The following is a 57,671-nucleotide window of genomic DNA, read 5'->3' as shown; positions in this document are numbered from 1 at the left end:
TTGAGGTGCACCGGATAGACAATTTGCAGCTGCGGATGCTGACGCGCCAGCTGCGCCAGCGCGCTGCAGATGCGTTCAAAGCCTTCGCCAAAGCTTTCGCGCCGATGGCCGGTAACCAGAATCAGCTTTTTGTCGGCCTCAAGGAACGGGTAACGCGCCGCCAGGCGGGCATTGAGATCGGCATCATCCAGCACCCGATCGCGTACCCACAGCAGCGCGTCGATCACCGTATTGCCGGTGACGAAAATGCGCGCATCGGGCAGATTTTCGCGCAGCAGGTTTTGCCGGGAATTTTCTGTCGGCGTGAAGTGATAGCTGGCGAGATGGCCGGTCAGGGTGCGGTTGGCCTCCTCCGGCCACGGTGACATCAGGTTACCGGTCCGCAGACCCGCCTCAACGTGGCCCACCGGAATCTGATGGTAAAACGCGGCCAGGCTGGCGGCAAAAGTGGTGGTGGTATCGCCGTGCACCAGCACGACATCCGGCTGGAAGTCTGCCAGCACGGTCTTCATACCCTGCAAAATGCGGCTGGTGATCTCGGTCAGCCCCTGCTCGGGCCGCATAATATTGAGGTCATAGTCGGGCTGCAGCCGGAACAGGCGCAGTACCTGGTCAAGCATTTCACGATGCTGTGCCGTCACGCACAGGCGCGATTCGAAGGCAGCATCCTGCGCCAGTGCCTGCACCAGCGGAGCCATTTTGATCGCTTCAGGGCGCGTGCCAAATACAGTCAGAACTTTCACGCGGATTCTCTTAGTGACGGTTGGCGAATGTTGCACGCGGACGACGCACCAGCGCTACGCCGGCACCCACCAGCGCACCGATCGCGCCCCACATCACCATCATAAACAGACGACGTGGGCTATCGCGGCTGACCGGCTCTTCCGGCGTGCGCAGGTAACGGTAGGTCTGGAACGGTTTATCCAGGCGCGGCCCGGCCTGCAGTGTGTTGAGCATCGCCCTGTTTTGATCATAGCTTAAATCGTAAGCAGGTCCGCTGGCTTGCAGAGTATCCAGCTGCGCCTGCAACATCTGCTGCCCCAGCAGGAAGCGATCGCTGTCCGGCAGCGCTTCACCGCTGACCGGCGCGCGGTTCTCTTTGATGCCCTGCTGGCTGGCCACTTTCAGCGCCTGCTCGATGCGCTGGCGACGGCGATCAAACACCGCCTGTGCCACTTCCTGCTGACGACTGACCTGCGCCTGCAGCTGCACGCTGCGCGCCTGCCACGCACCTTTGAGCTCATCGTTGAGATGGCGCGCGGCGCGTTCGCTGGCATAGGCAATGTACTGCCGCAGCAGATTGTTGGCGTCGCCGGCGGTCTCCGCAATCAGCTTAATGTTATCCAGCGTATTGTGAGTGGCATCGGCCGGGGTGAACTGAATGTTGGTGATCAGATCGTCGAGCAGCGCGGCATCATTGTGCGCATTACCGCTTTTGCGGCTCTTATAGTAATCAGTCTGCAGCCAGAAATCGCGACGCGTATCCCACGACGCCAGCTGCATGGTGAACTCCTGATAGACCTCATCCATCACCGTCGGTGCTGGCGTATTCAGGCTGACGGTCTCGTTGCGCACATCCAGATTATTGAGGAACTGCTGCTGCACAAAGAATGCGCCCAGCATATTCACCGTCGGCCGATCGGTCACCGCCGTGGCGCTCCAGGATTGCTTCATTAACATGGAAGCCAGCCACGCCAGCAGCGCAAACAGCAGCGCCAGGCCAATAATCCAGCCTTTGCCGCGCCACAGCGTGCAGCCGAGGCCACGTACATCCAGTTCGTTCTCCACAACGACAGAGGTCATAACAAAAGTGTCCTTATCCGGGTACTTATCTGGGTAATTATTTTTTCTCTTCGCCGCTGCTTTGCCAGCGACGTTTGATACGACGGATTTTGCGCGCGACGCGCCATGCATGTTTCAGGCAATAACCGTAAAGGAGGAAAGCAGCGAGGAACAGCGCCAGCATGACCCACTCGGGAATAAATGCCAGATATTCGCCCAGCACGCCGATCCCGGCCAGCAGCGCGGCGGCCACGGTAATCAATAAAAATGCCTGCCGGGAGGTAAAACCGGCCCGCATGATCAGGTGATGGATATGCTGACGATCGGCCGAGAACGGGCTCATGCCCTTGCGCAGGCGACGATACATGATCGCCACCATGTCCATCAGCGGAATAGCAATCAGCCACAAGGCGGTGACTGGCGTGATGGGATGGCTGAGGCCCTGCGTCGTTTCCAGCAGAATCCAGATGATGGTGAAGCCGATCATGGTACTGCCGGCATCACCCATAAACACTTTATAACGGCGGCCTAAAAAGCCGAGATTAAGCAGAATGTAGGGAATGGTGGCGGCGATCATCGCGAAGCACCACATCGCCAGGCTGGTCTGTCCGTCAAAATAGAGGATGATGCCCATCGCGGCGAAGGTGACGCAGGATAAGCCACCCAGCAGGCCATCAATACCGTCCACCATATTGAAAGCATTGATCGCTGCCCATACCGCGAACAGCGTCAGCACATAGCCGAAAGGCCCGACGATCAGCTCGACCGGACCAATGATAAACCCCAGGCTCAGTAAATAGAGTTTTGCCCCGACCATCATCACGATGGCAATCGCCGCCTGAACCACGGCACGGATTTTGACGCTGATATCAAAGCGGTCATCGAGCGCGCCGACCAGCACCAGTACCCCGGCGCAGAAGAGGTACAGTACGGCGTGCGGCAGATAATAATTTGAGATGGCAAAGGCGAAGCAAATCCCCGCATACACGGAGATACCGCCGACTAACGGAATGGCGCCATGGTGTCGTTTTCTGGAATTCGGCGTGTCCACAAGCCCAATTTTTTTAGCCGCTTTACGAGCAAAAAACAGGAACGCTAAAGAAAAAAGAAAAACTAAACCAAGCTCAGTACTCATAGTGAGTAAATTCACGTTAACGCTCTCAGCTAAAATCATGGACAACAATAAGCAATTTTCCCGCCATTGCTGTATATCCCTGGTCTGAATTCTGTCGCAGCGCGTGCGTTTGCTGAAAAAACCGCCGCTTTGCTGCCTCAGTCAATATGTCTGCTTCCTGACAGGCATAATCCTAATGCCCACAAATGAAAAACGCCACGTTAAGACGTGGCGTTAGTCATAAATCCTGGCAATTTGTGCCGTTAGCCGGCTGGCTCAGGCCGTTACCGGCGGCAACAGATTACGAGCGTTTCATCATATCGAAGAATTCGTCGTTGGTTTTGGTCATTGCCAGTTTATTGATGAGGAACTCCATCGCATCAATTTCACCCATCGGATGGATGATTTTGCGCAGGATCCACATCTTCTGCAGCTCTTCCTGAGAGGTGAGCAGCTCTTCTTTACGCGTACCGGAACGGTTGTAATCGATAGCCGGGAACACGCGCTTCTCAGCGATTTTACGTGACAGGTGCAGTTCCATGTTACCTGTACCTTTAAACTCTTCGTAAATCACTTCGTCCATCTTCGAACCGGTATCAACCAGCGCGGTGGCGATGATGGTCAGGCTACCGCCCTCTTCCACGTTACGTGCCGCACCGAAGAAACGCTTCGGACGATGCAGGGCGTTGGCGTCAACACCACCGGTCAGGACTTTACCCGACGCCGGCACTACGGTGTTGTAGGCGCGCGCCAGACGGGTGATGGAGTCCAGCAGGATGATAACGTCTTTTTTGTGCTCGACCAGGCGCTTAGCCTTCTCGATCACCATCTCTGCAACCTGCACGTGACGCGAGGCCGGTTCGTCAAAGGTAGATGCGATAACTTCGCCTTTCACCAGACGCTGCATTTCGGTCACTTCTTCCGGACGCTCGTCAATCAGCAGCACCATCAGCACGCAGTCAGGGTAGTTGTACGCGATGCTCTGCGCGATGTTCTGCAGCAGCATGGTTTTACCGGCTTTCGGCGGTGCGACGATCAGACCACGCTGACCACGACCGATTGGCGATGCCAGATCCAGCACGCGCGCCGTCAGGTCTTCGGTCGAACCGTTACCACGCTCCATGCGCAGACGGTTGTTCGCGTGCAGCGGCGTCAGGTTTTCAAACAGAATCTTGCTACGGGCGTTTTCTGGCTTGTCGTAGTTAACTTCGTTAACTTTCAGCAGCGCAAAATAGCGTTCACCTTCTTTCGGTGGGCGGATTTTGCCAGAAATGGTGTCACCAGTGCGGAGGTTGAAGCGGCGGATTTGGCTGGGAGAAACGTAGATATCATCGGGACCGGCGAGGTAGGAGCTGTCTCCGGAGCGGAGGAAACCAAATCCATCCTGCAGTATCTCCAGCACACCATCACCGAAGATGTCTTCGCCGCTCTTCGCGTGTTGTTTCAGGATGGCGAAAATAATGTCCTGTTTGCGCATACGCGCCAGGTTTTCCAGCCCCATATTTTCGCCGAGAGTAATCAGCTCAGAAACCGGCGTATTCTTTAATTCGGTAAGATTCATAGTGATGGGTTCTTAAACTCGGGGTAATTCTCGAAATGTTTGTCGTGAATGGTATGGCAAAAATTCCATGCCTGTTAATGGCTCTTTTTCAACGCTGCTCGACGGTTATCGTCAGATGTGGCGATAGGAAGCGAGGAGACGGTCGAAAGGTGATGCCGAATGTGCTAGCCGTCAGATTGCCAAACCACGAAAACGTTCAATGCGAGCTGGGTCTGACAAGGGAAAACTTTAGATGCAAACTACAAGGTAAGTGCGTAATGCAGTGAGGTCAACTTAACACGCCTGAAGGGAGACGTCCAGCAGTGGCGAAAAAATTCACCACTGCCGAACAAACACCGCGCCGGGCTTAGGCCAGGTTAGCGTTCAGGAACTCTTTCAGCTGACCTTTAGACAGCGCACCCACTTTGGTCGCCGCCACTTCGCCGTTCTTGAACAGCAGCAGGGTCGGGATACCGCGAATACCGTATTTTGGCGCAGTACCTGGGTTTTCATCAATGTTCAGCTTGGCGATGGTAAGCTTACCGTCGTACTCTTCTGCGACTTCGTCGAGAATCGGGGCGATCATTTTGCAAGGACCACACCATTCAGCCCAGAAATCTACCAGCGTCACACCGTCGGCTTTCAGCACGTCAGTGTCGAAACTGTCATCGGTCAGGTGAACGATTTTATCGCTGCTCATGTTTAACTCCAAAGATTATGCCTGGCGAATTGGCGTAAAATATACCAACGTAGGTTGACTTTATTTCATCGGATACGCTTTCGTAAAGCGATAGTAAGCTGATATTCTACCACACTATGAGCAAAACACACTTAACAGAACAGAAGTTTTCCGACTTCGCCCTGCACCCACAGGTAGTGGAAGCCCTTGATAAGAAAGGCTTTCATAACTGCACGCCGATTCAGGCGCTCGCGTTGCCTTTTGCGCTTTCAGGGCGTGATGTCGCGGGTCAGGCGCAAACCGGTACCGGCAAAACGATGGCGTTCCTGACGTCAACGTTTCATTATCTTCTTTCTCATCCTGCTGCTGAAGGCCGCCAGGTTAATCAGCCACGCGCGCTGATCATGGCACCGACGCGTGAGCTTGCGGTGCAGATTCATGCCGATGCCGAGCCGCTGGCGCAGGCCACCGGTCTGAAGCTGGGCCTGGCCTATGGCGGCGACGGCTATGACAAGCAGCTGAAAGTGCTGGCAGACGGCGTCGATATTCTGGTGGGCACCACCGGACGCCTGATTGACTACGCCAAACAAAATCACATCAACCTCGGCGCCATTCAGGTCGTGGTACTGGATGAAGCGGATCGCATGTTCGATCTCGGCTTCATTAAAGACATTCGCTGGCTGTTCCGCCGCATGCCGCCGGCCACCCAGCGCCTGAGTATGCTGTTCTCGGCCACGCTTTCTTATCGCGTACGTGAACTGGCGTTCGAGCACATGAACAACGCCGAATACGTTGAAGTTGAGCCCGAGCAGAAAACCGGCCACCGCATTAAAGAAGAGCTGTTCTACCCTTCGAACGAAGAGAAGATGCGTCTGCTGCAGACCCTGCTGGAAGAAGAGTGGCCGGACCGCGCCATCGTCTTCGCCAACACCAAGCACCGCTGTGAAGATATCTGGGGCCACCTGGCTGCCGATGGTCACCGCGTGGGCCTGCTGACCGGCGACGTGGCGCAGAAAAAACGCCTGCGCATTCTGGACGACTTCACCAAAGGTGACGTGGATATCCTCGTTGCCACCGACGTCGCCGCGCGCGGCCTGCACATCCCGGCAGTTACGCACGTCTTCAACTACGACCTGCCGGACGATCGCGAAGATTACGTGCACCGCATTGGCCGTACCGGTCGTGCTGGCGCCAGCGGTCACTCCATCAGCCTGGCCTGTGAAGAGTACGCGCTTAACCTGCCGGCGATTGAAGAGTACATCGGTCACGGTATTCCGGTGAGCAAGTACAACAGCGACGCCCTGCTGAGCGACCTGCCGCCACCGAAACGCCTGCAGCGTAACCGCTCGGGCAACGGTCCACGTCGCGGTGGCAACAACAGCAACCGTCGCGGCGGTGCCCCGCGCAACAACAACCGTAAACGTTCGGGTTAAGCACACATGCTAAGCGCATCGTCACTTTATGCTGCGATTGATTTAGGTTCTAACAGCTTTCATATGTTGGTGGTGCGCGAAGTGTCCGGCAGTATTCAGACCGTCGCGCGAATTAAACGCAAGGTGCGTCTGGCGGCAGGTCTTGATGCGGCCAACCATCTCTCGGCTGAGGCGATGCAGCGCGGCTGGCAGTGCCTGCGTCTGTTCTCCGAGCAGTTGCAGGACATTCCCCCGGAACAAATCCGCGTTGTGGCAACCGCCACGCTGCGCATTGCCAGCAACGCGCAGGATTTCCTGACTCAGGCGGAACAGATTCTCGGCTGCGCGGTGAACGTCATCAGCGGTGAGGAAGAAGCGCGCCTGATCTATCAGGGTGTTGCGCACACCACCGGCGGCTCTGACCAGCGGCTGGTGGTCGATATCGGCGGCGGCAGCACCGAGCTGGTGACCGGCGAAGGTGCGCACGCCACGACGCTGTTTAGCCTGTCGATGGGCTGTGTGACCTGGCTGGAGCGCTTCTTCAGCGATCGTCATCTCGCCAAAGAGAACTTTGCCCAGGCCGAACAGGCCGCACGTGAAATGATCCGTCCGATTGCGCCGGCACTGCGAGAGAAAGGCTGGCAGATTTGCGTGGGCGCGTCCGGCACCGTCCAGGCACTGCAGGAGATCATGGTGGCGCAGGGCATGGATGAGCGCATCACCCTGAGCAAACTGCAGCAGCTCAAGCAGCGTGCCATTCAGTGCGGCAAGCTGGAGGAGCTGGAGATTGAAGGCCTGACGCTGGAGCGTGCGCTGGTGTTTCCCAGCGGCCTGTCGATCCTGATCGCCATTTTCCACGAGCTGAGCATTGAGAGCATGACGCTGGCCGGCGGCGCACTGCGCGAAGGGCTGGTGTACGGCATGCTGCATCTGCCGATTGACCGCGATATTCGCAGCCGCACGCTGCAGAACGTTCAGCGTCGTTTCGCCATTGATGTTGAGCAGGCGGGCCGCGTGCGCCAGCTGGCAGAGAGCTTTTTCCGTCAGGTGAGCAGCAGCTGGAAGCTGGATCAGCGATGTCGCGATTTACTCCTCAGCGCCTGTTCAATCCACGAAATTGGCCTGAGCGTCGATTTCCGCCAGGCACCGCAGCACGCCGCGTATCTGATTCGCCATCTCGATCTTCCTGGTTTCACTCCCGCGCAGAAAAAAATGCTGGCCTGCCTGCTGCAAAACCAGAGCGGCAGCATTGATCTGGCGCTGCTGACGCAGCAAAACGCCGTGCCGCCGCGCATGGCAGAGCGGCTGAGCCGTCTGCTGCGGCTGGCAATCATCTTCTCCAGCCGGCGGCGCGACGACACGCTGCCGGCGGTGCGTCTGCAGGCGGATGATGATGCGCTGCATCTGACGCTGCCGGCAGGCTGGCTGGCTGCGCATCCGCTGCGCGCCGAGCTGCTGGAGCAGGAGAGTCATTACCAGTCGTATGTGCACTGGCTGCTGACGATTTCCTGAACGAACCTGCTGCTGCGTTGAAAAACGCCCGGCAACTGCGCCTTTACGCGAGTGAAGTTTGCTTTGCCGGGCGCTTTGCCTCTGCGGCGCGCGCAACAGATTTCGCCACAGGCCAGACTTGCGGCTGTGACGAAACCATTACCCCTTCTTCGCATTCTCCAGCATCGCACGTAAGCCGGCGACGCGCGTTTGCCCGGTTTTCACCCGCTCTTCGGCGCTGATCACCTTTTTCTCACGCTCCCACGCCACATCATCCTGCGGCAGTTCCAGCAGGAAGCGGCTTGGTTCCGGACGTACCAGCTCGCCGTACTGACGGCGCTCGCGGCACAGGGTAAAAGTCAGCTCTTTCTGCGCGCGGGTGATGCCCACGTAGGCCAGGCGACGCTCCTCTTCGATATTGTTCTCATCGATACTGCTCTGATGCGGCAGCAGCCCCTCTTCCATGCCCACCAGATAGACATAGGGGAACTCCAGGCCTTTCGAGGCGTGCAGCGTCATCAGCTGGACCTGATCGAGCTCTTCGTCGCTCTCGCCGCGCTCCATCATGTCGCGCAGGGTAAAACGCGTCACCACCTGCGCCAGCGTCATCGGCTCGTTAAGTTCGTCGCCCTCCAGCATTTCGGTCATCCACTGAAACAGCGTATTGACGTTCTTCATGCGCATTTCCGCCGCTTTCGGGCTGGGGGAAGTTTCGAACAGCCAGCTTTCGTAGTCGATGCCGCGAATCAGGTCGCGCACCGCATTCACTGGTTCACGCTCGGTGAGCTGAACGATGTCATTCAGCCAGTGGGTAAAGCGCTGCAGATGCTCCAGCCCGCGCCCGGAAAGCGTCTGTTCCAGCCCCATATCAAAGCTGGCGTTAAACAGGCTTTTGTTGCGCAGATTGGCCCACTCACCCAGCTTCTGCAGCGTCGCGGGGCCGATCTCGCGGCGTGGCGTGTTCACGATGCGCAGAAACGCGCTGTCATCTTCCGGATTGGTCAGCACGCGCAGATAGGCCAGCAAGTCCTTGATTTCCGGCCGCGAGAAAAACGACGTGCCGCCGGAGATGCGATAAGGAATACGGTTCTGCATCAGCAGCTTTTCAAACACGCGCGACTGATGGTTACCGCGATAAAGAATCGCGTAATCTTTGTACTGGGTTTTATTGATAAAGTGATGGGCAATCAGCTCGCCCGCCACGCGCTCGGCTTCGTGATCTTCGTTGTTGGCACTCAGCACTTTCAGCTCGCTGCCCTCGCCCAGCTCAGAGAACAGCCGCTTTTCAAACACGTGCGGATTGTTGGCGATGAGGATATTGGCGCATTTAAGAATACGCTGCGTCGAGCGATAGTTCTGCTCCAGCTTCACCACTTCCAGCGCCGGGAAATCCTCTTTCAGCAGCACCAGGTTCTGCGGCCGCGCGCCGCGCCACGAGTAGATAGACTGATCGTCATCGCCGACCACGGTAAAGCGCGCCCGGGCGCCGACCAGCAACTTCACCAGCTCATACTGGCTGGTGTTGGTGTCCTGATACTCATCCACCAGCAGATAGCGGATGCGCTGTTGCCAGCGTTCGCGCACCTCCTGATTCCGCTGCAGCAGCAGGGTCGGCAGCAGAATCAGATCGTCGAAATCCAGCACGTTACAGGCTTTCAGATGCTGATCGTACAGCGCGTAGCAGTGGGCAAAAATCTGGTCGCGCTGTGATTTGGCGAGACCGGCCGCACCCTGCGGATCGACCAGGTCGTTTTTCCAGTTGGAAATGGTGGAAATCAGCTGCTGCAGCAGGGTTTTATCTTCTTCCAGCCACTGTTTGGTCAGGTCCTTAAGCAGCGCCAGCTGATCCTGATCGTCGAACAGCGAGAAGGTCGATTTCATGCCGAGCGCCTTGTATTCGCGCTTGATGATCTCCAGGCCCAGGGTGTGGAAGGTTGAGATCATCAGGCCGCGCGCCTCTTTGCGTCCCAGCGTTTGCGCCACGCGTTCTTTCATTTCGCGCGACGCCTTGTTGGTGAAGGTCACTGCCGCGATATGGCGCGCCTGATAGCCGCATTCACGGATCAGATGGGCGATTTTATTGGTGATCACGCGGGTTTTACCGGAACCCGCACCGGCCAGCACCAGACAGGGACCGGTGACAAATTCGACAGCACGTTGTTGGCCGGGATTAAGACGCATAGAAAAACATCACTCAATTTAATCAGACAGGAAGATTTACATCGCGCCGTAGGGTGCGCATTGATGCGCACCTGAGCGCAAAGGTCGCCATCAATGGCGACCCTACAAGTGACGCGCACTACGCTATAATGCGTCGAATATTATACATACATAACGGAACACCATCATGGCGAAAACCGCGGCGGCTTTACATATCCTGGTGAAACAGGAAGCGCAGGCGAAAGCGCTGCTGGCGCAGCTGGAAAAAGGCGCGAACTTTCAGCAACTGGCAAAAAAACACTCGACCTGCCCGTCCGGGCGTAACGGGGGCGATCTGGGGGAGTTTCGCAAAGGGCAGATGGTGACGGCGTTTGATAAAGCGGTGTTCACCTGCCCGCTGCTGCAACCTTACGGACCGGTGAAAACCGCTTTTGGCTACCACATCATCAAAGTGCTGTGGCGTAACTGATCACTTTTTGCTTTTCATCTGCTGGAGCACGTTGCTGCACTGATTGTCATCGGTGTCGCTCGGCGAAATCAGCGCCAGCAGTGCGGCCGCAGGCGCGACCACCGCCCCCAGCGCGACGGCTGCGGCACCGCGCGCCAGCAGCGGACCGGCTTTGACTCCGGCATCCGGATTTTTGAAGGTGCCGCGCACATACAGCGGCGAACGCAGCGTAATGATACGAATGCCCTTGCTCTCCGGGTTGATCGACAGATCCAGTCGCTCATTAGCAAAGTTAGCGTTGCCGGTAACGTTAATCACCGCGTTCTCGGTATCGAACACGAACAGCCGCGGCGTCGCCAGTCCCTGACGGATATTCAGATCGGTCGCGGCACAGTTGATGCGCACCTCATCGTCGCCAAACAGTTTACCCACCACATAGTTACCAACGTTCAGCCCGGCAATCTCCATCAGGCTGCGGCTGATCAGGCCATCGTTCATCAACAGTTTCAGCTCGCCATTGCTGGTGCCCAGCAGGTCGGCCACCGAATTGCCGGTGCCGGTCAGGCTGGCATCCCCGTTGAGCTGGCCGAGACTACGCTGCATGGCGGTGACATCCGGGAACAGCTGACGCAGTTGCAGCTTGCGCGCATGCAGGTCGGCGCGGCCGCGCATCGGTGAACGATCGCCCTCCAGATGGATGGTCGAATTAATGCTGCCGCCGGCCATGCCGAAGCGCAGCGGATCCAGCAGCAGGTCGCCATTTTTCAGCTGCAGATGGGTATAGAGATCGCTGAGCGGCAGCTTGCTGCTGTGCTCGATACGCTTGCCGCTGAACTTCACGTCAGCGTCCATCACATCCCAGTTTTTGGTATCGAACTTGTCATGTGGCAACACGCGATCCGCCGGCTGGGTGCTGGCCTCACCGTGCTGCGCTTTGGCCTGCGCCGTTTTTTCACTGCCCTTGCCGGAGTTAACCCCAATCAGCGGCCCAAGGTCCGCCATACGCAGCTGGTTCGACGTCAGCTCGCCGCTCAGCGTCGGACGCGGTTTACCCTGACGGTAGCTGAGCGAACCGTGGATATCGCTGTCACCAATATGACCGTTGAATTTTTCGTAGCGGAACAGCGGCCCTTTCTCTTCATTGAAACGCGCAATCAAGTGGCCGTCAGTTTCATACGGTGGCGTGTCCGGCAGCAGCACGCCGGTTAAGCCGTACAGATTTGCCAGCGTGTCACCGGAGAAGCGCAGCCGCACATCCAGCCCGCCGAGATTGAGCGGATCCTGCAGGGTGCCATCCACGCGCACACGTGTGGTGCCATTGCGTACGTCGAGCTGCAACGGGAACGGCGTGGTTTTGCTGCGCAGCGACAACATACCGCCAATCTTACCGTCACCATCGAGTTTCTGGTTGTTGTAGGTCCCGCTTGCCTGCCAGCCAAACACAAAATCGCCGGCCCCTTTTTGCTGGTCGTTACCGCCCGCGACCTGCGCGTACGGCACCGGTTTGCCCAGCGGATTGATCTTCACCGTGACATCGGCTTTGTTGATGGCGTCGCGATAGCGCAGCTGTCCCTGATCGAACAGGATATTATCAAGGCGGAATGACCATGCCGAAGGCGGCGCGTTGGGGTCGCTGTTTTCGCTGCTGGCGAGGTTGAAGGTCCAGTTATTTTTCTTATCGGCGGTCTGCACCAGTCGCGCATCCGGCTGCTGCATCTTAATCCACGGCAGGTAAATCTCTTTGTGCAGCAGCGCCAGCGGCGCCAGCGTGGCTTCCACCCGCTGCAAATGCACCATTGTCACTTCCGGCACGCTGGGCGGATTACCGAGCATGACATCGTCAGCGTGCACCTGCGGCCACGGCACCCAGCTGCGCCAGCCTGGCTCTTCGCGATTGCGCACCCAGGCCACGCCAAGATCGCCGCGAATAGCGAACGGTCGGTTCAGTTCTGCCGAGACTTTCTGGTTGATGGTTGGCTTCAGGCGGTTCCAGTCAAAGGTGGCGATAATCACCACGACCACCACAACCAGCAACAATAAAATCCCGACCACCCAGCTAATTATTTTTCCTGTACGCGACATTTTGCCTCCTCCTTGCCCTTCCACGTCTCCTTAAAGATAGTCGAGACGCGGCAGAACGGAATTACGGAAGCTCAAGTACCAGGTTTTCCAGCTGGTTAAACGGCAGCGGACGGGAAAAATAATAGCCCTGTGCGGCCATGGCGGGCGAGTTGCGCACCTGCTGCCACTCCTCCTCGTTTTCCACCCCTTCGACGATCACGCCGTTACAGTAACGGTTAATCAGCGCCAGCAGCATGGAGAACAGCGAGCGGCCCTCATCACTGGCGCGCAGCAGCATAAACAGCTCGCGCGAAAGCTTGATGTAGTCGTAGCGCAGTTCGGTCAGCGCGGAGAAGTTGGCCATACCGGACCCAAAGTCATCCAGCCACAGCGGGCCCAGCTCCGGCATCTGCGCCACCATCTCTTCCTGCGGCAGCGCGTGGTGCTCAGTCAGTTCGAAGCGCACCCACGGCAGCTGGACGATCAGCGCGCGCACGGGCGCATGCTGCTGAATGGCCAGTAACGTGGGACCATCAATATTGACGGAGGCCACCAGTTGACGCTGGCTGAAGAAGGAAGCCCACTGTAATAACAGTTCAAGCTGCTCCTGGACGATGTCGAGACGCTGGGCAATGGTCAGCGCCTCGAAATAGTCTTCGGGTGACACGTTTTGCTCAGGTGCGGCGGGATGCACCACGGCGGTAAGCAGTTCAATAGCCAGTAAGCGGCCAGAAACCTGGTAAATCGGCTGGAAAGTGTAGCACCGTTGGCACTGCTGCCAGTAGAGACGGGTTTCTTGTTGTTGCTCAAGTTCGGGAGAAAAAGGCAGCCGATGACTCAAATTCTTCATCACCATGGTGTTTTCCTGGTTGGTATTGAGTGCCTGCAAATAGCATCTCAGTGGCAAGTATCGGCTCTCCCCTGGATAACTTTATTGGTCTGCGCAGCCACACGAGCTGTTGAGTCTAGCAGCGTGTCTGCGGCTTAATCGGCAAAACAACCCCCGGTTTGGCCGCTAAATCGGTGCAGAAGCGCGGTTTTACGCCTTAAGGCAAATTAAAACAGCGTTTTAAAAAGCATTGACGACTGCCATACCAGACGCGAGACTAGAGCGCAGCATTCACTACAGGCCAAACACCATGACGCAGAAAACCATCGCCATTATTGGCGAATGCATGATTGAGCTGTCCGAAAAAGGTGAGAACATCAAACGCGGCTTTGGCGGCGATACGCTGAATACCGCGGTCTATCTGGCACGGCAGAGCGATTCCAGCCAGCTGCGTGTGGAGTATGTCACCGCGCTTGGCACCGACAGCTTCAGCGACCAGATGATCGCGGCCTGGCAGCAGGAGCAGGTGCACACGCAACTGGTGCAGCGCCTGCCGGACAAAATGCCCGGGCTTTACTTCATCGAAACCGATGCCCACGGCGAGCGCACCTTTTGGTACTGGCGCAGCGATGCTGCCGCGCGCTTCTGGCTGGATAGCCCGCAGGCCGGGGCCATCTGTCAGCAGCTGGCGCATTACGACTATCTCTACCTGAGCGGCATCAGCCTGGCGATCCTGCCTCAGGCCAGCCGCGAAAAGCTGATGGCGCTGCTCAGTGCCTGCCGGCAAAACGGTGGCACCGTGATTTTTGACAACAACTACCGGCCGCGTCTGTGGGCGGATAGCGCCAGTGCGCAGCAGGCGTATGCGGCGATGCTACGCCACACCGATATCGCCTTCCTGACGCTGGATGATGAACACCTGCTGTGGGGCGAACAGCCGCTGGCGGACGTGATTGCGCGCACGCGCACCGCCGGCGTGCAGGAGATTGTGATTAAACGTGGTGCCGACTCCTGCCTGGTGGCGCGCGGCGACGATCCGCTGCGGGATGTTGCGGCCATCAAACTGGCTCCGGCGCAGATTGTCGATACCACCGCCGCAGGTGACTCCTTCAGCGCCGGTTATCTGGCGGTGCGCCTCGCGGGTGGCAGCGTGGAGCAGGCCGCAGCGCGCGGCCATCTCACCGCCAGTACGGTGATCCAGCATCGCGGCGCGATTATTCCGCCCAGCGCGATGCCAAAAACCGTTTAACACCGCACACGATTGTCGCGCCGCGCTGCCTGCTGCGCGTCGCGACAATTTTCCCTCTGCCCTGACGGCAAATTGATTATTACGCTGAAAAATATCACCGCGAAAATTTGGCTTAATGACGCAGATTCGCCGGGCAATTTTTACTAATGACGCATGCCATCCAGCCTCCTCTCTGCCTGACGCTCACCACTTAAATGCCGCTAATCAGACTGATTTAAATTCAATGCATTACGACGATAAACCCGACCGCCAGGCATAGTCCGAAACTGGCGACGCCAGCGGTTTTCGGCTGGACGATCGCGCGAAAAAAGACCATGTTTTAATCAACCACAGCAGGAAGCTGTCAGGTCGACCGCGAACACAATAACGACAACATGACTCGCTCAGGACAGATTTATGCACACAGAAATTATCAATATCTGGCCGCACGGCGACGCGCCAGGCGCGAGTGACTCGCGCGCTCAGCCGCAGATCGTCGATTTGGCCAAAGAGTTCGAACCTTACGACCGCGCCGCCACCGGCGTGCGCTGCCCGGAGATGGCGATCTGGCACCCGGAAACCTCAAACGGTATCACCCTGCTGGTGGCACCGGGCGGCGGTTATCAGCGCGTACTGATCGACCGCGAAGGCAGCGCCCTCGCCACCTTTTTTACCTCGATGGGCTACACGCTGGCGGTAATGACCTATCGCCTGCCGTACGACGGCCATCATGAAGGGCCGGATGCGCCGCTGGCCGATGCCCAGCGTGCGGTGCGCGTGCTGCGCGAGCGCTCACAGCGCGGCCTGAACGGAAAGTACATCGTGATGATGGGCTTTTCCGCCGGCGGGCACGTGGCCGCCAGTCTCGGCACCCGCTTTGGCGAAAAAATCTATCCACTGCAGGATCAGGCCGACAGCCTGTCACCGCGGCCTGATGCGATGGTGCTGCTCTATCCGGTCATCAGCATGCGCGACGGTCTGGCGCATGAAAGTTCACGCACCCGCCTGCTGGGCGCATGGCCGGATCAAAAAAGCATTGATGCTTATTCGCTGGAGACGCGCGTGCACGGCCAGACGCCGCCGACGCTGCTGATCCACGCTGCTGACGATGAGACGGTTTCCGTTAATAACAGCATGGTGTTTTTTAGTGCCCTGCGGGAGCACAAGGTGCCGGCGGAAATTCATTTTTATCAGAAAGGCGGCCACGGCTTTGGGATTCGTGGCGTGGCGGATCTGCCGCTGGCCAGCTGGCCGATGCTGGTGACCGAATGGCTGCGCGCAAAGACCTGATGCCCCTGCTACGTTGAACCGCAGCGGCGCTGGCGGCGCGCGTTCATCCCGGTCGCTTACGTAAGCTTCTGAGGATGAACATCCGTGCCGCCTTGCTGTAGCGCACCTTATTGCGGGGATTCATGCGCCCTGTGTCATGAGGAGGGTTGAGCCGGATCGGTCGCGCTCGCGCTGCCATTATTTTCGGGTTTAGCCTCATCCGGGGTAGCGGCGGCGGCGGGCGCATCCGGAACCTTCATTACCTTGTCCCAGCTGTCCTGCAGCATCCTGACGTTGGTTTCGGGCTCACCCTGCGGTTGAATCAGCACCATGGTCAGCTCCTGCGTTAACTGCTGGCGCAACTCCTGGTTGAGCTGGTCGCGCGTTAACTCACTGAGAAACGCCTGACGCAGTTTCTGATACTGCTCCGGCGCGATATCCACCACGGAATTCTGCTGCGAGCGCAAACGTTGCCCCATCAGAATATCGGTGTCGGTGCGCGCGTAGGTGGCAAACAGTTTGTTCAGTTCCAGCAGCTTTTGCGCCATCAGCGCATCAAACTCCTCCTGCGGCAGACCTTTGTCACGTACGGTGGCCAGCTCACGCGCCACCTGGTTCAGGTTCTGCGCCAGCGACGCGTTAGGCGAATCCATGTTAATGGCGCACTGCGCACGCTGATACAGCACGCGACAGTCGAAGCCAACCTGCACGTTTTGCGCTTTGCTGTCGGCCAGCGCGCGCTGGACGTGCCAGAACAGCGCTTCGCGCGCCAGATCGCTCTGCCAGTAGCGCTGCAGATTCTGCGAGTCGCGGATCGGCTGCCATGGCGTATCCCACACCAGCGACAGGCGATCCTGCATCATGCCGCCGTTAACCAGGTTGATTGGCTGATGCGGCAGCGGCGACAGCGTGGGCAGCGCCGCGGGCGCCACCCGTTTGCCTTGCAGTGGCGAGAACGCTTTGTTGATCTGCTCCGCCATGCTGCGGCTATCCACGTTGCCCACCACATACAGCGTCATGCCGTCCGGCGTGTACCACTGCTGGTAAAAGGCATTAAGCTGCGCGATATCCACCGGCGCACGCGGCTGTTCGCCCGGATCATGCGCCAGCATGGTCGACCCTTTCAGGCGATAGCGCCACCATACATCCTGCGTATTGGGCGGCCAGGTCGCGATGGGATCGGTGGCGGTCAGCGCGGTCGACACCACCTGCTCATTGATGGTCATTTTACCGGCGGTGGCCGCCAGCCAGCTGAGCGCCTCTTTCAGCAGCTCCGGCCGGTTGTTCGGCAGGCTAAGATTGTATTGGGTGAAATCATAAGATGAGATGGCCGGCGGCAGCGGTCGCTGCGGATCCATCGCCTGTTGCCACAGTGCGCGCTGCTGATTGGTATCCAGCGCGGTGTTATGCACCATCGCCATACGCGGTAAAAGATGGCTGAACCCGGTTTGCTGGGCGCTTTCCACCAGCGAACCGGTATTAACTATCAGGCGCAGCTCGATGCGATCGCTCGGACGTTGTGGTGTGGTCAGCAGCTGCCAGCTGAAACCATTGTCCAGTTTGCCTTCCTGCCAGGCGGGATCAGGCTGAAGTGTTTCGGCGTGGACGCCGAAGCCAGATGCCGCAAGCAGCCATCCGCCAACCAAAAGCCGAATTCTGGTGCCCTGCATGTGAACCCCTACTCAAACAGATAAACGCTCGTGCGCGCCATAGGCGGCCGCTTTTCAGCGAACCACGGCGGCAGGCTGCCGCCACGTTTATACAACGACAGACTCTTTGACCACAGGAAGGTCAGGATGTCGCGCGACGAGGAAAAAAATCGGGAAAAAAATCAATGGGGTTATTATGCAAATGCCCGCTGTCAGGGCAAGCGACAGCGGGCATTTCACGACAAATTAACGCAAATAGAGGATTACGCGCTGGTCTGTGAAGCGTTATTGACCTTTTTCGCTGAAGAAAGCGTCGCTTTCATCTGCGCTTCATCCAGCTGGCCGACCCACTTCGCCACCACCACAGTCGCCACACCGTTACCCACCAGGTTGGTGAGCGCACGGGCTTCCGACATGAAGCGGTCAATCCCGAGAATCAGCGCCAGACCGGCCACCGGCAGATGTCCCACCGCCGACAGCGTAGCCGCCAGCACGATAAAGCCACTGCCGGTCACCCCTGCCGCGCCTTTGGAGGAGAGCAGCAGCACCACTAACAGCGTGATCTGGTGGAAGACATCCATGTGGGCGTTGGTCGCCTGAGCGATAAACACCGCCGCCATGGTCAGGTAAATCGACGTGCCATCGAGGTTGAACGAGTAACCAGTTGGAATCACCAGCCCGACCACTGATTTCTTACAGCCCAGCTTCTCCATCTTGTCCAGCATGCGCGGCAGCGCCGACTCGGACGAAGACGTTCCCAGTACAATCAGCAGCTCTTCTTTGATGTAGGCAACAAACTTAAAGATGTTGAAGCCGGCCCAGCGGGCAATAATGCCCAGCACAATCACCACGAACAGTACGCAGGTGATGTAGAAGCAGATAATCAGCTGACCGAGCTGCACCAGCGATCCGACACCATATTTACCGATGGTGAACGCCATGGCGCCGAACGCACCAATCGGCGCCAGACGCATGATCATGTTGATCACGCCAAAAATCACCTTCGAGAAGCTCTCGATGACGTTGAACATCACGGTGCCGGCGTTACCGAGGCGATGTAGCGCAAAGCCAAACAGGATCGCGAACAGCAGCACCTGCAGGATGTTACCGCTGGCGAAGGCACCGACCACGCTGTTCGGGATCACGTCCAGCAGGAAGGCTATCACGCCCTGCTGCTCAGCCTGCTGCGCGTAGACCGCAACCGCTTTGGCATCCAGCGTCGCCGGATCGACGTTCATTCCCGCGCCCGGCTGGATCACGTTGACCACCACCAGACCGATAATCAGCGCGATGGTGCTGACAATTTCGAAATAGAGCAGCGCTACTGCGCCGGTCCGTCCAACTGCTTTCATGCTCTCCATGCCGGCAATACCGGTCACCACCGTACAGAAAATCACGGGGGCGATGATCATCTTGATCAGCTTAACGAAGCCATCGCCAAGCGGCTTCATTTGCGCGCCTAACTCAGGGTAGTAGTGGCCTAACAGGACGCCGATGCCGATGGCAACCAGTACCTGAAAGTAGAGGCTTTTGAACAGTTTCATAACAGGTGTCCAGGTATAGACGGCATTCACCGCCATTGTTATGGAGAAACGCATGCGGCAAGCCGCCTGGAAGCGTATGACCTTACCGATGGCGAGGAAAATAACACTCTGTTAACAGGATTAGTATACCCTTACATTCCTTACAAAAGTTACAAAACTCTAACTATGAACTGAAACGCTTCAGCACCCCATAACGGTGCAATTCTGCAAGGAAAATCAATAAATAAGGTGATTATTCAGACGGTGACGAGCTGGCCAGCCAGCGCTGGTTAAACACCGATAACGGCAGGGCTTCAGCATATAAGTAGCCCTGCCCAATGGTAATTCCGCGCGCCAGCAGCCAGTCGCGCTGCTCGGCGGTTTCGACGCCTTCGGCAATCACGTCGAGGTGGATGATATCGGCAATTGCCGCCACGATGCGCACCATGGTGTCATCATCCGGCAGCGCGGCGACAAAACTGCGATCCATTTTCAGCTTATTGACCGGCAGCGCTTTGAACTGATGCAGGTAGTTGAGGTTGGAGTAGCCCATGCCGAAATCATCCAGCGCGACCGCCACCCCGGTTTGCTGCAGCGAGCGCAGCAGCGCCATCGCCTGTTCAGCATCGCCAATCTGCGCGGTTTCGGTGATCTCCAGCACGAAGTTACCCGGCGCAATGCGATGGCGCTCCAGTAGCCCCTGCAGGTGGCTCACCACGCTGGCATCGCGCAGCTGTACTGCGGAGATATTCACGCTGAGCGGCAGATTGATGCCGTGGCGCTGCCAGCCAGCGATAATGCGGCACGCCTCTTCAAAAACCCAGCGGCCGAGCGCGGAGATGACGCCAATCTCTTCGGCGCTGGCGATGAACTCTTCGGATAACCCGTAGCTGCCGTCCGGCATACGCATGCGCAGCAGCGCTTCTGCGCCGGCCAGCTCGCCAGTGGCCATATTGATTTGCGGCTGCAGATAGAGCGCAAACTGGCCATCCTGCAGGCCCTGCAGGATGTCGTGCTCCTGGGTTAAGCGCTTCTGCGCCCGCTCGGTCAGCGCCGGGTCAAAGAACAGAATCTGGTTTTTACCCTGATGGCGCGCCGACATCATCGCCGACGTGGCGCGCGCCAGCTGTTCGCCTGCGGACACGGTGTTGTCATCATGCAGCGCCAGGCCAATGCTGGCGTTGGGGCGCAGCTGCAGCTGATACAGGTTCACCGGCTGGTTGATGCGTAGCATCAGGTTGCGCGCCAGCCGCATGGCGCGAAACGGGTTGTGCGCACGCTTCATCAGTAGCGCAAAGTCACTCGGTCCGGTCTGTGCCAGCAGCGTATGGTCATCAATGGTACTGCGGATTTTTTCCACCAGCGTCAGCATCAGCGTATCGCGTTGCTCATCGCTCAGGACGCCATTGGCTTCCTGCAGGGTTTCGATGCGGATCACCATCAGCCCCCACGGCTGCTGGCTGTGGCGATGGCGGATGTGCTGATCAAGCAGCGCCAGAAACAGCGCGCGATTGGGCAAATCGGTCACCGCGAAATGGGTGGTCAGCCGGCTCATCTCATCGTGAATCGACTCCAGCACCTGCTGGTTGCGGTTGTAGCTGCGAATCAGCATGCCGATCTCATCGTCGCGATGATTGTGCGGCAGCGCCAGCTTATGAGTGAGAATGGCGGGCGGCGGCAGCTCCTGCAGCTCACGCGAAATATTACGCAGCGGATGCACGATCAGCCGGTTGATACACCAACTGATCGCCACTGAAAGAATCAGCGCCAGCAGCAGATAGGTGGTGATCATGGTGGACAGCGTGCTGAGCAGGAACTGATAAACGCGTGACGAATCAGCCTGCAGCACCAGATAGGCAATCGGCTTCGGCAGCCCGCTGCGCTCGACCGAATAGAGCGGCAGCGTAATCTGCACCGGCAGTTCGAACAGCCGGGCGACAAAGCGCGGCACCGGCTTCTCCGGCGCGAAGTCGGCGTGCAGCGCCTGGAAGGCGTTCGGCAACACCACATCGGCGCGCGACAGAATGCCCGCCGGCTTAAGGGTATTCAGAATGCGTTCGGCCTGCGGGATATCGGCTTTAAGCACCGCTTCGGACAGCGGCTGACGCACGGTATGCGCGACGTTCTCCATCTGCTGGGCGTAATCCACCCTGCGCTGCTGCACAAAATGGAATAACTGGATGACGATAAAAATACAGATGGTGACCAGCGCCACGGCGGACACGGTGGCCATCTGCTTTATCGTTAACGAACGACTGACGCGCAACAAAACCTCTCCTGGCCGCCGGGGGCCGTGACAGTTGCCGGAATGCGCAGCAAGTATATCCCAGGTCAGCATTTTTTTGCGCCGGGATAAAGGCGAAAATCACGCAACTGCCCCGCTTTGCGCGCGGTTTCAGCATTTTGTCAGCCATTAGCGGCGCAGAGACAAAACGTTGCGCGCCAGCCCGCAACGTTTGCCGCTCAGGTTTTACTGCGGATAGGCTACCCAGTCGCCACCGTTAAGGCGAATCCACGGTTTGCCCTGATACATCATCACGACGGCGTTATCATTTTCCGACACCACCGGCGTCTGCGGCAGGTTATCCGCCAGCACCGACATGTTGACGTTCGGTGCGTTAAACACCTGACCGTCCACCACCCGCGACACCAGCTCGGAAATCGCCAGCAGGCTGACAGGCGTATCGATGGTCAGCGGCTGGCCCTGATGTGGCGCTTTCATGCCCACAAATTTAATGCCAACCGGCACGTGGGTGATGCCCGGGCTCGGAATGTCGCGCAGCCCGGACATCTGCATTTTATCCCCCTGCAGTGCCGCACCGTGCTCCGGCACCACCAGCACCATCACCCGGCGTCCCGACTTTTCCAGATTGGTCAGGAAGGTATCGAGCTGGTCGAACAGTACCCGTGCGCGCGGCTGCCACTCGGCGGTGCGGGTGCTGCCCAGCTCGCGCGTACCGTCGTGCAGCGGAATCAGGTTGTAGAAGGTGGCGCTGCGCGCATCGCTGCTTTTGCTGCGGTCATCAAGCCAGCGCTGCATCAGCTGCCCGTCGTTGTACACCGGCGAACCATCAAAAGACGTCAGCTCCGGCGCAATCCCGGCCTGCGACATCAGCGGCGCCTGCATGTTGCCGTCCTCGCGCAGCTCTTTCAGGTAGTTACCAAACACGCCGGTATGGTCCATCATCAGCTGCTGCTTAAAGCCCAGCTTCGCCAGATTATCAAACAGATAGCAGCGCTGGTCGGTGGCTTTATACAGGTTACTGTGTGAGGTCTGGCCGCAGCTGGCGCGCAGCAGGCGAATACCGGCCGGACCGCTGTAGCCGGTGGCGGAGTTGTAGTTGTTCAGCACGATATCAAAGTGCTTCCACAGCGGATGGTCACGCAGCTGCGCCACATCAATGTCCGACCACGCCAGCGAACAGATGTTGATCACCAGAATATCGAACGGCTGCGAATCGGCGGGCAGCGCATCCGGGAAGTGCGTGACGCGCTGGCGTTCGCTGTCGTAAAAGCGATTCAGCCACGCGGTGAGGTTGGCGCTGGTGGGCGGCGCGCTTTGATCGAGTCCCGCCGCGGCCGGGCTGGCGGCCGGTTTGTCATTCAGCGCCACCGGCGGTGCGGCGGCTTTGCTGGGCAGCAGGCTGACCGCCGGGCCGGCGAGCGTCAGCACGTTCAGCCAGATCAGCGCCAGTGACACCAGCACGGTGACGCGAATCCACTGCGCCACGAACAGGTAAATCACCAGCAGCACAAAGGCCGCGCCGATCATCTCCCAGTTAATAAAGCGCTGCAGCAAATCCAGCAGATAGGCCGGCGAGAATCCCGCCACCTGGCTGCCCTGGCTGAGCAGCGAGTTCAGACCCGGCAGCCAGGTATCGTGCCAGAACAGCGCGAAGCCAATCGGCAGCGAAACCCACTGGCGCAGACGATGCAGCCGCGCTGACGGCAGCGGAAACAGCAGCCACGCCAGAAACACCAGATTACTCAGCGCATGGAAGTTGAGATAGCCGTACCACAACAGACCAAATTTGATCAGAAAGTAAAAGTTCCAGCCGCCGAGGCCGCGCCAGCGCGCCGCGTGCAGCGTCGAAGGTGTGTTATCCATGTTTATCCGTTTTGGTCGATTGGCGTTGCCACTGCCCTTCCGATTTGAGGGCGCGGGCAGGTAACAGGCGCATCAGCAGGCTGGTGCTGCGCTGCGGCAGCCAGCGTCGCCACAGCGATTTCAGGAACAGCAAAATCAGTAACAGCAGGATCGCCACCTGCACACCATCCATCAGCGTCATACGTGCGGCTCCCCGAGGTCAATGATGATCGGCTGCGGCGTCTGAGGGCCGTGCGGCGCGGCCGCTGCCGGCGCGGCAGGTTGCGCAGCGGCCGGTACCCTGAGCGGTTCGAACTGCGCCACCGGCGTCAGCTGCCGCACTTTATTCACCTCCGACAAAATCTGATTGTCGGCAAACCACACCATGCGGTTGCTGAACAGCTCGTCGTGCGGCAGGGAAAATATCGATTTCAGTGCAATGTCCAGGTCGTTAAAGCGGCAGGAAGAGAGGAATAAATAGAGCCGATCGTCGACCAGCGTCACCAAATCGCCAAAACGACGCGGTTTACACAGCGTCAGCACCTGCGGCGGCGACAGCTGCGGCACCGGGCGCAGCGCCACCATCAGCCCTTTGTCGTTTTCCGGCAGCAGCGTATTGTTCATCAACTGCTGTACCGCCGCACAGAATCGCTCCAGCGGCAAATAGCCTTTCTGCTGCAGCGGCTGTAGCGCCTGCACCAGCGCCGGCAGATCGGCCGGCACATGGCGGGTAAACTGCTGGCCCTGCACCCCTTCCAGTGCGGTCAGCAAGCGCGACAGCGGCGCCGCCGTCGGAACAATGCTGTTAACGCCGCACGCCAGCAGCAAACGTTCATCGCTGTAGCGCAGGCTGGTGCCAAGTTCCCGCACCACGATTTTCAGCGCGTTGCCGCGCGATCGCCGCAAACCATGGACCATGCTCGCCAGAGTCGGCACATCCTGATTATGGGCCAGGCTAAAGATGACCGTGGCGGCGTTGGCCTGCTGCGCGCGCGCATACACGCTCTCGTTATCGCTGAACAGTTGCCACTGCGCGGAAAGCGGCGGCGCCCCTTCCAGCACATCCTGCTGGGCCAGAAACTGGTTTTCATCATTGAGGCTCAGCGGCTGCGACGCGGCGGCTTCAGCCTGCGCAATAAACTGATTATCAATACAGTTCAGGCGGATAGCGCGGTCGGCCAGCAATTTATCGGCGGAATACCACCAGTTAATTCGATATTGCCAGCTATCCTGCTGAAATTCTAAATGGGCGACACCATCAAGCTGACGAAAATAACGCTGCAGATGATTTCGCAGGGGAATAATTGCGGTTCCGCAGGTGATCATTAGCAGCGTCATTTGTTTTTTTAACAGAACCCGGCGCAAGCCTTTTATCCACACGGTTAGTTCATCCGGGGATAATTTGCTCCACAGCGCCGCCTGACTATAAAACATGACCAGACCGCTACGTTTATTCATTACGCGCGCCATATCGCTGGCCAGATGTTGCAGGCTGGCTTTATTGGCAGGCAGCGAAAATAAGGGAATACGCGCCGGACCGCCGGGCGGATCGGGCGTTAACAGCGCCTGCGGGGGTTCATCCGCGCTCACCAGCGTGGCCGCCTTTTGCTGGCTAACCACCTGACGTAACAGCGTTCGTGCGTCTTCGGGCCGCTGGCAGGTTATCCAGTAAAATCCCGGCGACTGCAGGGCGATTAATTCCTGTTGTACCTGCTGCAGGCCAAGCGTATAAAGATTTTTCATATTAGCGTCGCGATCTGTACAATCCAGGCTAGTTTAATATAGACGGCAACGATTGGAACTGCTGAAATAAAAAAAGCTGCGCACGCGCCAGACTGTTTGACTTTGCCGGGTCAGAAATCGCTGGCTGCTGTTTTATACGCGACAAGAAAAATATCACCCCTCTTTATCCGTTGTCGTTTCTTTGGTGGCAAAAAAGTAATGAAAACTGAAAATGCTTTTTCACTGATCGCTGTCGGCAGCGAAGATCAGGATGATATTAACGCCCTGAGTGACGCCTTTTCACTGAAGGCGTTTCGCTATATTGATATTGCCCGTGAAGCGCGTCTGCAACAGCTGCTGTCGCGCTGGCCGTTGTTGCAGGAATGCACGCAGGGACCGGAGTCACCACGCTAATGCCGGTTCTCGCCTTACAGGGGCTGCGTGGCGGGTGTGGCGCGACGGCACTCAGTGCCGCGCTGGGTTGGGCGCTAAACGCGCTGCAGCAGTCGGTGCTGCTTATCGACCTTTCGCCAGCCAACCAACTGGCGGCCCACTTTAATCTGCCGCTCGACACGCCGCACGGCTGGCTGCGTGCACAGCTGGATAACCAGCCGTGGCAGCACAGCGCGCTGCGCTATCAGCCGGGGCTGGATTTTCTGCCGTCTGGCACGCTCACGCATCAGCAGACCTTATCCTTAAACGCAGCGACAGCGGAAATTGCACAACCGCTGCTTAAGGCTTTGCCGGCCCTGAAACAGCGCTATCAGTGGATTATTTTCGACCTTCCGGCGGATCTGCTGCCGTGGCAGCAGGCGTTCATCCCGGCCGCCGATCGGCTGCTTCAGCTGTTAACGCTGGATGCCAACTGCCAGCTGCGCCTGCACCGCGCGCACTTTTCGCCGCAGACGCTGTTTCTGATTAACCAGTTCAACGCCAACAGCCAGCTGCAGCAGGATCTGCATCAGCTATGGCTGCGCTCGCTTAAGAACCTGATTCCACAGGTGATTCATCGCGATGAAGCGCTGGCGGAAGCGCTGATGATGAAACAGCCGGTGGGCGCCTGGCGTCCGCATGCGCTGGCCAGCGAAGAGATCAATACGCTGGCCAACTGGCTGCTGCTGCATGTCGCCGGAGGTGGCGCATGAATGCGCTGCGCTGGCTGCTGGTGCCGCAGGCCTCGCAGGCATTGCAGCAGCGCGCGCACCTGGCGCGTCAGCACGGCGCCGGGCGGTTAACGGTCGCGCTGCATCTGCTGTGGTGCGTGCTCGCCTGGTCGCTGCTGCGGCTGGAAACGCCGGCGTGGCGGCGCGTGCTGCAGCAGCGTCAGCGCTACTTCCCGCATATCTCTCCGCTGCGCCCGCGTCCGCTCGATATTGTGCGCTATGCACTCCAGAGTCTGTGGCTGCTTATTATGCTGCCGCTGGACGGCAGCGCGCGCAGCGAGCGTAAACGTTTTAACGCCTTTGGCTCGCTGTTCCGCTGGCGCCAGCAGCTGTATCAATGGCTGGCGCAGCTGCCGGCGCGGCTGGAGCACAGCGGCGTGCCGCAGCGCAGCGAACGCTGGCTGCAGCGCCTGCCACGGCGCGTGCGTCAGCTGCTGTTCATCGTAGTGGCGATCGCCGCCAGCCTGCTGGCGCTGCTGTGCATCTCGCAGCCGTTTGATATCACCACGCAGTTTGTGTTTGTGCTGCTGCTGTGGGCGCTGGCCATGCTGGTGCGCCGTATGCCGGGCCGGCTGGTGACCATCATGCTGATTGTGCTGTCGCTCACCATCTCCTGCCGCTATCTGTGGTGGCGCTATACGGAAACCCTTAACTGGGACGATCCGCTCAGCCTGACATTTGGCCTGCTGCTGATTGGCGCGGAAACCTACGCGTGGACGGTACTGGTGCTGGGCTATTTCCAGACGCTGTGGCCGCTCAACCGCCAGCCGGTCTCCATGCCGCCGGAGATCGCCAGCTGGCCCAGCGTCGATATTCTGGTGCCGACCTACAACGAGCCGCTCAGCGTGGTCAAACCCACCATCTATGCTGCGCTGGGCATCGACTGGCCGCAGGATAAACTCAACATCTATATTCTTGATGACGGCACGCGCGAGGAGTTCCGCGAGTTTGCCGCCAGCGTGGGCGTCAATTACGTGGTGCGCCCCAGCCACGAACACGCCAAGGCCGGCAACATCAACCATGCGCTGAAAACCACCTGCCGCAGCGAATACGTGGCGATTTTTGACTGCGACCATGTGCCGACACGCTCATTCCTGCAGCTCACCATGGGCTGGTTCCTGAAAGATCACCGGCTGGGCATGCTGCAGACGCCGCACCACTTCTTCTCACCGGACCCGTTTGAGCGCAACCTCGGCCGCTTCCGCCAGACGCCGAATGAAGGCTCGCTGTTTTACGGTCTGGTGCAGGATGGTAACGACACCTGGGATGCCGCCTTTTTCTGCGGCTCCTGCGCAGTGCTGCGCCGCAGCGCGCTGGATGAGATTGGCGGCATCGCAGTAGAGACGGTAACCGAAGATGCGCACACCTCGCTGCGACTGCACCGCCGCGGATACACCTCAGCCTACATCCGCATTCCACAGGCCGCCGGGCTGGCGACCGAAAGTCTGTCAGCGCATATTGGCCAGCGCATCCGCTGGGCACGCGGCATGGTGCAGATCTTCCGTCTCGATAATCCGCTGTTTGGCAAAGGGCTGAAGCTGGTACAGCGGCTGTGTTACGCCAACGCCATGCTGCACTTTCTTGCCGGTATTCCCCGGCTGATCTTTCTGCTGGCGCCGCTGGCGTTCCTGCTGTGCCATGCCTACATCATCTATGCGCCCGCGCTGGCCATCGCCATCTACGTGCTGCCGCACATGGTGCATACCAGCCTGACCAACTCGCGCATCCAGGGGCGCTGGCGCCACTCGTTCTGGAGCGAGGTGTATGAAACCGTGCTCGCCTGGTATATCGCCCGCCCCACCACCGTCGCGCTGTTTAATCCGCACAAAGGCAAATTCAACGTGACCGCCAAAGGGGGCCTGGTAGAAGAGCGCCATCTCGACTGGGTGATCACCAAACCCTATATGCTGCTGGTGCTGCTGAACATTGCCGGTATCGGCACGGGCTTCTGGCGCATGGCGCACGGCCCGGCCAATGAGCTGCTCACCATCTGGGTCAGTCTGGTGTGGGTGGTTTACAACATGATTATTCTCGGCGGCGCGGTGGCGGTGTCGGTGGAAGCGCGTCAAATCCGTGAAGCGCACCGCGTGGAGATCGCCATGCCGGCGGCGCTGGCACGCGCCGATGGTCATATGCTGCCGTGCACGCTGCGCGACTACTCTGACGGCGGCGTGGGCGTCGAACTGCGCGAGCCGGATGCACTGCGCGAGAACGAAAGCGTCTCGCTGCTGCTGCGGCGCGGACAGCAGGAGTTCAGTTTTCCGTGCCAGGTGCAGCGCGTATTTGGCCGCCGCGCAGGTATCCGCCTGCACCAGCTCTCCACCCGCCAGCACATCGAATTTATTCAGTGCACCTTTGCGCGCGCCGATACCTGGGCGCTGTGGCAGGACGGTTTTCCGGAGGATAAACCGGTGCAGAGCCTGGCGGACATTATGCTGCTCGGCTTCAAAGGCTATTTGCGGCTGGCGGAGTATGGTCCGGCACCGCTGCGCCGCCTGTTCCGTGGCCTGACCGCCGGACTGCACTGGCTGGCAACGCTGTTGCCGCATAGCGTCCGTCCGCGACCGGCAACGCTCAACACTGATTTTACCTAAGCTGATGATATGACCATGACGAGAAAACTGAGTTGGTTCACCGCCCTGCTGCTGGGCACGGCATCTCTGGCGCAGGCGGCACTTCCGGCGGCGCTTCCTGCTGCACCGCCTGCGGCAACCTCTGCGCCGCTGTCCGACGTGAACCAACCGCTCGATGCCAGCGCCCCGCTGCGCGATAGCCAGCTGCTGTTTACCCAGGTGGCACCGCCGCCGGGTAGCATGACGCTGCGCGGCACCGTCCCCACCAGCCAGATTGAGTTCGGCGTGCGCAGCGATGAAGTGGTCACGCGCGCGCTGCTGACGCTCAACTACCGGCCTTCGCCGGCGCTGCTGCCGACGCAGTCGCAGCTCAAGGTGTATCTCAACGATGAACTGGTGGGACTGGTCACCGTCACCGCCGATCAGCTCGGCAAAGAGAACCAGACGCAGCTGGCGATCGACCCGCGCTACATTAGCGATTTTAACCGCATCCGCCTGGAACTGGTCGGCCACTACGCCAACGTGTGTGAAAATCCGGCCAACAGCACCATCTGGCTGGATATCGGTAAAGCGAGCAAACTGGACCTGACGCTGCAGAAGCTGCCGCTGAAAAACGATCTCTCCCATTTCCCGGAGCCATTCTTTGACGCGCGCGACAACCGGCCGCTGCAGCTGCCGATGGTCTTCAGCGGCCAGCCGGATGTGCAGCAACAGCGTGCGGCAGGCCTGCTGGCCTCGTGGTTCGGTAGCCAGGCGCAGTGGCGCGGCCAGTCCTTCCCGGTGCTGTATAACCAGCTGCCGGAAGGACAGCATGCGGTGGTGTTCGCCACTAACGATCGCCGGCCGGACTTCCTGCAAACGCTGCCGCCGGTGGACAAACCCACCGTGGAAATGGTCAGCCAGCCGGACAATCCCTATCAGAAGATGCTGCTGATTCTCGGCCGCGACGATAACGATCTGATCACCGCAGTAGAGGGCATTGCGCAGGGTGAACTGCTGCTGCGCGGCGAGCGCGCCACCATCGACAGCGTGAAACTGCTGGCCCCGCGCCAGCCGTACGATGCGCCAAACTGGGTACGCACCGATCGCCGCACCACCTTTGGTGAACTGACGCAGTATCAGAACCAGCTGCAGGCTGATGGCCTGCAACCCAACCCGATTAGCCTGACGCTCAACCTGCCGCCGGATCTGTTCCTGGTGCGCGCACGCGGCATTGATATGGACCTGATCTATCGCTACACCTCACCGGTGCAGCAGGACGGCTCACGGCTGGCGGTGCATCTCAATAACCAGTTCATGCAGGATTATCCGCTGACCAGTAAAGATGGCGCGGGCCAGCAGTTGATGCGCATTCCGCTGATGCAGGGCCTGCAGGACAACAGCCGTCAGCTGACCATTCCGGCACTGCGTCTCGGTGTGGTGAACCAGCTGCGCTTTGATTTTGACTACGCCAATACCTTTATCGGCGGCACTGCCGATGGCCGCTGTGAAACCGTCACCCCCGTCGCGCATCATGCGGTGATCGACGATCGCTCCAGCATCGATTTCTCCGGCTATCGTCACTACATCGAAATGCCCTCGCTCGGCGCGTTTGCCAGCGCTGGCTTCCCGTTCAGCCGCTACGCCGATCTGGCGCAAACCCTGGTGCTGGTGCCGGCAAAACCGGAGAGCGGCGAAGTCAGTACGCTGCTTGACGCGCTGGGGGCGATCGGCGCCCAGACCGGCTATCCGGCACTGCGCGTGCAGATGAGCGATGACTGGCGCAACGCCAAAGACCACGATGCCGATCTGCTGCTGATCGGCAGCATTCCGCCGGATCTGCAGGCGGACACGGCGATCAATCTGCTGGTGGATCGCACGCGCAGCACCCTCAACATGCCATCGCGCCCGGGCAGCGCGCCCAACGTGCCACTGTCAGCCAGCGAGCGCACTGCCGAAAGCCAGACCGGCATCAGTTCGCGCGGTCCGCTCGGCGCTCTGGTTGGCTTCCAGTCGCCGTTTCACGATCAGCGCAGTGTGGTGGCGCTGCTGGCTGACAGCCCACGCGGCTGGGATTTGCTGAATGCAGCGCTGCGCGACAGCGGCAAACGCGCGGCGATGTTCGGTTCTGTCAGCATCGTCCGGGAGTCCGGCGTCAACAGCGTGCGCGTGGGCGATACCTACTTTGTCGGGCATCTGCCGTGGTGGGAGCGGCTGTGGAATCTGCTGGCCACCCATCCGGTATGGCTGGCCGTGTGTGCCGTGCTGGTGGTGATCCTGTTCGCCCTGATGGCCTGGCGCCTGATGCGCATGGTGAGCCGTCGTCGCCTGGCTGAGCTGGATGACGATGAATAAGTTACCGCTTGCGCTGCTGATCGCCAGTGCGCTGGCTGGCAGCGTGGCGGCCGCGCCCGGTCCGCAGGTGGCGCCGGTCGCGTGGCTGCTGATGCAGATTCGTACCGGCGAATCCACCAACAAATACGATTTGGTGCAGCAGTCGCTGTACCGGCTGGAAAAAATCGATCCGGATAACCCGCAGGTGCTGGCGGCGCGCATTCGTATGGCGCTGCGTCAGGGCGATCAGGCCAAAGCGCAGCAGCTGTTCGATGCGTTGCAAAAGGCTGCGCCGGATGACGCCGCCACACGCGAATCTGCGGCAGGTTTGCGCCTGATGAGCCCCGAAGGGCGTCAGCAGCTGCAGCAGGCGCGGCTGCTGGCCACCGCCGGACGGCTGCCGGAGGCCAAAGCAGCGTGGGATGCGCTGTTTCACGGCGTCTTTCCCGATGTAAACACCGAACTGGAGTACTGGCGACTGGTGGCGCGCCTGCCAGGCCAGCAGCCGCTCGCCTGGCGTCAGTTGCAGGCGCTGGAGCAGCGTTATCCGGGCAATATCGGCGTCGAGCTACAGCTGGCGCGCATGGCGTTTGATAATAATCAGCCGGATCAGGCGGTGACCCAGCTGCGTCAGCTGGCCAACCGCGACGGCGGCCGCGATGCCGCGTCTGAATTGTGGCTGCAGCAGATCCAGAACCAGCCGGTGAGCGAGCGCAGCGTTGCCAGCCTGCAGCAGTATCTGCAGGTGTTCACCAGCGGCGATGCGCAACAGCGCGGAGCGGATGAGCTGGCGCGTCAGCAAAAAATGCTGGCCGATCCGGCCTTCCGCCAGCGCATGCGCGGCCTGGCGCTGGTCGAGGCTGGCGGCGGCGCGGCGGCAATCGGCGCATTACAGGCGGCGCTGAAGGCCAATCCGGACGACGCCGAACTGCTCGGTGCCATGGGCCAGGCGCAGGCGCGTGCCGGTCACCGTGCCGCCGCCATCAGCTGGCTACAGAAAGCGATTCAGGCGGGCCAGGCCAGCACGCAAATCGGCAAGTGGCAGTCCCTGTTACAGACCAATCGTTACTGGCTGGCTATCGACAGCGGCGACGCGGCGCTGAAGCAGGGGGATTTATCCGGCGCTGAGCGGCAGTACCGCAGCGCGCAGGCCATCGACAGCAATGACAGCTGGGCGCTCATCGGCCTCGGTGATGTGGCGCAGGCGCGTAAAAACAGCGCGTTAGCCCGACAGTACTGGCAGCAGGCGCTGCGCCTTGACCGCAGTAACGGCACGGCGCAGCAGCGCCTGAGCAATTTACGTATTGAGAGCCTGCTGGCCGACGCAGATACGCTGGCGCAGCAGCAGCAATGGCCGCAGGCGGTAGCGAAATACCGTGAGGCGGCTCAGGCGCGACCGGATGATGTCTGGCTGGCCTGGCGGCTGGCCAATGCGCTACGCAGCAGCGGTGACAACCAGGCAGGCGCGGCGGTAATGGCCGCGATGGTGCGCCAGCAGCCGCAGCAGCCAGCCGCGCTGTATGCCACGGCACTGTGGCAGTCATCCGGCGACGACGATGCCGCCGCGCTGGCCACGCTGCACCGTTTACCCACCGCCCGCTGGGACAGCAACATGCATGAACTGGCGGATCGCCTGGCGCAAAACCAGGCGTTCGGGCGTGCCGGGGAGCTACGCGCCCGCGGTGATGAAGCCGCCGCCATCCGCTTGCTGCAACAGCAGCCGGCCTCGCCGCGCCGCGACATTACGCTGGCCGACTGGGCGCTGGAGCGGGGCGATGCCACAACAGCGCTGGCCGGTTATCAGCAGGTGCTGCAGCAGGACGCCAGCAACAACGATGCCGCGCTCGGCCGCATCGAGGCGCTGCTGGCGCTGCAGCGCACCACCGAAGCGCGCGCAGCGCTGCACAGCCTGCCAGACAGCGTGGCGCAGCAGAGCCTGAACAGCGGCCGGCGCGTGGCGCTCGCCTGGCAAAACAGCGGCGATCTCTTCAAAGCGCAGCAGCTGTTCAGCGCGCTGAAAACCCGCGCCGCCGCTGTCGCGCCGTCACAGGAAAAAGCGCTGGTGCTGCGTGATGCCGCGCGGCTGGAGAGACAGCAGCGCCAGCCCGCGCTGGCACAGCAGGATTACCGCGCGGCGATGGTCGCCAGCGGCATCACCCCTGCGCTGCCAGACGATAACGCCCGCTATACCCGGCTGACGCGCACGCAGGCACAGGACGACTGGCTGAAGCGCAGCATTCGCAGCGACGCCGCTGATCTGTATCGCCAGCAGGACACCACTGTGACGCTGGAACAGGACTACTCGCGCGATAAGGGCAACGGTGGCACCTCTGACTTTACCGCCCATACCACCATGCTGCAGGCGGAAACCCCGCTGGCCGATGGCCGCAGCTTTGTGCGCGTTGATCACGTACAGGTGTCTGCCGGGACGTTTTCCACCACGGATGGCAGCCACAGTGAACAGTTCGGCAGCTGTAACGATGCCAACGCCGGGGGCTGCCGGCGCGATTTCACCCAGCGGGACGAAGGCACCGCGCTGGGCGTCGGCTGGCACAACGATCGCTGGTCAGCCGATATCGGCACCACGCCGCTCGGTTTTACCGTCACTAACTGGGTCGGCGGCGTAAGCTGGAAAACTGATATCGACGATCTCGGGGTGACCTTTACTGCTTCACGTCGCCCAATCTCCAGTTCGCTGCTGGCTTACGCCGGCGCGCGCGATCCGGCCACTAACGGCGGCAAAAACTGGGGCGGCGTCGTCGCGACCGGCGGCGGCATCGGCCTGAGCTACGATCGGGGCGGCGCGCACGGGGTGTGGGCCGCTCTCAGCGCCCATCAAATCAGCGGTGAAAACGTGGCGGACAACAGCCGCGAACGGCTGATGGCAGGCTACTACTACAAGCTGATCAATAGCGACAACCAGCGCGCCACCATCGGCCTGAACAGTATGCTGTGGCACTATCAGAAAGATTTGAGCGACTACACCTTTGGCCAGGGCGGCTATTACAGCCCGCAGCGCTACTTCTCGCTGGCGGTGCCGCTGACCTGGCGTCAGCGCACGGAAAACTGGTCGTATGAACTCGGCGGTTCGGTGTCGTGGTCACAGTCAACCACCGACGCTCAGGCGCGCTACCCGGTGAATCCAGGCTTTACGCTGGCCAGCAATCCGTCATCGGACAGCAGTTCCGGACGCGGTTTCGGCTATACCGTGCAGGCGTTGATAGAGCGGCGCATCACGCCGCACTGGTCGCTGGGTTTGGCCATGGACATTCAGCAGGCGAAAGATTACACCCCAAGCCACGGGCTGCTGTATGTGCGCTACTCAATGGCCGGCTGGAACGGCGACATGGATATGCCACCACAGCCACTGGAACCGTATGCGGATTTTAAATAAGCATACTATTTACCCTGCAGTTCTCTTAGCATCGCGGCTCGCAGGATCGCGTTGAGGCGCGTCTGGTAACCTTTGCCAGGCGCCTTCAACCACTCAAGAATATCCGCATCGATTCTGATCGAAGCCTGGGTTTTTACCGGGCGGTAAAAACGCCCCCGTTCGGCAGCCTGCCAGAAACTGTCGTCTAACGGCGCAATATCATCACACTGGATGTCGCTGTCCTGTTTCCGGCTCAAAGCATCCAGCTCCGCCTGTTGCTTATCGGTGAGCGGCGGTAATTCACTGCGTTTAAACCTGACTTTGCTCATAGCGCCTCCTCTCAATACGCGTTGCATGGCGTGCGCTGATAATCCTTATTCGCTCAACATCTGTTTCGAAGCGCACCGTATGGGCCACCAGAATGACCACATGCCCCATAACATTACCAATGGTTTGCCAGCGATATTCCCCATTTTCATAACGATCCTGCACCGACAGGTGGAAAGGATCCTCAAACACGCGGGCTGCAACTTCAAAGCGGATACCATGCTTGCGGAAATTTGTTTCCGCCTTGGTGGTATCCCACTCAAACTCCGGTTCCGTTTGCATTTATCATACACTTTTGTCTATACATTTTAGCATGACAAATTGCGTGTAGTACGCGCTGATGGTGTTGATCGGGCGCAATAGCTGCGCGGTCAGTACAGGAATGAAATGAAATACAGACAGGTCTGGAATCGAGTGAAAAGGTGGAACAGGGTTTGAAGCCAGGCGGGCGGGCCTGATGGTGATCGGCTGGACGGAAGGTTAATCCCGTCCGGCACAGAGAGGCTATCGCTTCTCCTGATAAGCCAGCCAGGTCAGCAGTTGCAGGCTGGCGGAGAAATAGTTTTGCTCCGGCGCTAAGCGGTCGCTGAGGTAGCCGGTTTGGTTGAGCGTCAGGTCGCGCACCGCGGTCAGGCCACCTTCCATATTGTAAGGTGCCGGGGTGTTGGCCAGCACATCAAACCACGCTGGCGTGGTGTCGCGCGCGTAGCCCTGCCAGACGCGCTGGAAGGGCACCAGCCGCAGGCTTTGCGGATCGTACCACCAGATATTCAGCGGAATACGGATCGCGTCATAGCTGAAGCGGTTGGAATAGCCGACCGCCGGCGCGACGGAGCCATCGGCGTTCAGCGCCACCCAGTCCAGCGGCAGGCCGGTTTTGCCAAACTGCATGTCGCCCAGCAGCGCAAGGCCATCATCAATCAGCGTGTTCCACACGCGCAGATGGCTGTGCTGCGCAAACTCCTGCCATGCGGCGAACAGGAAATAGGAAGGGTTAAGCACCACATAGCTGGTTTTATTGAAGCCCTGCGCACCCGGCAGCATAACCTTGCGGCCGGCGTAGTCGATCACCGTTAGCTTGATGACCGCGCGCTGAATGCGATCCGACGCCTGCTGATAATCACCGCCCCACTTCTGCGCCGCGCGCTGCAGCGCCCAGGCGATCAGCACATCCCCGTCCGAAGCATCATTTTTATCGGCGATGGGATCGGCTGCGCCCGGCGTATAGCGCCAGTAGAACAGGTCATTCTGCGGATTGCGCAGATGGGTACGCGTCCACTGCCACAGCAAATCAAAGGTGGCGCGATCGTTATACGCCACCGCCAGCAGCATGCCGTAGCCCTGGCCTTCGGTGTGGCTGACGTTGTTGTTGGCCGTATCGCTGATGCGGCCGTCGCTGCTCATAAAGCGGCTTTTGTAACTGCTCCAGCCATCGGCCGCCGCCTGAGCACTGAAAAATATCACCATGAAACACAGCATCCACTGACGCCAGAACCGCATCACTCTCATCACAGCTTCCTATTGGTATCGATAATGCAGCGTGCCGCCGTCGATTTTTTCCAGCGTCAGCGGTACCGCCGCGCTGCCACCCTGCGCACGTAGCCACTGCGCGTACACGCCGGCCAGCACTGCGCTCAGCGCCAGCTGCCAGCGTTCTGCATCAAGCTGGCTGTCGCCCTGCGGCAGGGCATGGTGCTCAAGCATAATCGCGTTCTGCTGCGGCTGCAGCTGAACAAAGCCCCAGTTAAAGCGCGCCAGCTGGAGATTAATTTCGCGCTCCAGATCCTGCACGGTGCGCGCCTCCGGCAAAGGATAGCGCGTTGCCAGCAATTCGCCCACGCCGTTGAGGAAGGCTTCCGCCTCCGCGCCAGCGTTGTCCAGCATGCTCTCAATCATCACGCTGACCAGATCAAACCAGCCCGGCTGATACGGATGGCTGATGCGTGCGCCCGGTTGCTCACTCATTAGTTGTCTCCAAACAGATAACGGAAGTACAGATTGGCTGTGCTTTCGTTGTAATCGCCAAAGGTGTCATAGCCGAGCTGGCCGCCGATGGTGACATCTTTATTAATCTTATAATCGGCACCGGCGTGCAGGTTATAGCCGATGCCGTTTTTGCTCTCACCGCTGTAGTAGGCGCTTTTGACAAAGCCCTGATCGGCGAGGCTTTGCAGCTGGGACTGCAGCGACGGATCGTTGGGGAAATACGCGCTCTTGTCCTGGCTGTACGACTGATAGCCGACCGAACCGCCAACGTTGACTTTCAGGTCATCAAACTTGCGGCTGAAGTCGACAGGGAACGATACCGCGGCATAATTCTGCGGACTGAAATAGCCGCCCTGACCGTAGCTGAAGTAACTCAGGTTTTTGGAGAAATCCATCCACGACAGGCTCATGCCGACCTTCAGCTCGCGGTCGTCGTAGTGGTAAGGCCGCACGTAAGCGCCCGCCGTGGCCTGTACGCTGTTGTTGCTCGCCACGTTCTCGCCCAGATAGCTGTAAGCGCCGCCGCCGACGTAGAAACCCGCGTCGCCGTTATCGAAGCTCAGCATGGCGTTGCCGCCGTTTTTGGTGACGCGCCCCCAGCGCTTGCCGCTGGTCTTGTCCTCTACGCCAACGTACGACAGCAGACTGTCGGTCATGGCGCGGCGTTCACCGGTGAGGATCAGCGTCAGGAAATCGGTCAGCTTCGGTGACCACTGCACGCCGCCCACCAGCGTACTGAGATCCTGGCCGAGCGGCGTGCTGCCGAGGTCGATTTTGTAGCTGTCGCCCTTCAGCGCCATATTCAGTTCCACGCCGGTGGCCTTTTGCGAATCGGTCGATGAAGACGGCGTGTCGTCTATCTTGGCCGCGCCGGATGCCACCACATTGCCCTGCACCAGCGCGTTGCTGCCGAAGCGACGCCACGCATCACCGGCCGCACTGCCAGCGGTGAGCGACACCGGCGTCATAGTAAAGTCGAAGCGCGACTCGCCGAACGGCACGGTCGAGAAGGTCAGCGGCGCTTTGGCTTCGGTCAGCTTGCTGAGCCCCGATTCGCCGTCGCGTCCGCGCACCTGCATCTGCCCCTGTACCCAGGTGCCGGTTTTCTCCTGCAGATTGTCCATCATCTCGTCAATCTGACGCAGCGTCTGGCTCTGCCGGACATCCGGCGTGGTGCTCGCCAGCGTGACGTCCTGCGCGCTGCTGCTGGTGGCCGGTGCCGTTTGCCACGGCATCACTGTGCCATAGCTGGAAGGCGAACCGGACACCGGCGAGGTGCTGCGGTTGATAAACGGATTGTCCGCCAGCGCCAGACCGCCAACGGTCGGCACGCTGCCGCTCTGTGCGCCCTGCAGACCAATCAGCTGGCCGCGCGCGCTGCGCAGGTAGCTCATCGCCTGGCTGTGCTCGCCGTTAGCTTCCGCCACGCGCGCCAGCAGTAACAGGCGATCCGGCGTCTGCTCATTGCGCAGGCCGCGGGTTAAGGTGTTCGCTTTGTCGATGTCGTTCTGCGCCAGCGCCACATCAATAGCGCCGGTACGTGCGTCTTGCGTTGGCGTATCCTGCGTCAGCAGATAGTCATACACCACACCCGCTTCTTTGTTCATCTTGCCGGACTGATACAGACGCGCCATGGCAAACATCAGATCGCGGTTCTGCGGATCGTGCTGCAGCGCACCCACCAGCTTGTCATAGGCGGCGGCGTACTGCTTCTGCTCGCGCAGGCGATCGACTTCATTGATGAGATAACCGTTGCGGATGCCGGCCAGCTGCGTGGGCGTACTGCGCGCCTGCAGCTCCGGACTGCTGAGGAAGCTCTGCGCTTCGGTCGTCAGTCCCGCCTGATTCAGTACCGCCACCTGCGCGGCGTAATCACCGGCGTTGCCCTGCACGCCGCGCTGCATGTTGCCGCGTACCACCGTCACCGCCGTGGTGAGATCGCCGGCTTTGGCCAGTTTCTGCGCCAGATTACCGGCATCGACCGGATTGGCTGGCGGCGTGGCGGCCAGGGCGCGCAGCGTATTGGCCGCCGCCGCGTCAGAGCCCTGCGCCAGATAGCGATCGGCGGTGGCCATTTGCAGATTGAAATTCACGCGCTGCGCCAGTTCGCGCATCTCGCTGTTCTTGCTGCCGTTGGGAATGCGCGCCAGCAGCTGGCTGGCCTGCTGCCAGGCACCGCTCTCGCTGGCGTTAAGCGCACCGGCGTACAGCTCGCTGGTGCTGGCACCGCTGCGCAGGGTCGGCTGCATGACGTTAGCGGCCAGCAGGCTATCGCCCTGCGCGCGGTAAATGCGTGCCAGATCGAGACGCAGCCAGCCGTCGCTGGGATAGCGCTGAATGGCGCTGTTGAGCGTGGCGATGGCCGCACTGCGGTTGCCTGCCGCCAGCTCGCGTTTTGCCTGCGCACGCAGCGGATCGCTGCTGTTACCGCGCGGCGCCACGCTCTGGCGCACGCTGTCGGGCAATGATGCCAGCAGGGTATTGGCTTCGGCGCTGCGGTTTTGCTGGCGCAGCACGTAAAACAGCCCCTCTTTGGCGCTGCGGTTATCGGCATCGCTCTGCAGAATGGCCCGGTAGGTTTGCTCCGCCTGCTGCAGCTGATTGCTGCGGCGCAGCACATCAGCGCGGAACAGCTTCGCCGATATACCTTTTTCGCCCTCGGCCTGCGTCAGCGGCTCACTCAGCGCCAGCGCCTGCGCGCTGTCACCGTTTTTCAGCGCCTGCTGGGCATTCGCCAGCTGCGCGTAAAAGCGGGCGTCGGCCGCCTGCTGCTGACGCTGCTGGCTCTGATCGCCGCCCAGCTGTGCGGCGCGCGTCAGATAATCGGCGGCTTCGGCGTAGCGTCCGGCGCGCTGCGCCACGTAGCCCATACCGGCAAGCGCATCGGCGTCCTGCGGGTTGGCCTGCAGCACTTTTTCAAAGTTGTTCTGCGCACCGCTGACGTCGCCGCTGTTCAGCGCGCTAAAGCCAGCGCCCTTCTCCGCGCCGCCGACGTTTTTGCGGTAGTAATCCACCACTGCACTGTCCTGCGGATGGCGCTGCTGCCAGGTCTGGTAGAGCGCGGCGTCTGACGCCTGTGGCGCCAGCCACAGCAGCGCCTGACGCAGCGAGCGATCGGCCTCTTTATTACCGTCCGCCATGCTGGCCAGCACATCAATGCCCTGGCGGCGCGTCGCTTCCTGATAGGTCAGCGCTTTGCCCAGCGCCAGCTGAGCGCCGGTATCCTGCGGATGGTCGGCGGCAAACTGCCGCAGCGCCTCCACAGCCTGGGGCAGCAGCGTGCGGTCGCCGGCCATGGTCAGATAATATTCTGCCGCCACGCTCGGCGGCGGCTCGTTGCCGCTGAAGGTGTTGCGCCAGGTTTGCAGCGCGGCGGCGATGTTACCGCTGCGCGCCTGCTGACGCGCCAGCGACAGCTGCGCCTGCGGAATGCTCTGCAGCTGCCGCGCGTTGTCCAGCTCCGTCAGATGCGGATCGTTGGGCGATACCGCACTCAGGCGGGCGCGCCACTGTGCCGCATCAGCCGCGCTGCCGCTTTGCTGTGAATAGAGCGCCAGCAGATACAGCGCCTGGGTATTGTTCGGCTCCACCATCAGGATTTTTTGCAGCGAGGCTTTCGCCAGATCGTCATGCGCTTTCTGATGCCAGTAGGCCGCCTGGTCGAACAGTGCCTGTAACGCCGGATTGGTGCTCTCCGCCGCCAGCAGCGGCTGTGAGAAGGTCAGCGCGCCGCCCAGCAGCAACGCCTGACGAATACCGGCACTTATCAGCTGTTTTTTCATTATTTTTATCCTTACTTCCGGCCGGAGTGGCTATCGTCTTGCGGGTGGAGACGGCGCCACGCGTGGCGCTTCAGCATCACCCAGGCCGCACTGCCGATCAGCGCCGACAGCAGCAGCGCCGCCAGCGCCATCAGTACCGAGTGCTGGTTGGCATACCACACCACCATCATGTACCACGGCATTTCACCGCTCGGGAACTGCGGCCCGACGCGGAAGCTGCGGATACCATTCTCATCGGTGATGATGGCGGTATCACCGCGGATGCCGGCGTTGATGCGCGCCGAATTCAAATCATCGTGCAAACGCAGCAGCTGCTGATCGCTGGTGGCAACCGTCATCACTACCAGACGATCGGCGCTCCACGGTGAGCGATAGCTGACAAAGCCGCGCCACGCTTCATTCGAAGAGAAGTAGCGATCGGCATCCAGCTGCTGGCGAGACCAGTCACCGGTCAGCCAGCCGCGCAGCTTATCGACGGTGGTCGGCTCTTTAACGCCCAGCGTGTTGCCGCTGGTCTGGTAAGCGGTGCCGGCCAGCATCTGCTGCGTGAAGGCGCTGTGCTGCATGGTGCTCACCGCCAGTACATCGCTGTGCTGCAGGCGCGTCAGATTGGTGCCGCCGTTCGGCAGACCAAACAACACCTGATTCTGCACCAGCGGCACGCCGGTGGCGTTACCGGCGCGCGCGGCCATGTCCAGCAGCGTCGCGATCTCGGCATCACCCGGCGCCTCCGGCAGCAGCAGCGTGGTCTGCGAAAAATCCGCCAGCCGCGAGAACGGGAACGAAGCACCGACGAAGTACGACAGGTTCGGCAGCATGGTGAAGTGGCGCGTGTGGCTCAGATCGATCCACGAATCCTCTTCGATACGGCTCTTGATGTTGTTGTTGAGCAGCACGCCGCACGGCGCATCCGCCTTTGGCTTGATGTTGAAGTAGAGCGCCAGCTGGTTGTCGCCGTAAATCAGGTATGGCTCCAGCTTAAGCGTGTACTGCTCCTGGCGTGCATCCCCGCCCAGCCGGTGCCAGGCGCTCTCCAGCAGCCCGACTTTGTTCACCGTCAGGTTGCGCAGGAAAGTGCCGTTCAGCGTGACGTTGAGGAACGAATTGTTTTCAGCGATCCAGCTTTCCGACGGGAAACGGTAATGCAGATTGACCGGAATCGCGTCGCCGTCCCACAGGAACAGATCCGGCGCCGCGCGGAAGTTAACCCGCAGCGCATCGTGCCAGATACCGGTGGTGGTCAGGCTCTGATCTTTACGCAGCAGCTCGCTGAGACGCACCGGGCGGCTGGTGTTGATCCAGCGCGGTGCGTCGTACGGTTTGCGCGTGCCAATCGGCTGCGGCGGTACGTTCAGGCTGCTGGCATCGGTGGCCAGCGGCTGCGTGGTCAGGCGGTTGGCCGCCTGGCGCAGCTGGGCATCATCTGCACCGACCACCAGCAACAGTTTGTACACCGGATTGTTGGGGTTATCGATCACCTGCAGCAGCGGCCCCTTCGCCGCAGGCAGCGTCACGCTGCCGATTTTGTCACCCGGATGGCCGATCAGGATACCGTTGTGCTCGGGCAGATCGCCGCGCACCACCGGGAAACGGATGCCACGGTAATCCGACTGAATGCCGAGCCAGGAAGCCACCAGCGCGGCGGCGCTGACGCTATCCGGCGAAACTTTAGCGGCAAAACCAAAGGTCACGCTGGCGGGCGTCATGCGCTGCACATCAATAAACGGACGCGGGAAGTTGCGCAGGCTGGTGCCGATGTTGAGCTGCTGGCCTTCAAGGCTGAGCGTGGTTTTCGGCAGAATGGTGACCTGATACTGCTGCGCGCTCTCTTTTTCGCACAGCAGCTTGTCGGCATCGTTAATTTTAAAGCTGAGGTTATTACTGGAAACCACCATCGCCGCCGGAATATCCAGCTGATAGTCGCTGACATCGCTGTCGCTGGCCCCCAGCGGCAGCGTGCCGAGCGGCTGGCCGTTGAGCATCAGCTGCAGCGACGTGTTGCGCGCCGCCAGCGCGGCAGAGACGCGCAGCGACAGGTTGAGCCGCGCATTAGTGATCACCTCATCGCCCGGCAGGGTAAACAGAATACCGGACTGCAGCTGGCCGCCGGTCAGGGTGATGCCGCGCGGCTGCCCCATCTGCGCCACCGAAATGGTGCTGCTCACCGGCTGGTTTAACAGCGCGCCAGCGGGCTCAGCGGCAGCCGATGCCTCCGCAGCCACCGGCGGTATGACGATATCAGGCGCAGCCGATGCTGCTGGCGTTGCTGACTCTGCCGGCTGTGCTGACTCTACTGGCTGTGCGGGTGCTGTATTTTCCTGCACCGGCGCTGCATCGCCCGGCGTGTATGGCGCGTCGCCCGCCGCCTGCTTCAGCTGCGGATCGGCACTGCCATCCAGCCCCTGCGGCGGCGGTACGTCGGAGAGCGCGGCACTGTCCTGGGTTACCGCCGGCGTCTCTGCCCAGGCAGGGGCGAGCAGCAGCGTGGTGGTCAGCGCGCTGGCCAGCAACGTGTACGTCAATGTTTTCATGCTGCGCTGTCCTCTTTGGCCGTTGCCTGGCCATCACGCTTGCGCGCCTCACGGCGATCTTTCCAGCTCAGCCAGAACAGCTCAAAGACGGTACGGATGATGGTGCCGAGCGACACCAGCGGATTGTCCTGCTTATATTCCGGCTGGATCCACGCATCGGCCCGCGCCAGCACCACGCGCACCAGTTCACGGCGGCGCGCCAGCGGCATCGTGCCAAAGCGCAGGCGAATGGTCTCCTCATCACCGGAGATCTTGCTCACCGGAATGGTGATGGCACCCGATTTCAGCAGCAGATCGATCTCTTCGATTTCATCGTGCTCATGCCGGTTGTCCGGCGCATCCAGCTGCGCGCCGCCCATCGACAGATCGCTGGTTTGCGTGCGCGAAGAGATGCCGCTGGCATAGTGAATCACCGCCGGGATCTGCACCTCGATACGAATGGTTTTACGCACCTGTTTGGTTTCACGCGCCACGGCAATCGCCGCCATCAGGATGATCAGGCTGAACACCGCCCAGCCGACGTTGAGCGCAATCACGTAAGGATCGACACCGAAGTAATCATGCGCCACGGCGCGCACCACGCCGGCCACGATGCCAATCGACAGCAGCGCGGCAACGATGACGTGAGGCCGCACGATGTGGAAGTCAAAGAAGCCCTGGTCCAGCAGGCCGCCTTTATCCGTCACGTTGAATTTGCCGTGCTTTGGCGACAGCAGGGTCAGCAGCGTCGGAATCACCAGGTGGAAGCACATTACGGTTTCGTAGATTTCACCCCAGAAGGTGTAACGGAATTTGCCGTTCATGCGCGAGTTGACGTACAGCGACATCACCAGATGCGGCAGTACGTAAGCGAAAATGAGTGACGCCGACGAGTGGATAATATTCAGGTTAAACAGCAGGTAAGCCAGCGGCGCAGTGAGGAACGCCACGCGCGGCAGGCCGAACTGGAAGTGCAGCATGGCGTTGAGGTAGCACAGACGCTGCTGCCACTTGAGCCCACGGCCCAGTAGCGGATTGTCGACGCGGAAAATCTGCGTCATGCCGCGCGCCCAGCGGGTACGCTGAATCACGTGCAGCCCCAGACGTTCGGTCGCCAGTCCCGCCGCCAGCGGAATTGCCAGGAACGCCGAGCCCCAGCCGAGACGCTGCATTTTCAGCGCGGTATGCGCGTCCTCGGTGACGGTTTCCACCGCGAAGCCACCAATCTGTTCCAGCGCGCTGCGGCGAATCACCGCACAGGAGCCGCAGAAGAACGTGGCGTTCCAGTTGTCGTTGCCCTGCTGCACCGGGCCGTAAAACAGCGAGCCCTCATTCGGGATGCTGCGCGCGGCGCGCAGGTTACGTTCGAACGGATCCGGCGAGTAAAAGTAGTGCGGCGTTTGCAGCAGCGCCAGCTTCGGATCTTTCAGGAACGGACCGACGGTGGCCTGCAGGAACGTGCGCGTTGCCACGTGGTCGCAGTCAAACACGCAAATCAGCTCGCCTTTGGTGATTTTCATGGCGTGATTGAGGTTGCCGGCTTTGGCGTGGCGGTTATCGTCACGCGTGATATAGCCGACGCCAACGTCGGCGGCAAATACCGCGAACTCGCTGCGTTTGCCATCATCCAGCAGGTAAACTTTGATCTTATCGCGCGGGTAGTCGATACACTGCGCCGCCAGCACGGTATCCCGCACCACGTCGAGGCTTTCGTTATAGGTCGGCACGTAGACATCGACCGTCGGCCACAAGCGGGTATCATCCGGCAGCGGTTCGATGGTGCGTTTTAATGGCCAGCTGGTTTGCAGGAAGCCGAGAATTAAGATCAGCCAGACGTACAGCTCGGCCAGATATAAGCCGATACCGAGAATCGCTTCAATCTCGGAATTAAACTGCAGCGTTTCCGTGGTGCGCCACCAGATATATCGGGTCGACATCAGCGCGGAAAGAAAAACCATCACAATGGTTATTTTACGGCTTTTACTGAAGCCCAGTAAAAACATCATGCCAATACTGATCAAACCAAAAATATACTGTTTCTGGCTGTCCATAGGCGTGATGACGATTACCGCAGCGACCGGTGCAAGCACCAGCAGCAGCAGGTAAAACCCGAGTTTACTCATGATTCACCCTGAAGAAGCTGTGTTGTTATTATTTGAACCAGGCCGCTGGCGGCCGGGCTTGTTAATAATGACTGCGGATCGGTGCCTGAACTTCGCCGTTGCCTACGTTGATATTCAGGATATTCGCCACCCGTTTTGCCACCAGTTCAATATCAAACGCCGCTGCCGAAGCCGGGCTGAAATCATAGATTGACTGCTGCGAGGCATTGGCCTCTGCCACGCTTTCATCGCGGTGCACCACGCCGAGTAAATTATCGCCCAGCCGCTGCTGCATAAATGCGGTCACTTCACGGCTGATATTCCGGCGATTATCACTTTGGTTGAGCACGAAATAATGACCGTGCTGATTATTTAATGGCTGGCCAATCATGCGATGGTTTTCAATTTGCGGCAGCAGCGCCACCGAGGCGGTATCCGCCAGCATCACCACTAAATGCATATCGGCCAGCGCCTGCATGGCTTTTAACGCCGGACCGGGTCCCGGCGGAAAATCCGCAATAATCACCAGACCCGGATAATTCAGGACCGTATCCAGGCCGCGTTTTAAGAAATGGGCATCGTGCGCCAGGTTGTGTTCGAAGCGCTCACGCTGCGCTTCAGTCACTTCACCGTAAGGCATGACAAAGATGTTGCTGCCGGTGGTGAGGATCGACTGACTCCAGTCAGCCTGCTCTTCCGAGCGCGCCACAAAGCCGCGGCTGTCGTGCAGCGGTACGCCAAAATGCAGGCGCAGCGCATTTTGTACGTCAAAATCGATCGCCAGCACTTTGCTGCCGGCACGCGCCAGACTCCAGACCAGGTTGGCCGCCATGGTGGTTTTTCCTACTCCCCCTTTTGGCGAGCACACACAAACTAATGGCATAGCGCGATCTTCTCCAGTAACGGTTTGAGCAGTGTTTCTTTAGATAAATGAACCGGTTCCGCCGCACGCGAGCGGAACAGTGCGCCAAAGCGCGAGGGCGTAGCAGGCTCCGGCTGCACCACGGCGGGCGCAGTGGCCGGTGCTGCGGCAGCAGGGGCGACCGCCTGTTCAGCGACCGGCGCGCTGACCGGCGGCGGTGGGAACAGTGAAGTGGCCACCTGACGTGCTACGTGCGTGGCTGCTGGTGCCAGCGACGACACGGACGCGGCAGTGGGCGCGCTGCTTGCCGGTGGAAACAGCGCGCTACGCGGTGTTTCTGTGTCGGGTGCCGGCGCGCTGGCGGCGAGGCTCTGCAGCAGCGATGCCTTTTCACTGCGGGCGACGGGCGCCGGATTGAGAGCCTGCGGCGGCGCGACAAACTCATCGCCGCGAATTGGCTGCGGCTGCGGCAGATCGACGCGCTGGCCGCTACCCAGCTCCGGCTCATCATCCGTCGCCAGCTGACGGATGATCGCCCACTGGCTGTGATCGGCTTCCAGCGATTGCCCGGACATATCCTTAAAAGCAATGTCCAGCGTTTGCGTTTTTTCCTGGAAACGCTGCAGATCGTCGTAGTTCTTCATGATCAGAGCCTGTTAAAGCGGAGGGGTAATTTCCGCGAATATAACACACACGTTAAGACACGGTGAGAGAATTCTGATTATTAAAACCGCAGATTCGACAAAAGAGTTTTATCTGAAAGATTGAAAATATACAGATGCAAAAAGCATGCACTGATTAATTGAGCAGGATTAATAAAAATCGATTAACGGAAATAGCAGCCGGAAGATAATTAGGATAATGCACTGATAATAAACAACTTACCATTGAAATGTGCAGTTATCTCTGGCCGTGACGGCGCTCACACAATGCGGCACGGATTCAGAATTTGCCTTAACCTTTTCGCTGTGGTTCAGGACCAGCGATTTAAAGATTCAGTCGCGTAATACATTTCTGCCATAGCAGGCGATTAAGACACGTCAGGTTAATTTTACTCATGTATCAGGCCACCAATAACAAAGGCTCCCGCAGGAGCCTTTCGCACTGGCTGGCCGTAATTACGGCGTCGCCACCGGCTGATTCTCATCCTGGTCGACGGCGAAGCAGGCGATTTGCTGCTCACCATACTGCTTCAGTTTCGGCTGCAGCTGCACGCAGGTACCGAAACGACGGCGGCAGCGTGCGTTGAACGCGCAGCCCGGCGGCGGATTCAGCGGGCTCGGCAGCTCACCGGTCAGTTTGATGCGCTCGCGGCGTTCGTCCGGATTGAGGCGTGGCGTGGCCGACAGCAGCGCCTGAGTATACGGATGGCGCGGATTGCTGAAGATCGCCTCTTTGCTGCCCTTTTCCACACAGCGGCCGAGGTACATCACCATGACTTCGTCGGCGATGTGCTCCACCACCGACAGGTCATGCGAGATGAACACATAGGACAGGCCGAGATCCTGCTGTAAATCCATCATCAGGTTGAGCACCTGAGCGCGCACTGAGACGTCGAGCGCCGAGACCGGCTCATCGGCAATCAGCACGTCGGGATCGAGCATCAGGCCGCGCGCAATAGCGATACGCTGGCGCTGACCGCCGGAGAACATGTGCGGATAGCGATCGTAGTGCTCGGTTTTCAGGCCCACTTTGGCCATCATCTCCAGCGTTTTTTCCCGCCGCTCCGCTTTGCTCAGCGCGGTATTGATCACCAGCGGCTCTTCCAGAATCTGGCTGATTTTCTTACGCGGATTGAGCGAGCCATACGGGTTCTGGAACACAATCTGGATTTTCTGCCGGCGCAGTTTTTGCGCCTGCGGATCGTGTTTCAGCAGATCCTGCCCGTGCCAGTACAACTCGCCGGCGGTCGGCGTTTCAATCATCGTCAGCAGGCGACCCAGCGTGGATTTACCGCAGCCGGATTCGCCCACCACCGCCAGCGTTTTGCCACGCTCGAGGTTAAAGGAGACGCCGTCCAGCGCCTTCACCAGGCGCTCTTGGCCGAACAGGCCCTTTTTCACCGGATAGTGTTTTTTCAGGTCAATTGCCTGCAGCAGGTAATCCTGCTTCGTGTTATCAAGACTCATAAGTCGGTCTCCCGGCATCATCCAGTGGGAAGTGACATTTGGACTGGCGGCCCGGAATATCGCGCAGCTCAGGTTCTTCAGTACGGCAGCGGTCGGTCACGTACGGGCAGCGCGGATTGAGCAGACAGCCGTTAGGGCGGTCATACTTGCCCGGCACCACGCCCGGCAGCGACGCCAGCCGCGCTTTGTCGGCGGCAAACTCCGGCAGCGCACGCAGCAGCGCCTGCGTATACGGGTGACGCGGCGCTTTAAAGATATCCACCGCTTTGCCGCTCTCCACCACCTGACCGGCGTACATCACGATGATGTGCTGCGCCGCTTCGGCCACCAGCGCCAGATCGTGCGTGATCAGGATCAGCGCCATGTTCTCCTGCTTCTGTAACTCCAGCAGCAGTTCGATGATTTGCGCCTGAATGGTCACGTCGAGCGCCGTGGTTGGCTCATCGGCAATCAGCAGCTTCGGCTTACAGGCAATGGCCATGGCGATCATCACGCGCTGGCTCATACCGCCGGACAGCTGATGCGGATAGACATCGAGCCGCGATGCCGGATCGGGAATGCCCACCTGCTCCAGCAGGTCGATGGCACGCTGACGCCGCGTGCGCTTGCTGCCGCCCTGATGCACTTTCAGCGCTTCCATGATCTGGTAGCCCACGGTGTAACACGGGTTGAGGCTGGTCATCGGGTCCTGGAAGATCATCGCCACTTCTGCGCCCACCAGCTGGCGGCGCTCTTTTTCGGAGATGCGCTGCAGGTCGCGCTGATTGAACTCCAGCTTCTCTGCTTTCACGCGGCCGGGATAGTCAATCAGCCCCATGATCGCCAGCGAGCTGACCGATTTACCGGAGCCGGACTCGCCGACAATCCCGACGACCTGGCCCTGTTCTACCTGGTAGCTGATGCGGTCAACCGCACGGAACGGTGCCTTTTCGTCGCCGAAATGCACCGACAGTTTTTCTACATTTAATAACGCCATCTCGGTGCCTCTTTACTGCTTGAGTTTCGGGTCGAGTGCATCACGCAAACCATCGCCCATGAGGTTAAAGGCCAGAACCGTCAGCAGGATGACCACTCCGGGGAAGGTCACGACCCACCAGGCACTCTGCGCATACTGCAACACGTCGGAGAGCATGGTGCCCCACTCCGGCGTCGGCGGCTGCGCCCCCATACCGAGAAAGCCCAACGCGGCCATATCCAGGATGGCGTTGGAGAAACCTAACGACGCCTGCACGATCAGCGGTGCCAGGCAGTTAGGCAGAATATTGATGAACATCTGGCGCAGCGTACCGGCACCGGCCACGCTGGAGGCGGTTACGTAGTCGCGATTGACTTCCACCAGCACCGCCGCGCGCGTCAGGCGAATGTAGTGCGGCAGCGCAACGAAGGTGATCGCCAGTGAGGCGTTGACAATCGACGGGCCAAAGATGGCCACCAGCACCAGCGCCAGCAGCAGGCTTGGCAGCGCCAGCATGATATCGACGAGGCGCATGATCACTGCATCCACCACGCCGCCGAGATAACCGGCCATCAGACCGAAAATCACCCCCAGAATCAGCGACAGCACCACCACCATGCAGCCCACCAGCAGCGACAGGCGCGCACCAAACATCAGGCGCGACAGGATGTCACGGCCGACGTCATCGGTGCCGAGAATAAATTTCCAGCTGCCGCCTTCCTGCCACACCGGCGGGTGCAACAGCGCATCGCGGAACTGCTCAGCCGGGGCATGCGGTGCCAGCACATCGGCGAAGATGGCGATCAGCAGCATCAGAATGATGTAAACCAGGCCGATAACCGCGCCTTTGTTACGTTTAAAATAGTGCCAGAATTCCTGAATCGGGGTCATCGGCTTCGGTGCAGCGGTGACGCTTGCGGGATCAACAGCAGACATGATTCCCCCTTATTTCTTATGACGGATGCGCGGATTCACCACGCCGTACAACAGATCAACCAGCAGGTTGACCAGAATGATCAGGATTGCCACCAGCAGCACGCCGCCCTGCACCACCGGATAATCACGGCGCTGCAGTGCTTCGATCAGCCAGCGGCCGAGTCCCGGCCAGGAGAAGATGGTTTCGGTGAGGATGGCGCCCGCCAGCAGCGTGCCCACCTGCAGACCGATCACCGTGACCACCGGCAGCATGGCGTTACGCAGCGCATGCACCACGATCACGCGCATGCGCGTCAGGCCTTTGGCGCGCGCGGTGCGGATGTAATCTTCACCCAGCACTTCCAGCATCGAAGAGCGCGTCATACGCACAATCACCGCCAGCGGAATGGTGCCCAGCACGATGGCCGGCAGGATCATGTGCATCACCGCATCTTTGAAGTCGCCCTCTTCGCCCCACAGCAGCGTATCAATCAGCATAAAGCCGGTGAGCGGATGGCTGTCGTCAAGGAAGATGGTGTCGCTGACGCGGCCAGAGACCGGCGTCAGGTTGAGCTGCACCGACACCAGCATGATCAGCATGATGCCCCACCAGAAGATCGGCATTGAGTAGCCGGTCAGCGAGATGCCCACGGCGGTGTGATCGAAAATTGAGCCGCGTTTCACCGCCGCCAGCACGCCGACCGGAATACCCACGGCAACGGCGAAGATCATGGCGCAAATGCCCAGCTCAAGCGTGGCTTTAAAGCGCGGCACGAACTCATCCCACACCGGGATGCGGCTTTTCAGCGAGATGCCGAGGTCGCCATGCAGCACGCCGTTGATGTAAGTGATGTACTGTTTCCACATCGGCTGATCGAGACCAAACTGGGCCATCAGCTGCGCATGACGTTCGGGGGAGATGCCGCGTTCACCGGCCATGATCAGCACCGGGTCGCCGGGGATCAGGTGAACGAAGGCAAAGGTCAATAATGTAATACCGATGAACGTCGGGATGACAAGGCCCAGACGTCGGAGTATGAATTGCAGCATAAGCCGGATTCTCAGTCATTTTCCGTGGCGCTAACGCCATGGACTACATTGCTCACAATCCGCAGCCGGCATAGCCGGACGCGACGCAAGAAGCGCTTCAAAATCCCCGTCATACTTCACGCTGCATCAGCGCAAGGTATTGAGGGTTTATAAGAAATTAGCCGGAAATAAAGTGCGGAGTACGGGCGGCGAAGGTGCCGCCCGAGGGCCAGCATGGCTGGCCCTGACCGCGATAATCCGAAAGGTTATTCCTGGATGTCGACGTTTTCGAAGTGATGTTTACCTAATGGATCAACCACATAGCCACTCACTTTCTTGCTCACTGGCTCGTACACGGTTGAGTGCGCGATGATCAGTGCTGGCGCCTGGTCGTGCATTACCACCTGCGCCTGCTTATAGAGCTCAATACGTTTGTTGTGATCGGCTTCAGCACGCGCTGGCTGAATCAGATCTTCAAACGGCTTGTAGCACCAGCGTGAGTAGTTGGAACCGTCTTTCGCTGCCGCGCAGCTGAACAGGGTGGCGAAGAAGTTATCCGGATCCCCGTTATCACCGGTCCAGCCCATCATCACGGTCTGGTGTTCACCGGCTTTAGCACGCTTCAGGTACTCGCCCCACTCGAAGGTAACGATTTTGGCTTTCACGCCAATTTTCGCCCAGTCAGCCTGAACCATTTCCGCCATGCGACGGGCGTTCGGGTTGTACGGACGCTGTACCGGCATCGCCCACAGGTCAATGCTGAAGCCATCCGGCATGCCCGCTTCTTTCAGCAGCTCTTTGGCTTTGGCCGGATCGTAAGCGTAGTCTTTGACGTCATTGTTGTAGCCCCACATGGTTGGTGGGATCAGGTTTTTCGCTGCCTGACCGGCGCCCTGATAGACCGCATCAATGATCGCTTGTTTGTTCACCGCCATGGTCAGAGCCTGACGCACTTTGACGTTATCCAGCGGTTTTTTCTCGGTGTTGAAAGACAGGTAACCGACGTTCAGCCCCGGCTGTTCCATCAGGTTGATTTTGGTGTCTTTCTTCATGCTGGCGATGTCAGCCGGGTTGGGATACGGCATCACCTGACACTCGCCTTTTTGCAGTTTGGCGTAGCGCACTGAAGCATCTGGCGTGATGGAGAACACCAGGCGATCGATTTTTGGCTTGGTGCCCCAGAAGTCCGGGTTGGCTTTGTACAGAATACGTGAGTCTTTCTGGTACTGCTGCAGCACGAACGGACCGGTACCCACCGGGTTGAGGTCCAGTTTTTCTGGCGTGCCGGCTTTCAGCATGTTGTCGGCGTACTCTTTCGACAGGATTGACGCGAAGTCCATGCCAAGGTCGGCGAGGAACGGCGCTTCCGGACGGGTCAGCGTGAAGCGTACGGTGTAGTCATCCACTTTTTCGATTTTGGCGATCAGCTTCGGCATGTCCATGCCTTCGAAGTATTCGTAGCTGCCGCCAGAGACACCATGGTACTTGTTGTTTTTATCGAGCTGGCGCTCGAAGGAGAACACGACGTCATCAGCGTTGAAGGTGCGGGTCGGCTTGAAGTCTTTGGTGGTTTGCCACTTCACGCCATGACGCAGATGGAAGGTATAGGTTTTACCATCTTCGCTGACGTCCCATTTTTCTGCCAGGCCCGGCTGCAGCTCAGTGGTACCGGTTTTGAACTCAACCAGACGGTTGTAGATCGGTACTGAGCTGGCATCGTAAGTGGTGCCGGATGTGAACAGCTGCGGGTTGAAGCCTTCCGGCGAACCTTCTGAACAGTAAACGAGGGTTTTCGCCTGAACGCCCGCGGCCACGGTCATAGCAATCAGGCTAAGACCGACCTTCAGCATCCTGGATTTGGCCAGGGAGTTGATCATGTTTTGCTCCATTGTGATGTGATGTTGTGTGCGTCGCCCGACCTCTGATTTTTTTATGCGGTTCGGGCAGGTCAGTTATGTAATGACCAAAATGCGAGCGGTTATTGTTGTAGCGCTGACGCCGTGGAACCTGCCAGCGCTGGCCGTCTCTGCATCTTATTGACGCATCAATTTGTCAACAGTTGCAATGAACGTCAATACAACGTGGGGTTATTTACACAGAGTGTGAGTAAGTGCAAGCAACGATAAAAAACAGTGTTTGTACGCTAAGCCAAAATTTAAAAAGGTGATAAAGCGCGCAATGCCGTGTGATTCTCTGGCAATAGCGCCTGATGACAGTGATTATCACCGTTAAAAAACGTCTTAAAGTTGTCGGTAAATGTTGAATATCTGAACGATTCCCCGTGCGTTATGACGTTCAGGCAGCGAAATATGCTGGCGTAATGGCATAAGAAATCAGCAAAAAGCAAAAGCCGGTCATAAGCAGAATGTGTCGCGAATTAAGAGAGCTGCTTTGATGCAGCAAGGGATGAAGAGCGGTGTTGAAAGATAATACGGTTTATCCCGGTGATGATTAATGGAACGCGTAAATTGATGACTTTGCTTGATGGCTGCGAGAATGTGAGTCTGGTTCAGGGAAGGTCATCAGATCGCAAAGGCGGCGTAAATACATCCCTGTAGCCTCGACCGCCGCATCCATGCGGCGGACGCTTTGCTCTCCTGATGGCCTTCCCTTCCCTTTTGGCATATGTACCGCTGCAATCAGTCACGCCACGCTAAACGGCAGTCAGTAAACCTTCAGCCATCGCCGAAGCCGGATAAAGGGTGGAATGCGGGGCCGTGGAGTAAAGCGTCACACGCCATGGATGGCGTGTGCCGAGCGATCAGGGACGAGACAGCGTCTTTACGGAGCGGTCGCGTATTTCACCCTGAAACTGCAAAAACGACAGACGAAAAAAAACCTGCTTTTTACAAAGCAGGTTTCCTGAATGATGGTCGGCGAGAGAGGATTACGCTTCTCTGCGAGAAGCGCCCTGCGGGCCGTTGCTGACGCAACGTTGTCTCGCTGCGCTCGGCTCAAACCTCCTTCGGAGGTTCTCATCCTCTATTTGCTACAGACGAAAAAAAACCTGCTTTTTGCAAAGCAGGTTTCTTGAATGATGGTCGGCGAGAGAGGATTCGAACCTCCGACCCACTGGTCCCAAACCAGTTGCGCTACCAAGCTGCGCTACTCGCCGATGGGGGCGAATATTACTGCCGTGACTTTATAGCGTCAATCCCTTTTCCCGAAAATCCGCCTGATTGCCTGGAAAGCAAGCAGTGCCTTAAACACCTGCCTGCTCAATAAGATCCAGGCACGAATTACAGCGCTTTCGCACTGCTGGCAGTAGCAGGTGCCTGGCACCAGTTATTCGCTGCTTTAATACCACCATCTGGCGAGGTATAACCCAGACACCCTAAAATGGTGTCGAACAGCTCAACGTGACGATGGGTTTTGCCGACGCGCTGCTGCGCCTGTAAGCGCTCAAAGTTGCTGCGGTTAGTCGGGTCCTGCAAATACTTATCGGACGCCCAGACAATCATCGGCACGCGGAACTGCTCCGGCGGCGCCATCTCGCGCGGCGTACCGTGCAGGTGCATATTTTCGCTGATCGACTCGCCGTGGTCGGCGGCATAGAACACAATCGCCTTCTTATCACGCAGCTGATCCAGCACGCTGTCCAGCATGGTATCAACATACAGAATCGAGTTGTCGTAGGCGTTAATCAGCTGGGCTTTGCTGCACTTATCGTCCACGCCAATACACTCAGGCTGATAGCGGGCAAACTCGCGCGGATAACGCTGTGAATAGAGATAGTGCGAACCTTTCGTGTGCAACACCACCAGATGCTTGCCTTTCGGGAAGCGCTGCAGTGAAGCCTGCAGTTCCGGCACCAGCAGCATATCGTCCACCGCTTTGCCCTGATTGCGCTTCTCAGAACCAATCTGCTCGCGGAACGAGAAGTTATTCACATCGGCGTTGTCGTAGAACCACACTTCGCTCTGCATGGCGAACAGCTCGGAGGTGAAGCCCAGCTCTTTCATCACCGCAAAAATGTTCTGCTCTTTCAGCGTACGGCCAGGGTTATCCATGGTGCCGCCCTCGCGCACAAACATGCAGCGCAGCGACAGCTTGGTGGCGGTATCACAGGATTCACCGCGGAATGCCACCAGATTCTTCTCTTTCGACAGCTTCGGCGTGGTATCGCGGTTATAGCCCAGCATGCCCATATGATCCCAGCGCGTGGTCTCGCCGATCACAAACACCACATAGGTATCGTCAATGCCAGCCGGCGCTACATAGGTAAACTTCTTCGCCGGATCGAGCAACTCCTGGCTGTCCAGCTTCTCATCCACCTTGGTCCAGGCGAACAGGCCCAGCGCCGCAATCCAGTTCGAAGGCAGATAAGAGTGCGCCACTACGCCGCCATAGCTTGGCAGGTCGATATTGGTGATCTCTTCATTGGCTTTTTGCAGCTTGTCGAAGTAGCGAATCGGCAGCCATACCAGTGCTACGCTCAGCAGCAGGATCACTGTAGGTTTCAGGCGCTGACCGGGGGTTTTCAGCTGTTCAATCAGCGTCAGGCTCAGGTTATTGCGCCAGATCAGCAGCAGCGGCAGTGCGCTCACCAGCACCATCCACAGCACAAAGTGCAGCCCGATAACCTCTTTAGAGAGATCGACATCGGTGGTCATGACCGACGCCACGATGCCGTAACCGATCACCACATTAAAGAACGCCATGTAATAGGCGGCGGCCACCGAAATCACCACCAGCAGGCTAGCGATGACGCGATAAAACCATTTGCCACCCAGCGACAGCAGTCGCATCAGGAAGAAGGTCAGCAGCACGGCAGCGGTCACTTCCGCCGCGGCGGATAACCAGTTGGTGACGGTGGATTTCGTTAAGAAGCCGTCAAAACGGCGATAAAAGATCGGCAAATTCAATAAGATGCCAAGATAGAGCGCCAGCAAAAGCGACAACTTTTGCTGCGTTAAACTTTTAATGTAATTCATATAAATTTCTGTTCCCGACCTGGTGTCGATGCTTCAACCGTAAATGTGACTGTGCAAAGAGCGTAAGGTTCGCTTGCGTAGCAGAAAAGCGTGACCTGGCGAGTAGGATCGGGACGAATCTGAACCCAAATAATCACGATGATGCACGGAGCGCAGCAGTAGAACATTTAACCAATGGTAAGACCAGAAAATTCTTTAGTTCGGTGGGATGCGGGATGTGGTTCGTGATAAAAAAGGCTCCCGCAGGAGCCTTTTATGCAGGCATCAACTTAGTTGATGATATTCAGCGTCACGTCGATGTTGCCGCGCGTCGCGTTTGAGTACGGACAAACAATGTGTGCCGCATCAACCAGCTTCTGCGCTTCCGCCGCATCCATCTCTGGCAGATGGATATTCAGTTTTGCTTCAATGCCAAAACCGGTGGGGATAGGGCCAATCCCTACTTCGCCCTCAATCCACGCGTCTTTTGGCATGGCGATTTTGTCGCGGCCGGCGACAAATTTCATCGCGCCGAGGAAGCAGGCAGAGTAGCCGGCAGCAAACAGCTGCTCCGGGTTCGTCACCTCGCCGCCCGCGCCACCCATCTCTTTTGGCACGCCCAGCTTCACGTCCAGCACGTTATCAGACGAGGTGGCGCGGCCATCGCGGCCACCGGTTGCTTTGGCTTTGGCGGTGTAAATCACTTTTTCTAAAGACATTATAACCTCACTATTCGCTATATAATCGCGTGCTATTTATAAGGCACAAGGGAAAACTTCACTCTCAGGATGCCGCCGCAGCGACATCCCTGATGCTCAGGTGGCGCGATTCAGGTTGCCGCGCAGATCGTCCAGCTGCTGTTTCAGCGCCGCCATGGTGTCGGTATCGCAGGCGGTCGCGCACTGTACCGCTTCCGGAATGCTGGCGGCTTTTTCCTGCAGCGCGCGTCCCTGGTCGGTCAGCGTGACCACGACCTGACGCTCATCCTGACGCGAACGCTGGCGGCGCAGCAGACCAGCGCTCTCCAGTCGTTTCAGCAGTGGCGTCAGCGTGGCCGAATCGAGAAACAGCTTTTCACCAATCTCCGATACCGTCAGATCATCCTGATGCCACAGCACCAGCATCACCAGATATTGCGGATAGGTGATCTCCAGCGCCGCCAGCAGCTGGCGATAGACTTTATGCATCGCCAGGTTCGCCGAATAGAGCGCGAAACACAGATGCTGATCAAGCTGGAGTGGCGCAGGCTTCACTTTTTTGTCATCTTGATTACTGTTCATGCGACTCAATATAGATAGCGCGCTAGATAATTGCAAGCAACTTTTTCCTGGAGTGTGAAGATGCGTGATTCACTGGAAGAGCAGGCGCGCCGTTATGCCACGCAGGCACATGCCGATGCGGGCCAGCGTCGTAAATACACCGACGAACCCTATATTGTGCATCCGGCTGCCGTCGCGGAGCTGGTGCGCAGCGTCAGCGATGACGAAGCGATGATCGCTGCCGCCTGGCTGCACGACACGGTGGAGGACACCGCCAGTACTTTACAGGATATTGAAGAACACTTTGGTGCGCGCGTTGCACATCTGGTGGACATGCTTACCGACAGCGCCCAGCCGCAGGCGAAAAATCGTACCGCCCGTAAGCTGGCACACTTTCGCCACACTGCCGAAGCCTCGCCCGAAGCGCAAACCATCAAGCTGGCCGATATCATCGATAACACCCGTGCCATCGTGCAGTTCGATCCC

At 59.2% G+C, this 57,671-nt stretch carries 42 protein-coding genes, 1 tRNA gene and 1 other RNA gene (2 of these 44 only partly in view); 11 read left to right on the top strand and 33 right to left on the bottom strand.

From position 1 onward, the window contains the following. The 5 genes from wecB to trxA form a co-directional block, all read right to left on the bottom strand. Positions 1 to 743, bottom strand: the 5' portion of a protein-coding gene (wecB, locus tag OXR61_RS16780; protein ID WP_267412441.1) for a UDP-N-acetylglucosamine 2-epimerase (non-hydrolyzing). The gene continues 382 nt to the left of window position 1, outside the view; only the first 743 of its 1,125 coding nucleotides appear in the window; its start codon is at positions 741 to 743; its stop codon lies off the left edge, out of view. Between the two features lie 10 nt (positions 744 to 753). After that, positions 754 to 1,803: an ECA polysaccharide chain length modulation protein gene (gene wzzE / locus OXR61_RS16775; RefSeq protein WP_021506989.1), complete on the bottom strand. Its 1,050-nt coding sequence runs from the start codon at positions 1,801 to 1,803 to the stop codon at positions 754 to 756. Positions 1,804 to 1,840: 37 nt separating this feature from the next. Further along, on the bottom strand, positions 1,841 to 2,917 hold the full coding sequence (gene wecA / locus OXR61_RS16770; protein ID WP_021506990.1) for a UDP-N-acetylglucosamine--undecaprenyl-phosphate N-acetylglucosaminephosphotransferase: 1,077 nt from the start codon (positions 2,915 to 2,917) through the stop codon (positions 1,841 to 1,843). A 280-nt stretch (positions 2,918 to 3,197) separates the two neighbouring features. Then, complete coding sequence (gene rho / locus OXR61_RS16765; protein ID WP_021506991.1) at positions 3,198 to 4,457, bottom strand: transcription termination factor Rho; 1,260 nt, start codon at positions 4,455 to 4,457, stop codon at positions 3,198 to 3,200. Positions 4,458 to 4,803: 346 nt separating this feature from the next. Then, positions 4,804 to 5,136 (bottom strand): thioredoxin TrxA, encoded by a 333-nt coding sequence (gene trxA / locus OXR61_RS16760; RefSeq protein ID WP_021313352.1) that lies wholly within the window; start codon positions 5,134 to 5,136, stop codon positions 4,804 to 4,806. Between the two features lie 116 nt (positions 5,137 to 5,252). Between trxA and rhlB the strand changes: the two genes are divergently transcribed. Beyond that, positions 5,253 to 6,548 (top strand): ATP-dependent RNA helicase RhlB, encoded by a 1,296-nt coding sequence (rhlB, locus tag OXR61_RS16755; protein WP_031279615.1) that lies wholly within the window; start codon positions 5,253 to 5,255, stop codon positions 6,546 to 6,548. 6 nt (positions 6,549 to 6,554) lie between these two features. Further along, positions 6,555 to 8,039, top strand: coding sequence for an exopolyphosphatase (gene ppx / locus OXR61_RS16750; RefSeq protein WP_031279616.1), 1,485 nt, complete (start codon positions 6,555 to 6,557; stop codon positions 8,037 to 8,039). Between the two features lie 138 nt (positions 8,040 to 8,177). Here the strand turns inward: ppx and rep are convergent, their stop codons facing one another. Next, positions 8,178 to 10,199, bottom strand: coding sequence for a DNA helicase Rep (gene rep, locus OXR61_RS16745; protein ID WP_021506994.1), 2,022 nt, complete (start codon positions 10,197 to 10,199; stop codon positions 8,178 to 8,180). Positions 10,200 to 10,365: 166 nt separating this feature from the next. Here rep and ppiC point away from each other — a divergent pair, with 166 nt between their 5' ends. Beyond that, entirely contained in the window at positions 10,366 to 10,647 is a 282-nt protein-coding gene (ppiC, locus tag OXR61_RS16740; protein WP_021506995.1) for a peptidylprolyl isomerase PpiC, read from the top strand. Here ppiC and OXR61_RS16735 read toward each other — a convergent pair whose 3' ends face one another. Then, complete coding sequence (locus OXR61_RS16735; protein WP_031279617.1) at positions 10,648 to 12,708, bottom strand: AsmA family protein; 2,061 nt, start codon at positions 12,706 to 12,708, stop codon at positions 10,648 to 10,650. 61 nt (positions 12,709 to 12,769) lie between these two features. Further along, positions 12,770 to 13,543, bottom strand: coding sequence for a cyclic-guanylate-specific phosphodiesterase (pdeH, locus tag OXR61_RS16730; protein ID WP_021506997.1), 774 nt, complete (start codon positions 13,541 to 13,543; stop codon positions 12,770 to 12,772). A gap of 283 nt (positions 13,544 to 13,826) precedes the next feature. Here pdeH and OXR61_RS16725 point away from each other — a divergent pair, with 283 nt between their 5' ends. Continuing rightward, positions 13,827 to 14,765 carry a sugar kinase gene (locus tag OXR61_RS16725; protein WP_021506998.1) on the top strand — a complete coding sequence of 313 codons (939 nt, stop codon included), beginning with the start codon at positions 13,827 to 13,829 and terminating at the stop codon, positions 14,763 to 14,765. A 396-nt stretch (positions 14,766 to 15,161) separates the two neighbouring features. Continuing rightward, positions 15,162 to 16,034, top strand: coding sequence for an alpha/beta hydrolase (locus tag OXR61_RS16720; protein ID WP_021506999.1), 873 nt, complete (start codon positions 15,162 to 15,164; stop codon positions 16,032 to 16,034). 134 nt (positions 16,035 to 16,168) lie between these two features. On the opposite strand, the gene OXR61_RS16715 is transcribed toward OXR61_RS16720, so the two are convergent. From OXR61_RS16715 to bcsE, 6 genes are all read right to left on the bottom strand, one after another. Next, positions 16,169 to 17,683 (bottom strand): pitrilysin family protein, encoded by a 1,515-nt coding sequence (locus OXR61_RS16715; RefSeq protein WP_031279618.1) that lies wholly within the window; start codon positions 17,681 to 17,683, stop codon positions 16,169 to 16,171. A 242-nt stretch (positions 17,684 to 17,925) separates the two neighbouring features. After that, the gene (locus OXR61_RS16710) at positions 17,926 to 19,206 is read right to left on the bottom strand and encodes a dicarboxylate/amino acid:cation symporter (protein ID WP_031279619.1); all 1,281 of its coding nucleotides are present in this window, start codon (positions 19,204 to 19,206) and stop codon (positions 17,926 to 17,928) included. A gap of 232 nt (positions 19,207 to 19,438) precedes the next feature. Further along, positions 19,439 to 21,451, bottom strand: coding sequence for a biofilm formation regulator HmsP (gene hmsP / locus OXR61_RS16705; protein WP_021507002.1), 2,013 nt, complete (start codon positions 21,449 to 21,451; stop codon positions 19,439 to 19,441). Between the two features lie 204 nt (positions 21,452 to 21,655). After that, on the bottom strand, positions 21,656 to 23,293 hold the full coding sequence (gene bcsG, locus OXR61_RS16700) for a cellulose biosynthesis protein BcsG (RefSeq protein WP_104189219.1): 1,638 nt from the start codon (positions 23,291 to 23,293) through the stop codon (positions 21,656 to 21,658). After that, positions 23,286 to 23,474 carry a cellulose biosynthesis protein BcsF gene (gene bcsF, locus OXR61_RS16695; RefSeq protein WP_010617915.1) on the bottom strand — a complete coding sequence of 63 codons (189 nt, stop codon included), beginning with the start codon at positions 23,472 to 23,474 and terminating at the stop codon, positions 23,286 to 23,288. Before bcsF ends, bcsG begins: the two co-directional genes overlap by 8 nt. Next, the gene (gene bcsE / locus OXR61_RS16690; RefSeq protein ID WP_267412437.1) at positions 23,471 to 25,015 is read right to left on the bottom strand and encodes a cellulose biosynthesis protein BcsE; all 1,545 of its coding nucleotides are present in this window, start codon (positions 25,013 to 25,015) and stop codon (positions 23,471 to 23,473) included. Before bcsE ends, bcsF begins: the two co-directional genes overlap by 4 nt. A 198-nt stretch (positions 25,016 to 25,213) precedes the next feature. Between bcsE and bcsR the strand changes: the two genes are divergently transcribed. From bcsR to bcsC, 5 genes are read left to right on the top strand one after another with little or no spacing between them, the layout of a single operon-like run. After that, the gene (bcsR, locus tag OXR61_RS16685; RefSeq protein ID WP_021507005.1) at positions 25,214 to 25,408 is read left to right on the top strand and encodes a cellulose biosynthesis protein BcsR; all 195 of its coding nucleotides are present in this window, start codon (positions 25,214 to 25,216) and stop codon (positions 25,406 to 25,408) included. Beyond that, entirely contained in the window at positions 25,408 to 26,139 is a 732-nt protein-coding gene (gene bcsQ / locus OXR61_RS16680) for a cellulose biosynthesis protein BcsQ (RefSeq protein ID WP_021507006.1), read from the top strand. The genes bcsR and bcsQ (OXR61_RS16680) overlap by 1 nt, the downstream gene beginning before the upstream one ends. Further along, positions 26,136 to 28,751 carry a UDP-forming cellulose synthase catalytic subunit gene (gene bcsA / locus OXR61_RS16675; protein WP_267412436.1) on the top strand — a complete coding sequence of 872 codons (2,616 nt, stop codon included), beginning with the start codon at positions 26,136 to 26,138 and terminating at the stop codon, positions 28,749 to 28,751. The genes bcsQ (OXR61_RS16680) and bcsA (OXR61_RS16675) overlap by 4 nt, the downstream gene beginning before the upstream one ends. A gap of 9 nt (positions 28,752 to 28,760) precedes the next feature. Then, positions 28,761 to 31,064: a cellulose biosynthesis cyclic di-GMP-binding regulatory protein BcsB gene (gene bcsB, locus OXR61_RS16670; RefSeq protein ID WP_081316029.1), complete on the top strand. Its 2,304-nt coding sequence runs from the start codon at positions 28,761 to 28,763 to the stop codon at positions 31,062 to 31,064. Beyond that, complete coding sequence (gene bcsC / locus OXR61_RS16665; RefSeq protein ID WP_267412433.1) at positions 31,057 to 34,437, top strand: cellulose synthase complex outer membrane protein BcsC; 3,381 nt, start codon at positions 31,057 to 31,059, stop codon at positions 34,435 to 34,437. The genes bcsB (OXR61_RS16670) and bcsC overlap by 8 nt, the downstream gene beginning before the upstream one ends. Before the next feature lie 5 nt (positions 34,438 to 34,442). Here bcsC and OXR61_RS16660 read toward each other — a convergent pair whose 3' ends face one another. The 19 genes from OXR61_RS16660 to OXR61_RS16570 form a co-directional block, all read right to left on the bottom strand. Beyond that, positions 34,443 to 34,745, bottom strand: coding sequence for a BrnA antitoxin family protein (locus OXR61_RS16660; protein ID WP_058775497.1), 303 nt, complete (start codon positions 34,743 to 34,745; stop codon positions 34,443 to 34,445). Then, positions 34,726 to 35,025, bottom strand: a complete 300-nt coding sequence (locus tag OXR61_RS16655) for a BrnT family toxin (RefSeq protein ID WP_058771045.1) — start codon at positions 35,023 to 35,025, stop codon at positions 34,726 to 34,728. Before OXR61_RS16655 ends, OXR61_RS16660 begins: the two co-directional genes overlap by 20 nt. A gap of 222 nt (positions 35,026 to 35,247) precedes the next feature. Further along, complete coding sequence (locus OXR61_RS16650) at positions 35,248 to 36,252, bottom strand: glycosyl hydrolase family 8 (protein ID WP_031279620.1); 1,005 nt, start codon at positions 36,250 to 36,252, stop codon at positions 35,248 to 35,250. 9 nt (positions 36,253 to 36,261) lie between these two features. Beyond that, positions 36,262 to 36,708 carry a cellulose biosynthesis protein BcsD gene (gene bcsD / locus OXR61_RS16645; RefSeq protein ID WP_058758083.1) on the bottom strand — a complete coding sequence of 149 codons (447 nt, stop codon included), beginning with the start codon at positions 36,706 to 36,708 and terminating at the stop codon, positions 36,262 to 36,264. Continuing rightward, positions 36,708 to 40,511 carry a cellulose biosynthesis protein BcsC gene (locus OXR61_RS16640; protein ID WP_267412426.1) on the bottom strand — a complete coding sequence of 1,268 codons (3,804 nt, stop codon included), beginning with the start codon at positions 40,509 to 40,511 and terminating at the stop codon, positions 36,708 to 36,710. The genes bcsD and OXR61_RS16640 overlap by 1 nt, the downstream gene beginning before the upstream one ends. An 11-nt stretch (positions 40,512 to 40,522) precedes the next feature. Beyond that, entirely contained in the window at positions 40,523 to 43,042 is a 2,520-nt protein-coding gene (bcsB, locus tag OXR61_RS16635; protein ID WP_267412424.1) for a cellulose biosynthesis cyclic di-GMP-binding regulatory protein BcsB, read from the bottom strand. Beyond that, positions 43,039 to 45,144, bottom strand: coding sequence for a UDP-forming cellulose synthase catalytic subunit (gene bcsA, locus OXR61_RS16630; protein ID WP_267412422.1), 2,106 nt, complete (start codon positions 45,142 to 45,144; stop codon positions 43,039 to 43,041). Before bcsA (OXR61_RS16630) ends, bcsB (OXR61_RS16635) begins: the two co-directional genes overlap by 4 nt. 61 nt (positions 45,145 to 45,205) lie before the next feature. Continuing rightward, entirely contained in the window at positions 45,206 to 46,006 is an 801-nt protein-coding gene (gene bcsQ / locus OXR61_RS16625; protein WP_267412421.1) for a cellulose biosynthesis protein BcsQ, read from the bottom strand. After that, positions 45,997 to 46,629: a cellulose biosynthesis protein BcsO gene (bcsO, locus tag OXR61_RS16620; RefSeq protein ID WP_127833511.1), complete on the bottom strand. Its 633-nt coding sequence runs from the start codon at positions 46,627 to 46,629 to the stop codon at positions 45,997 to 45,999. The genes bcsQ (OXR61_RS16625) and bcsO overlap by 10 nt, the downstream gene beginning before the upstream one ends. Before the next feature lie 474 nt (positions 46,630 to 47,103). After that, on the bottom strand, positions 47,104 to 48,114 hold the full coding sequence (gene dppF, locus OXR61_RS16615; RefSeq protein WP_021507018.1) for a dipeptide ABC transporter ATP-binding subunit DppF: 1,011 nt from the start codon (positions 48,112 to 48,114) through the stop codon (positions 47,104 to 47,106). Then, complete coding sequence (dppD, locus tag OXR61_RS16610) at positions 48,104 to 49,090, bottom strand: dipeptide ABC transporter ATP-binding protein (protein WP_021507019.1); 987 nt, start codon at positions 49,088 to 49,090, stop codon at positions 48,104 to 48,106. The genes dppF and dppD overlap by 11 nt, the downstream gene beginning before the upstream one ends. Before the next feature lie 12 nt (positions 49,091 to 49,102). Further along, positions 49,103 to 50,005 carry a dipeptide ABC transporter permease DppC gene (dppC, locus tag OXR61_RS16605; protein ID WP_021507020.1) on the bottom strand — a complete coding sequence of 301 codons (903 nt, stop codon included), beginning with the start codon at positions 50,003 to 50,005 and terminating at the stop codon, positions 49,103 to 49,105. A 9-nt stretch (positions 50,006 to 50,014) separates the two neighbouring features. Beyond that, positions 50,015 to 51,034, bottom strand: coding sequence for a dipeptide ABC transporter permease DppB (gene dppB / locus OXR61_RS16600; protein WP_021507021.1), 1,020 nt, complete (start codon positions 51,032 to 51,034; stop codon positions 50,015 to 50,017). A gap of 245 nt (positions 51,035 to 51,279) precedes the next feature. Next, entirely contained in the window at positions 51,280 to 52,890 is a 1,611-nt protein-coding gene (gene dppA / locus OXR61_RS16595; protein ID WP_021507022.1) for a dipeptide ABC transporter periplasmic-binding protein DppA, read from the bottom strand. A gap of 993 nt (positions 52,891 to 53,883) precedes the next feature. Continuing rightward, a non-coding RNA gene (locus OXR61_RS16590) (RtT sRNA) lies at positions 53,884 to 54,013 on the bottom strand. 38 nt (positions 54,014 to 54,051) lie between these two features. Beyond that, positions 54,052 to 54,128 (bottom strand) — tRNA-Pro (locus OXR61_RS16585). Positions 54,129 to 54,252: 124 nt separating this feature from the next. After that, positions 54,253 to 55,947 carry a kdo(2)-lipid A phosphoethanolamine 7''-transferase gene (eptB, locus tag OXR61_RS16580; RefSeq protein WP_021507023.1) on the bottom strand — a complete coding sequence of 565 codons (1,695 nt, stop codon included), beginning with the start codon at positions 55,945 to 55,947 and terminating at the stop codon, positions 54,253 to 54,255. Positions 55,948 to 56,216: 269 nt separating this feature from the next. Next, positions 56,217 to 56,645, bottom strand: coding sequence for an organic hydroperoxide resistance protein (locus OXR61_RS16575; RefSeq protein WP_021507024.1), 429 nt, complete (start codon positions 56,643 to 56,645; stop codon positions 56,217 to 56,219). Between the two features lie 96 nt (positions 56,646 to 56,741). Beyond that, a complete protein-coding gene (locus tag OXR61_RS16570) occupies positions 56,742 to 57,206 on the bottom strand; it encodes a MarR family transcriptional regulator (RefSeq protein ID WP_010616544.1) in 465 nt (154 codons plus the stop codon). A 60-nt stretch (positions 57,207 to 57,266) separates the two neighbouring features. On the opposite strand from OXR61_RS16570, the gene OXR61_RS16565 reads away from it, so the two are divergent. Further along, positions 57,267 to 57,671: the 5' portion of an HD domain-containing protein gene (locus OXR61_RS16565; protein WP_021507025.1), read on the top strand. The gene runs 189 nt beyond the window's last position; 405 of the gene's 594 nt are visible here — the first part of the coding sequence; the start codon lies at positions 57,267 to 57,269; its stop codon lies beyond the right edge, outside the window.

The sequence above is a fragment of the Pantoea sp. GM_Pan_4 genome (assembly GCF_026541005.1).
GTDB lineage: Bacteria > Pseudomonadota > Gammaproteobacteria > Enterobacterales > Enterobacteriaceae > Pantoea > Pantoea dispersa.
The sequence above is the reverse complement of the archived record's forward strand: the minus strand, read 5'-3'. Positions and strand labels throughout refer to the sequence as shown.

Coding starts and splice junctions, on each gene's coding strand:
- bcsB (WP_267412424.1), bottom strand. CDS start 43,042: ATGAAAACATTGACGTACACGTTGCTGGCCAGCGCGCTGACCACCACG.
- OXR61_RS16570 (WP_010616544.1), bottom strand. CDS start 57,206: ATGAACAGTAATCAAGATGACAAAAAAGTGAAGCCTGCGCCACTCCAG.
- dppF (WP_021507018.1), bottom strand. CDS start 48,114: ATGAGTCTTGATAACACGAAGCAGGATTACCTGCTGCAGGCAATTGAC.
- eptB (WP_021507023.1), bottom strand. CDS start 55,947: ATGAATTACATTAAAAGTTTAACGCAGCAAAAGTTGTCGCTTTTGCTG.
- OXR61_RS16575 (WP_021507024.1), bottom strand. CDS start 56,645: ATGTCTTTAGAAAAAGTGATTTACACCGCCAAAGCCAAAGCAACCGGT.
- ppiC (WP_021506995.1), top strand. CDS start 10,366: ATGGCGAAAACCGCGGCGGCTTTACATATCCTGGTGAAACAGGAAGCG.
- OXR61_RS16640 (WP_267412426.1), bottom strand. CDS start 40,511: ATGAAAAAACAGCTGATAAGTGCCGGTATTCGTCAGGCGTTGCTGCTG.
- bcsA (WP_267412422.1), bottom strand. CDS start 45,144: ATGAGTAAACTCGGGTTTTACCTGCTGCTGCTGGTGCTTGCACCGGTC.
- rep (WP_021506994.1), bottom strand. CDS start 10,199: ATGCGTCTTAATCCCGGCCAACAACGTGCTGTCGAATTTGTCACCGGT.
- bcsR (WP_021507005.1), top strand. CDS start 25,214: ATGAAAACTGAAAATGCTTTTTCACTGATCGCTGTCGGCAGCGAAGAT.
- bcsA (WP_267412436.1), top strand. CDS start 26,136: ATGAATGCGCTGCGCTGGCTGCTGGTGCCGCAGGCCTCGCAGGCATTG.
- dppA (WP_021507022.1), bottom strand. CDS start 52,890: ATGATCAACTCCCTGGCCAAATCCAGGATGCTGAAGGTCGGTCTTAGC.
- bcsG (WP_104189219.1), bottom strand. CDS start 23,293: ATGGATAACACACCTTCGACGCTGCACGCGGCGCGCTGGCGCGGCCTC.
- OXR61_RS16735 (WP_031279617.1), bottom strand. CDS start 12,708: ATGTCGCGTACAGGAAAAATAATTAGCTGGGTGGTCGGGATTTTATTG.
- trxA (WP_021313352.1), bottom strand. CDS start 5,136: ATGAGCAGCGATAAAATCGTTCACCTGACCGATGACAGTTTCGACACT.
- bcsB (WP_081316029.1), top strand. CDS start 28,761: ATGACCATGACGAGAAAACTGAGTTGGTTCACCGCCCTGCTGCTGGGC.
- dppD (WP_021507019.1), bottom strand. CDS start 49,090: ATGGCGTTATTAAATGTAGAAAAACTGTCGGTGCATTTCGGCGACGAA.
- wecA (WP_021506990.1), bottom strand. CDS start 2,917: ATGAGTACTGAGCTTGGTTTAGTTTTTCTTTTTTCTTTAGCGTTCCTG.
- OXR61_RS16655 (WP_058771045.1), bottom strand. CDS start 35,025: ATGCAAACGGAACCGGAGTTTGAGTGGGATACCACCAAGGCGGAAACA.
- OXR61_RS16710 (WP_031279619.1), bottom strand. CDS start 19,206: ATGAAACTGTTCAAAAGCCTCTACTTTCAGGTACTGGTTGCCATCGGC.
- rhlB (WP_031279615.1), top strand. CDS start 5,253: ATGAGCAAAACACACTTAACAGAACAGAAGTTTTCCGACTTCGCCCTG.
- bcsF (WP_010617915.1), bottom strand. CDS start 23,474: ATGACGCTGATGGATGGTGTGCAGGTGGCGATCCTGCTGTTACTGATT.
- OXR61_RS16720 (WP_021506999.1), top strand. CDS start 15,162: ATGCACACAGAAATTATCAATATCTGGCCGCACGGCGACGCGCCAGGC.
- OXR61_RS16660 (WP_058775497.1), bottom strand. CDS start 34,745: ATGAGCAAAGTCAGGTTTAAACGCAGTGAATTACCGCCGCTCACCGAT.
- OXR61_RS16725 (WP_021506998.1), top strand. CDS start 13,827: ATGACGCAGAAAACCATCGCCATTATTGGCGAATGCATGATTGAGCTG.
- OXR61_RS16650 (WP_031279620.1), bottom strand. CDS start 36,252: ATGAGAGTGATGCGGTTCTGGCGTCAGTGGATGCTGTGTTTCATGGTG.
- OXR61_RS16715 (WP_031279618.1), bottom strand. CDS start 17,683: ATGCAGGGCACCAGAATTCGGCTTTTGGTTGGCGGATGGCTGCTTGCG.
- bcsO (WP_127833511.1), bottom strand. CDS start 46,629: ATGAAGAACTACGACGATCTGCAGCGTTTCCAGGAAAAAACGCAAACG.
- pdeH (WP_021506997.1), bottom strand. CDS start 13,543: ATGGTGATGAAGAATTTGAGTCATCGGCTGCCTTTTTCTCCCGAACTT.
- bcsE (WP_267412437.1), bottom strand. CDS start 25,015: ATGAAAAATCTTTATACGCTTGGCCTGCAGCAGGTACAACAGGAATTA.
- bcsQ (WP_267412421.1), bottom strand. CDS start 46,006: ATGCCATTAGTTTGTGTGTGCTCGCCAAAAGGGGGAGTAGGAAAAACC.
- rho (WP_021506991.1), bottom strand. CDS start 4,457: ATGAATCTTACCGAATTAAAGAATACGCCGGTTTCTGAGCTGATTACT.
- ppx (WP_031279616.1), top strand. CDS start 6,555: ATGCTAAGCGCATCGTCACTTTATGCTGCGATTGATTTAGGTTCTAAC.
- bcsC (WP_267412433.1), top strand. CDS start 31,057: ATGAATAAGTTACCGCTTGCGCTGCTGATCGCCAGTGCGCTGGCTGGC.
- bcsD (WP_058758083.1), bottom strand. CDS start 36,708: ATGAGTGAGCAACCGGGCGCACGCATCAGCCATCCGTATCAGCCGGGC.
- bcsQ (WP_021507006.1), top strand. CDS start 25,408: ATGCCGGTTCTCGCCTTACAGGGGCTGCGTGGCGGGTGTGGCGCGACG.
- wzzE (WP_021506989.1), bottom strand. CDS start 1,803: ATGACCTCTGTCGTTGTGGAGAACGAACTGGATGTACGTGGCCTCGGC.
- dppB (WP_021507021.1), bottom strand. CDS start 51,034: ATGCTGCAATTCATACTCCGACGTCTGGGCCTTGTCATCCCGACGTTC.
- dppC (WP_021507020.1), bottom strand. CDS start 50,005: ATGTCTGCTGTTGATCCCGCAAGCGTCACCGCTGCACCGAAGCCGATG.